At 67.8% G+C, this 56,761-nt stretch carries 54 protein-coding genes (1 of these 54 cut by a window edge); 36 read left to right on the top strand and 18 right to left on the bottom strand.

Going from position 1 to position 56,761, the window contains the following annotated elements; translation table 11 throughout:
• The 5 genes from ACFXKN_RS10630 to ACFXKN_RS10610 form a co-directional block, all read left to right on the top strand.
• A protein-coding gene (locus ACFXKN_RS10630; protein WP_379432904.1) for a cysteine desulfurase family protein crosses the window boundary here: on the top strand, positions 1 to 771 show its 3' portion. 450 nt of this gene lie to the left of the window's left edge; only the last 771 of its 1,221 coding nucleotides appear in the window; its start codon lies off the left edge, out of view; it ends in the stop codon at positions 769 to 771.
• A complete protein-coding gene (gene mnmA / locus ACFXKN_RS10625; protein ID WP_378953451.1) occupies positions 771 to 1,886 on the top strand; it encodes a tRNA 2-thiouridine(34) synthase MnmA in 1,116 nt (371 codons plus the stop codon). The genes ACFXKN_RS10630 and mnmA overlap by 1 nt, the downstream gene beginning before the upstream one ends.
• A gap of 126 nt (positions 1,887 to 2,012) precedes the next feature.
• Positions 2,013 to 3,083, top strand: coding sequence for a methionine synthase (locus ACFXKN_RS10620; RefSeq protein ID WP_379432903.1), 1,071 nt, complete (start codon positions 2,013 to 2,015; stop codon positions 3,081 to 3,083).
• A gap of 68 nt (positions 3,084 to 3,151) precedes the next feature.
• Positions 3,152 to 3,391, top strand: a complete 240-nt coding sequence (locus ACFXKN_RS10615) for an AbrB/MazE/SpoVT family DNA-binding domain-containing protein (protein WP_378912555.1) — start codon at positions 3,152 to 3,154, stop codon at positions 3,389 to 3,391.
• Positions 3,384 to 3,815, top strand: coding sequence for a type II toxin-antitoxin system VapC family toxin (locus ACFXKN_RS10610; protein WP_378953455.1), 432 nt, complete (start codon positions 3,384 to 3,386; stop codon positions 3,813 to 3,815). The genes ACFXKN_RS10615 and ACFXKN_RS10610 overlap by 8 nt, the downstream gene beginning before the upstream one ends.
• A gap of 59 nt (positions 3,816 to 3,874) precedes the next feature.
• On the opposite strand, the gene ACFXKN_RS10605 is transcribed toward ACFXKN_RS10610, so the two are convergent.
• A complete protein-coding gene (locus ACFXKN_RS10605) occupies positions 3,875 to 4,186 on the bottom strand; it encodes a hypothetical protein (RefSeq protein ID WP_378953457.1) in 312 nt (103 codons plus the stop codon).
• Positions 4,187 to 4,428: 242 nt separating this feature from the next.
• Between ACFXKN_RS10605 and ACFXKN_RS10600 the strand changes: the two genes are divergently transcribed.
• The 3 genes from ACFXKN_RS10600 to ACFXKN_RS10590 all read left to right on the top strand — a co-directional run bounded on the left by ACFXKN_RS10600 (position 4,429) and on the right by ACFXKN_RS10590 (position 6,602).
• A complete protein-coding gene (locus ACFXKN_RS10600) occupies positions 4,429 to 5,652 on the top strand; it encodes an ATP/GTP-binding protein (protein ID WP_379432902.1) in 1,224 nt (407 codons plus the stop codon).
• A 19-nt stretch (positions 5,653 to 5,671) separates the two neighbouring features.
• Entirely contained in the window at positions 5,672 to 6,016 is a 345-nt protein-coding gene (locus tag ACFXKN_RS10595) for a hypothetical protein (protein ID WP_378953461.1), read from the top strand.
• 70 nt (positions 6,017 to 6,086) lie between these two features.
• Positions 6,087 to 6,602 (top strand): GNAT family N-acetyltransferase, encoded by a 516-nt coding sequence (locus tag ACFXKN_RS10590; protein ID WP_379432901.1) that lies wholly within the window; start codon positions 6,087 to 6,089, stop codon positions 6,600 to 6,602.
• 5 nt (positions 6,603 to 6,607) lie between these two features.
• Here ACFXKN_RS10590 and ACFXKN_RS10585 read toward each other — a convergent pair whose 3' ends face one another.
• Entirely contained in the window at positions 6,608 to 7,258 is a 651-nt protein-coding gene (locus ACFXKN_RS10585) for an amino acid-binding protein (RefSeq protein WP_378953465.1), read from the bottom strand.
• A 233-nt stretch (positions 7,259 to 7,491) separates the two neighbouring features.
• On the opposite strand from ACFXKN_RS10585, the gene gatC reads away from it, so the two are divergent.
• Positions 7,492 to 7,788 carry an Asp-tRNA(Asn)/Glu-tRNA(Gln) amidotransferase subunit GatC gene (gene gatC, locus ACFXKN_RS10580; protein WP_101466314.1) on the top strand — a complete coding sequence of 99 codons (297 nt, stop codon included), beginning with the start codon at positions 7,492 to 7,494 and terminating at the stop codon, positions 7,786 to 7,788.
• Positions 7,785 to 9,272 (top strand): Asp-tRNA(Asn)/Glu-tRNA(Gln) amidotransferase subunit GatA, encoded by a 1,488-nt coding sequence (gatA, locus tag ACFXKN_RS10575; protein WP_378953467.1) that lies wholly within the window; start codon positions 7,785 to 7,787, stop codon positions 9,270 to 9,272. Before gatC ends, gatA begins: the two co-directional genes overlap by 4 nt.
• A gap of 104 nt (positions 9,273 to 9,376) precedes the next feature.
• On the opposite strand, the gene ACFXKN_RS10570 is transcribed toward gatA, so the two are convergent.
• Complete coding sequence (locus ACFXKN_RS10570; RefSeq protein ID WP_378953469.1) at positions 9,377 to 9,808, bottom strand: SRPBCC family protein; 432 nt, start codon at positions 9,806 to 9,808, stop codon at positions 9,377 to 9,379.
• Positions 9,809 to 9,848: 40 nt separating this feature from the next.
• A complete protein-coding gene (locus tag ACFXKN_RS10565) occupies positions 9,849 to 10,613 on the bottom strand; it encodes a hypothetical protein (RefSeq protein WP_379432900.1) in 765 nt (254 codons plus the stop codon).
• Between the two features lie 167 nt (positions 10,614 to 10,780).
• Between ACFXKN_RS10565 and ACFXKN_RS10560 the strand changes: the two genes are divergently transcribed.
• Both ACFXKN_RS10560 and ACFXKN_RS10555 read left to right on the top strand, forming a co-directional pair.
• Positions 10,781 to 11,944 (top strand): sensor histidine kinase, encoded by a 1,164-nt coding sequence (locus tag ACFXKN_RS10560; RefSeq protein ID WP_379432899.1) that lies wholly within the window; start codon positions 10,781 to 10,783, stop codon positions 11,942 to 11,944.
• 9 nt (positions 11,945 to 11,953) lie between these two features.
• Positions 11,954 to 12,619: a response regulator gene (locus tag ACFXKN_RS10555; RefSeq protein ID WP_379432898.1), complete on the top strand. Its 666-nt coding sequence runs from the start codon at positions 11,954 to 11,956 to the stop codon at positions 12,617 to 12,619.
• A 10-nt stretch (positions 12,620 to 12,629) separates the two neighbouring features.
• On the opposite strand, the gene ACFXKN_RS10550 is transcribed toward ACFXKN_RS10555, so the two are convergent.
• Complete coding sequence (locus tag ACFXKN_RS10550) at positions 12,630 to 13,526, bottom strand: hypothetical protein (protein ID WP_379432897.1); 897 nt, start codon at positions 13,524 to 13,526, stop codon at positions 12,630 to 12,632.
• Between the two features lie 156 nt (positions 13,527 to 13,682).
• On the opposite strand from ACFXKN_RS10550, the gene ACFXKN_RS10545 reads away from it, so the two are divergent.
• Complete coding sequence (locus ACFXKN_RS10545) at positions 13,683 to 16,151, top strand: protein kinase (RefSeq protein ID WP_379432896.1); 2,469 nt, start codon at positions 13,683 to 13,685, stop codon at positions 16,149 to 16,151.
• Positions 16,152 to 16,373: 222 nt separating this feature from the next.
• On the opposite strand, the gene ACFXKN_RS10540 is transcribed toward ACFXKN_RS10545, so the two are convergent.
• Genes ACFXKN_RS10540 through ACFXKN_RS10530 form a run of 3 tightly spaced genes read right to left on the bottom strand, consistent with a single transcriptional unit; the run spans position 16,374 to position 19,936 of the window.
• Positions 16,374 to 18,866 (bottom strand): ABC transporter permease, encoded by a 2,493-nt coding sequence (locus tag ACFXKN_RS10540; protein ID WP_379432895.1) that lies wholly within the window; start codon positions 18,864 to 18,866, stop codon positions 16,374 to 16,376.
• Complete coding sequence (locus ACFXKN_RS10535) at positions 18,863 to 19,585, bottom strand: ABC transporter ATP-binding protein (RefSeq protein WP_378953483.1); 723 nt, start codon at positions 19,583 to 19,585, stop codon at positions 18,863 to 18,865. Before ACFXKN_RS10535 ends, ACFXKN_RS10540 begins: the two co-directional genes overlap by 4 nt.
• 27 nt (positions 19,586 to 19,612) lie before the next feature.
• Entirely contained in the window at positions 19,613 to 19,936 is a 324-nt protein-coding gene (locus ACFXKN_RS10530) for a hypothetical protein (protein WP_378953485.1), read from the bottom strand.
• 156 nt (positions 19,937 to 20,092) lie between these two features.
• Here ACFXKN_RS10530 and ACFXKN_RS10525 point away from each other — a divergent pair, with 156 nt between their 5' ends.
• From ACFXKN_RS10525 to gatB, 9 genes are all read left to right on the top strand, one after another.
• Positions 20,093 to 21,406: a sensor histidine kinase gene (locus tag ACFXKN_RS10525; RefSeq protein ID WP_378953487.1), complete on the top strand. Its 1,314-nt coding sequence runs from the start codon at positions 20,093 to 20,095 to the stop codon at positions 21,404 to 21,406.
• Positions 21,403 to 22,092 (top strand): response regulator, encoded by a 690-nt coding sequence (locus ACFXKN_RS10520; protein WP_378953489.1) that lies wholly within the window; start codon positions 21,403 to 21,405, stop codon positions 22,090 to 22,092. Before ACFXKN_RS10525 ends, ACFXKN_RS10520 begins: the two co-directional genes overlap by 4 nt.
• Before the next feature lie 101 nt (positions 22,093 to 22,193).
• On the top strand, positions 22,194 to 25,094 hold the full coding sequence (locus ACFXKN_RS10515; protein ID WP_378953491.1) for a protein kinase: 2,901 nt from the start codon (positions 22,194 to 22,196) through the stop codon (positions 25,092 to 25,094).
• A 245-nt stretch (positions 25,095 to 25,339) separates the two neighbouring features.
• Entirely contained in the window at positions 25,340 to 25,510 is a 171-nt protein-coding gene (locus tag ACFXKN_RS10510) for a hypothetical protein (protein ID WP_378953493.1), read from the top strand.
• A gap of 83 nt (positions 25,511 to 25,593) precedes the next feature.
• Complete coding sequence (fdhD, locus tag ACFXKN_RS10505) at positions 25,594 to 26,403, top strand: formate dehydrogenase accessory sulfurtransferase FdhD (RefSeq protein WP_378953495.1); 810 nt, start codon at positions 25,594 to 25,596, stop codon at positions 26,401 to 26,403.
• A gap of 109 nt (positions 26,404 to 26,512) precedes the next feature.
• The gene (locus tag ACFXKN_RS10500; RefSeq protein WP_378953497.1) at positions 26,513 to 27,403 is read left to right on the top strand and encodes a hypothetical protein; all 891 of its coding nucleotides are present in this window, start codon (positions 26,513 to 26,515) and stop codon (positions 27,401 to 27,403) included.
• A 28-nt stretch (positions 27,404 to 27,431) separates the two neighbouring features.
• Positions 27,432 to 28,466: an ATP-dependent 6-phosphofructokinase gene (locus ACFXKN_RS10495; RefSeq protein ID WP_378953499.1), complete on the top strand. Its 1,035-nt coding sequence runs from the start codon at positions 27,432 to 27,434 to the stop codon at positions 28,464 to 28,466.
• 61 nt (positions 28,467 to 28,527) lie between these two features.
• Entirely contained in the window at positions 28,528 to 29,907 is a 1,380-nt protein-coding gene (locus tag ACFXKN_RS10490; RefSeq protein WP_378953501.1) for an alpha/beta hydrolase family protein, read from the top strand.
• 45 nt (positions 29,908 to 29,952) lie between these two features.
• A complete protein-coding gene (gatB, locus tag ACFXKN_RS10485) occupies positions 29,953 to 31,458 on the top strand; it encodes an Asp-tRNA(Asn)/Glu-tRNA(Gln) amidotransferase subunit GatB (RefSeq protein ID WP_378953503.1) in 1,506 nt (501 codons plus the stop codon).
• 188 nt (positions 31,459 to 31,646) lie between these two features.
• Here the strand turns inward: gatB and ACFXKN_RS10480 are convergent, their stop codons facing one another.
• Positions 31,647 to 32,768, bottom strand: coding sequence for a PQQ-dependent sugar dehydrogenase (locus ACFXKN_RS10480; protein ID WP_378953505.1), 1,122 nt, complete (start codon positions 32,766 to 32,768; stop codon positions 31,647 to 31,649).
• Between the two features lie 252 nt (positions 32,769 to 33,020).
• Here ACFXKN_RS10480 and ACFXKN_RS10475 point away from each other — a divergent pair, with 252 nt between their 5' ends.
• Entirely contained in the window at positions 33,021 to 33,878 is an 858-nt protein-coding gene (locus tag ACFXKN_RS10475; protein ID WP_378953507.1) for a DoxX family protein, read from the top strand.
• 185 nt (positions 33,879 to 34,063) lie between these two features.
• Here ACFXKN_RS10475 and ilvD read toward each other — a convergent pair whose 3' ends face one another.
• Together ilvD and ACFXKN_RS10465 are read right to left on the bottom strand one after the other, a co-directional pair.
• Entirely contained in the window at positions 34,064 to 35,905 is a 1,842-nt protein-coding gene (gene ilvD, locus ACFXKN_RS10470; protein ID WP_378953509.1) for a dihydroxy-acid dehydratase, read from the bottom strand.
• A gap of 317 nt (positions 35,906 to 36,222) precedes the next feature.
• Complete coding sequence (locus ACFXKN_RS10465) at positions 36,223 to 37,002, bottom strand: PH domain-containing protein (protein ID WP_378953511.1); 780 nt, start codon at positions 37,000 to 37,002, stop codon at positions 36,223 to 36,225.
• 317 nt (positions 37,003 to 37,319) lie between these two features.
• Between ACFXKN_RS10465 and ACFXKN_RS10460 the strand changes: the two genes are divergently transcribed.
• The 6 genes from ACFXKN_RS10460 to ACFXKN_RS10435 all read left to right on the top strand — a co-directional run bounded on the left by ACFXKN_RS10460 (position 37,320) and on the right by ACFXKN_RS10435 (position 44,088).
• On the top strand, positions 37,320 to 39,248 hold the full coding sequence (locus ACFXKN_RS10460; protein ID WP_378953513.1) for an acetolactate synthase large subunit: 1,929 nt from the start codon (positions 37,320 to 37,322) through the stop codon (positions 39,246 to 39,248).
• Positions 39,245 to 39,748 (top strand): acetolactate synthase small subunit, encoded by a 504-nt coding sequence (ilvN, locus tag ACFXKN_RS10455; RefSeq protein ID WP_019048314.1) that lies wholly within the window; start codon positions 39,245 to 39,247, stop codon positions 39,746 to 39,748. The genes ACFXKN_RS10460 and ilvN overlap by 4 nt, the downstream gene beginning before the upstream one ends.
• 74 nt (positions 39,749 to 39,822) lie before the next feature.
• On the top strand, positions 39,823 to 40,824 hold the full coding sequence (gene ilvC, locus ACFXKN_RS10450) for a ketol-acid reductoisomerase (protein ID WP_378953560.1): 1,002 nt from the start codon (positions 39,823 to 39,825) through the stop codon (positions 40,822 to 40,824).
• A 72-nt stretch (positions 40,825 to 40,896) separates the two neighbouring features.
• A complete protein-coding gene (locus ACFXKN_RS10445; RefSeq protein WP_378953516.1) occupies positions 40,897 to 41,094 on the top strand; it encodes a hypothetical protein in 198 nt (65 codons plus the stop codon).
• Between the two features lie 393 nt (positions 41,095 to 41,487).
• The gene (locus tag ACFXKN_RS10440) at positions 41,488 to 42,591 is read left to right on the top strand and encodes a DUF4185 domain-containing protein (RefSeq protein ID WP_378953518.1); all 1,104 of its coding nucleotides are present in this window, start codon (positions 41,488 to 41,490) and stop codon (positions 42,589 to 42,591) included.
• 138 nt (positions 42,592 to 42,729) lie between these two features.
• Entirely contained in the window at positions 42,730 to 44,088 is a 1,359-nt protein-coding gene (locus ACFXKN_RS10435) for a DUF2252 domain-containing protein (RefSeq protein WP_378953520.1), read from the top strand.
• Here the strand turns inward: ACFXKN_RS10435 and ACFXKN_RS10430 are convergent.
• Positions 44,058 to 44,720: a hypothetical protein gene (locus tag ACFXKN_RS10430; RefSeq protein WP_378953522.1), complete on the bottom strand. Its 663-nt coding sequence runs from the start codon at positions 44,718 to 44,720 to the stop codon at positions 44,058 to 44,060. The genes ACFXKN_RS10435 and ACFXKN_RS10430 overlap by 31 nt on opposite strands.
• Positions 44,721 to 44,830: 110 nt before the next feature.
• Here ACFXKN_RS10430 and ACFXKN_RS10425 point away from each other — a divergent pair, with 110 nt between their 5' ends.
• The 3 genes from ACFXKN_RS10425 (at position 44,831) to ACFXKN_RS10415 (ending at position 47,978) form a co-directional block, all read left to right on the top strand.
• Positions 44,831 to 45,547, top strand: a complete 717-nt coding sequence (locus tag ACFXKN_RS10425; protein ID WP_378953524.1) for a TetR/AcrR family transcriptional regulator — start codon at positions 44,831 to 44,833, stop codon at positions 45,545 to 45,547.
• Positions 45,548 to 45,595: 48 nt separating this feature from the next.
• Positions 45,596 to 46,483, top strand: coding sequence for an AAA family ATPase (locus ACFXKN_RS10420; protein ID WP_378953526.1), 888 nt, complete (start codon positions 45,596 to 45,598; stop codon positions 46,481 to 46,483).
• Positions 46,484 to 46,589: 106 nt separating this feature from the next.
• The gene (locus tag ACFXKN_RS10415) at positions 46,590 to 47,978 is read left to right on the top strand and encodes a VWA domain-containing protein (protein ID WP_378953528.1); all 1,389 of its coding nucleotides are present in this window, start codon (positions 46,590 to 46,592) and stop codon (positions 47,976 to 47,978) included.
• Between the two features lie 130 nt (positions 47,979 to 48,108).
• On the opposite strand, the gene ACFXKN_RS10410 is transcribed toward ACFXKN_RS10415, so the two are convergent.
• Positions 48,109 to 48,564 carry a nitroreductase family deazaflavin-dependent oxidoreductase gene (locus ACFXKN_RS10410; protein WP_378953530.1) on the bottom strand — a complete coding sequence of 152 codons (456 nt, stop codon included), beginning with the start codon at positions 48,562 to 48,564 and terminating at the stop codon, positions 48,109 to 48,111.
• 32 nt (positions 48,565 to 48,596) lie between these two features.
• Positions 48,597 to 49,052, bottom strand: a complete 456-nt coding sequence (locus tag ACFXKN_RS10405; protein ID WP_378953532.1) for a carboxymuconolactone decarboxylase family protein — start codon at positions 49,050 to 49,052, stop codon at positions 48,597 to 48,599.
• Between the two features lie 176 nt (positions 49,053 to 49,228).
• On the opposite strand from ACFXKN_RS10405, the gene ACFXKN_RS10400 reads away from it, so the two are divergent.
• Complete coding sequence (locus ACFXKN_RS10400; protein ID WP_378953534.1) at positions 49,229 to 51,712, top strand: tetratricopeptide repeat protein; 2,484 nt, start codon at positions 49,229 to 49,231, stop codon at positions 51,710 to 51,712.
• Here the strand turns inward: ACFXKN_RS10400 and ACFXKN_RS10395 are convergent.
• Positions 51,672 to 52,199 (bottom strand): DinB family protein, encoded by a 528-nt coding sequence (locus ACFXKN_RS10395; protein WP_378953536.1) that lies wholly within the window; start codon positions 52,197 to 52,199, stop codon positions 51,672 to 51,674. The two genes, ACFXKN_RS10400 and ACFXKN_RS10395, sit on opposite strands and share 41 nt — an antisense overlap.
• An 89-nt stretch (positions 52,200 to 52,288) precedes the next feature.
• Here ACFXKN_RS10395 and ACFXKN_RS10390 point away from each other — a divergent pair, with 89 nt between their 5' ends.
• From ACFXKN_RS10390 to ACFXKN_RS10380, 3 genes are all read left to right on the top strand, one after another.
• The gene (locus tag ACFXKN_RS10390; protein ID WP_378953538.1) at positions 52,289 to 53,257 is read left to right on the top strand and encodes a helix-turn-helix transcriptional regulator; all 969 of its coding nucleotides are present in this window, start codon (positions 52,289 to 52,291) and stop codon (positions 53,255 to 53,257) included.
• 99 nt (positions 53,258 to 53,356) lie between these two features.
• Positions 53,357 to 53,578 carry a type II toxin-antitoxin system VapB family antitoxin gene (locus ACFXKN_RS10385; RefSeq protein WP_378953540.1) on the top strand — a complete coding sequence of 74 codons (222 nt, stop codon included), beginning with the start codon at positions 53,357 to 53,359 and terminating at the stop codon, positions 53,576 to 53,578.
• A complete protein-coding gene (locus ACFXKN_RS10380; protein ID WP_378953542.1) occupies positions 53,575 to 53,988 on the top strand; it encodes a PIN domain-containing protein in 414 nt (137 codons plus the stop codon). Before ACFXKN_RS10385 ends, ACFXKN_RS10380 begins: the two co-directional genes overlap by 4 nt.
• Before the next feature lie 15 nt (positions 53,989 to 54,003).
• Here ACFXKN_RS10380 and ACFXKN_RS10375 read toward each other — a convergent pair whose 3' ends face one another.
• The 3 genes from ACFXKN_RS10375 to ACFXKN_RS10365 form a co-directional block, all read right to left on the bottom strand.
• Positions 54,004 to 54,645, bottom strand: coding sequence for a hypothetical protein (locus ACFXKN_RS10375; protein ID WP_378953544.1), 642 nt, complete (start codon positions 54,643 to 54,645; stop codon positions 54,004 to 54,006).
• 104 nt (positions 54,646 to 54,749) lie between these two features.
• Positions 54,750 to 56,024, bottom strand: a complete 1,275-nt coding sequence (locus ACFXKN_RS10370; RefSeq protein ID WP_378953546.1) for a hypothetical protein — start codon at positions 56,022 to 56,024, stop codon at positions 54,750 to 54,752.
• Positions 56,021 to 56,236: a hypothetical protein gene (locus ACFXKN_RS10365; protein ID WP_378953548.1), complete on the bottom strand. Its 216-nt coding sequence runs from the start codon at positions 56,234 to 56,236 to the stop codon at positions 56,021 to 56,023. Before ACFXKN_RS10365 ends, ACFXKN_RS10370 begins: the two co-directional genes overlap by 4 nt.
• Positions 56,237 to 56,761 lie beyond the last annotated feature (525 nt).

Genomic DNA, 56,761 nt, shown 5'->3' with positions numbered 1-56,761 from the left:
GTGCTCGCGGCGCATGCCGACGAGGTGGCGCTTGTCAGTGTGATGTGGGCCAACAACGAAGTCGGAACCATCGAGCCGATCGCCGAATTGGCCGCTGTTGCACAGGAATTCGACATTCCGATGCACAGCGACGCCATTCAGGCGGTGACCCAGATACCGGTCGACTTCGCCGCGAGCGGGCTGGCCGCGCTCAGCGTGGCCGGGCACAAGGTGGGTGGTCCGCACGGGATCGGGGTGTTGCTGCTCGGCCGCAACGTGCCGTGTGTGCCGCTGGTGCACGGCGGCGGACACGAGCGTGACCTGCGCTCCGGTACCTCCGATGTGGCCGCGGCGATCGGGATGGCCGCCGCGCTGCGCCATGCCGTCGCCGACCTGCCCGCGCGCGCTCAGCAGTTGCGGGCGCTGCGCGACGAGCTGATCGACGGTGTGCGGGCCGCGGTGCCGGAGGCAGTGCTCAATGGCCCAACAGATCGGCTGCCCGGCAACGCTCACTTCACGTTCCCCGGTTGCGAGGGTGACTCGCTGCTCATGCTGCTCGACGCCGCCGGTGTCGAATGCTCGACCGGATCGGCCTGCAACGCGGGGGTCGCCTCGCCCAGCCATGTGCTGATAGCGATGGGTGTGGACCCGTGGCAGGCGCGCAGTTCGCTGCGCTTCTCGCTCGGTCACACGTCGACCGGAGCCGATGTCGAAACACTGTTGACCGTGCTGCCGCAGGTCATCGATCGAGCCAGGGCCGCAGGCCTGGCCGGCGCTAGAGGAGGTGCCTGATGCGAGTTCTCGCTGCGATGAGCGGTGGTGTCGATTCCGCGGTGGCCGCGGCGCGGGCCGTGGACGCGGGGCACGAGGTGGTCGGGGTGCATCTGGCGCTGTCGGCGAACCCGGGCACGCTGCGGACCGGGTCGCGTGGTTGCTGCTCCAAGGAGGACGCCGGTGATGCGCGCCGCGCCGCCGACGTGCTCGGAATCCCTTTCTACGTCTGGGATTTCGCGGATCGCTTCAAGGAAGACGTGATCGACGACTTCGTCGCCGCCTACGCCGCGGGGGAGACCCCGAACCCGTGCCTGCGCTGCAACGAGAAGATCAAGTTCTCCGCGCTGGCCGATCGCGCGCAGGCGCTCGGCTTCGATGCCGTGGTCACCGGGCACTACGCCAGGCTCGACGAGGGTGTTCTTCGTCGCGCTGTCGACGCCGACAAGGATCAGTCCTACGTGCTCGCGGTGCTCACCGCCGAGCAGCTCGCGCGGGCGATGTTCCCGGTGGGTGACACCCCGAAGCCGCGGATCCGTGAGGAAGCGGCCGAGCGCGGGCTGGCCGTGGCCAACAAGCCCGACAGCCACGACATCTGCTTCATCCCCTCCGGCGATACCCGCGCCTTCCTCGGCGCCAAGATCGGCATCCGGCCCGGTGCGCTGGTCGATTCCGACGGCACGGTGCTCGGTAATCACGAGGGTGTGCACGGATTCACCGTCGGCCAGCGCAAGGGTCTCGGCCTGAGCCACACCGCCGCCGACGGCAAGCCCCGCTATGTGACCGGAATCGACCCCGATTCGGGCACCGTCAAGGTCGGTTCGGTCGAGGATCTGCAGGTCGACGTCATCACCGCCGACCGCGCGATCTGGACCTCCGGTGTTCGCCCGACCTCGTCGGTCGAGTGTGTCGTGCAGGTTCGCGCGCACGGTGGGACCGCGCCTGCCGTGGTCGAGCCCGAGGGTGACGGCTTCGTCGCCAGGCTGCGCGAGCCGCTCACCGGCGTCGCCAAGGGCCAGGCCATCGTGCTGTACCTGCCCGATACCGACGGTGGCGACACTGTGATCGGCAGCGGCACCATCAACGGCACCGACCGCACCGAGATCTCGGCGGACGCCGCCGACGCCTCTGCCTGAGCGTGCGGGCAAGATAGCGGAAGGCGGGTCCGTGCGTCGTACGGTCGGCGTGCGCGGTCCGTGGCGCGTGGTGTCCTCACCGACCGGGTGGTGACCGGCGTACGAGACTCGAAAGGTGTTGAGCGCGTGACACTCTGGCGAAGCGAGAATTCCCGGGAGGCGCCGGAGCCTGTCGACCTGCTCGTCGGTGGGATCGCGACCGGCGTCGGCTCGTGGCCCGGCACCGATCCGCGCGAGGCGGCCGCGACGATCATCGGCGAACTGCCCGCCCTCCCGCACCTGGTCGAACTGCCCGAGCGTGGCATCGGCGCCGACATGATCGGCCGTGTCTCGGCGCTGCTGGTCGACCTGCGTTTCGATTCCACGACTCGTGGTTACCGCCTGGCCGCCCGCCCGACCGGGGTTTCGCGGCGTGCGCGGGACCTGATGCACGCCGATCTCGACGCCATCGAAGAGGCATGGGAGACAGCGGGTTCGGCAGGCACCGGGCGGGTGGTGAAGATCCAGGCTGCCGGTCCGCTCACCCTTGCCGCCGAGGTGGAACTGCCCGGCGGGCATCGCATCCTCACCGATTCCGGTGCCCTACGCGATCTTTCGGAATCCCTCGCCGAAGGGCTGATCCGTCACGCTGCCGAGATCCGCAAACGGCTGGGCGCCGAGGTGGTCATCCAACTCGACGAACCCCAGCTCACCACAGTTCTCGAGGGCTCCCTGCAAGGTCCGAGCATCCTGAACACCATCCGTGCGCTGCCGGAGCCGGACACCCTGCACATCCTCGACACCGTCATCAACGCGCAGTCTTCGCCAGTCCTACTGCACACCTGCGCTTCTCGGCCCCCGCTCACCACCCTGGGCCGCACAGCGGCGGCGGCGATCTCCTTCGACGCCGCGACGATCATCACCGCCGACCTCGACGCCCTCGGCGAAATCATCGACTCCGGCAAGAAAATCGCCCTCGGCCTGACCCCCACCACCCCACCCGCGGCGTCGACCACGTGGCGCGACATCGCCGAACCCGCCGTCCGCCTCATCGACCGCCTCGGCTTCCCCCGCGCGATCCTGGCCACCCAGATCCTGGTAACGCCTTCCTGCGGCCTGGCAGGCGCGCCCCTGCCCTGGGCCCGCAAGGCGCTGGCCCTCACCGCAGACGTAGCCCGCGCCTTCGCCGAAGAACCGGAGTCGATCACCTTCGAATAGCGGTGTTCCATCAGGTGAACTGCGGAGTTATCATCTATTACGTCATTACCTATTAGATGGAGGCTGACATGCGGATGAATGCGAACGGTCAGGTGACCATCCCTGCCGAGCTGCGGTCGAGGTTCAATCTGAAAGAAGGTGATGAGCTCGATGTGATCGAAGACGGCGGCACGTTGCGCATCGTGGTGAGCGGCGGCGCGGATAGCCCCGGCGAGCGGCTCGTTCGGCAGATGCGACGGCACCGATTCGACAATCCCGAAGTCGCAGGCCTGACGACCGACGAGATCATGGCGCTGCTGCGTGACTGAATCGGTCACCGCGCTGCGGCACGCTACCTTGGTCGACAGTTGCGTGCTTATCGATGTGCTGGACGGCGACCCCACGTGGGAACAATGGTCGGCATCCGAATTGTCCGCCGCGCGCAACGTCGGCCGCGTGGTGATCAATCCGCTGATCTACGCGGAGGTTTCGATCGGCTACGCGACGAAGGAATCAGTGGAGGCCGCATTGCCGCCCCAGTCCTTCGACCGTGAGCCGCTGCCCTGGGACGCGGCCTTCCTCGCTGCCAGAGCCTTCCTCGCCTACCGTCGGCGGGGTGGCGACAAGCGGTCACCGCTGCCCGACTTCTACATCGGTGCCCACGCCGCGATCAGCGGGTACCGGCTGCTCACGCGCGACGCGGCGAGGTACCGAACCTACTTCCCCACGGTCGAGGTCATCGCGCCGGAATGAGCCCGCGACGTGCGCATCCGGATCTGCGAACTCCGGATTCGCCCACCTAGCTGGTCGCGTCAGTTCGGGGTGACGGTGACCGTGTTGCCGATCTGGGTCTTCATATCGAACGACGCGCACTGCCCATTGCTGAGTTCCTGAGTGCGCAGCGGCCGCTTCTTGATGTTGGTCTGGATCTCGACCGTCACATCGGTGCTGGCCATCGAGCACACCTTCGACACCGGCGCCTCGGTGTAAGAGACCGACCCCGCACCCTGACACGAGTTGGTCGAGTTACCCAGGAACACCCGCGCCGTTCCCGTCGGGCACGGATCAGCCATCGCGCTCGGCGCACTCACCAGTGCCGCGGGCACGAGCGCACCTGCCGTCACCGCCGCCACGATAACTCCACGAACCATCATCCGAACCGCCATGCCGTCCCGCCTCTCCGTGAATTCCGGTCAGACTACGGGACGGGGCGACCGTGTGGCGCGGCAAGCGGTGAAGTCGCGGCCGAACGCGACCGGCCATGATCAACACGTGAGCACATGGGTAACTCACCGGGCACGGGCCAACCGGATACACACCGAACCGCCTGCCGCGTCGGTATGTCCCGCGGTCCTCTAGTCTGGCCATGATTCACGGAGAGGCGGGACAGCCCTTGCTGCGCAGTTTTCAGGTGACCAATCATGGATCGCTGGCCCAGGCGCAGCAGTTGCGGCTGACCAAGGGCGCCGGTGGGCCGTTGGCGGTGCCGGTGACGGCGGTGCACGGGGTGGCGGCCGCCGGGAAGACGAGCTTCATCGACGCGCTCGGGCAGATGCGGGACGCGGTACTGAATTCCGTGAGCGGATGGGACCCGTACGCGGGTCCGGTGCGCCGACCACATCTCGGGTTTGCCGATCGCCCAACGGAATTCGTCGCGGGGTTCGTCGCTGAAGGCGTGCCTTATACCTATGGGTTCCGGCTCGACAACGTCGATGTGGTCGCGGAGTGGTTGTACACCCATCCCCGGTCGCGCAAGCGGATCGTGTTCGAACGCAGTGGTGACGAGGTCAAGATCGGGCCGATGTTCGAGGCGGCCCGGTACGGGGTGGCGGCGCTGGTGCCGTTGGTGCGGCCGAACGCTCTGCTGTTGAGTCTGGCGGGGCAGATGTACGCCGAGGCGTTGGTGCCCGCGTATCGGTGGTTCGCGGCGAATCTGGCTGTGCAGCAGGGCGATGTCGAGACCGACGCGCTCGCGCACGACCTCGGCAGCCATATTTCCCGTTCGCCCGACAACGCGGCACGGCTGTTGATGCTGCTGCGCACGGCGGACCTCGGGATCGAGGATCTGCTCGTGGCCGAACACGATCCGATGTACGCGGACTATCTGCGTGATCTGGACGCCGAAATCGGCGCGCTGGCAGGCCATCTCGACCACCCCGAGCAGATTCTGGTGGAACGGGAGCTGAGCACGCTGCGCGCGGCGCGTGACGCGCTGTACCGGCGCATGGTCGACCGTCGCGGCGCGGGGCTGAGCGTGGTGCACGAGGGCATCGATGTGCCGTTCGAACTGGCCGACGAATCCACCGCCACCCGCTCGCTGCTGCGCGTGCTGCCTGCCATGTTGGAAGCCCTCGACACCGGCCAGGTGCTCGCGGTCGACGATCTCGGCGGCGGCCTGCCGGTCGAGGAGACCGACCGCCTCGTCCAGCTGTTCCAGAACCCGGAGACCAATTCCCATGGCGCGCAACTGATCTACACCACCGCCGACCGCGCGCTGATCGATCGGGGCAACGGACGCTCCCAGCGCACCCGCACCGCCGTGTGGCAGGTGCGCCGCTCGCTGGGGGTCAGCGAGCTCACGCCGCTGTAGCCGGGCCTAGCATGGGCGCATGCTCGAAGTGGTGATGGCGGCAGCGCTGGTGACGATGCTGGTGGTGACGATCGGTGCCGTTGTCGCCGGACGGACGGGCCGGGGCAGGGCAGGCCTCGAGCACGGGTCGCTCTCTGTGACCGGTGTCAGCCCACTGCCCGCGATGATCGGTGAGCACTACGTGACGATCACCGGCACCGTCACCGGCCCCTCGGTCACCGGCAAGGTCGTCTATCGCCGTTTCGCCTGGGATGCCGCGCACTGGCCCGCCCCCGGCGACCACCTCGCCATCGCCTACCCACCCCACAACCCGGACGACTGGCACGCCGAGCACCCAGGCCTGCGCCCTTACCTGGGCTCCTGAGCGACCTCACCGACCTCGCCAGGCATGGGTGAGTCGGAGCTCACAAGCGTCCAGATGGGATCATTTCGGGATGCACGGTACCGACGGCCAGACCACCGGACTTCTGATCCGCCCCGCTCACCCCGACGAATACGACGCGATCGCCGCGCTGACCGTCGACGTGTACGTGGGCGACGGCTACGTCCCCGACGGCGACGATTACGTTCGGGAACTCGCTGACGTCGCCCACCGGGCGGCCGAGGCCGAGGTCCTTGTCGCCGTGCACGACGGCCTGGTCGTCGGCTCGCTCACTGTCGCGAGGCCCGGCACGCGCTACGCGGAGATCGCCCAGCCCGGTGAACTCGAGTTCCGCATGCTCGCGGTGTCGAAGCAGGCACGCGGACTCGGTGTCGGCACCGAACTGGTTCGTGCCGTCATCGACGAGGCGAAATCAGGCGACTTCGAGGCGGTCGCGCTCACCACCATGTTCTCGATGGTCGACGCGCACCGGATCTATGAGCGGCTCGGCTTTGTCGGTGTCCCCGAACGCGATTGGGCCACCCATGACGGACTGCAGCTGTTCGTCATGCGGCTCGCGTTGCGCTGACCCGGTCAGTTCAGCACGGTGGCCACGATGCCGGCGAGATAGCCGAGCCGGGCCACTTCCGAGGGGCGGAAGTCGGGCCCACCGGGGCGGCCGAGGAGCAGCGCCCTGCCGGTGTTGCCCAGCGGGGCGGCGGCGAGTTTGGTGTCCATGTCGCGCCAGATCTCCGGCACCCAGTCGGCCTCAGCGTCGAGCCACATCGGCTTCTCGATAGGCATCCACGGAGCCGAACCCGCTTGGGTCTGTGGGGCACTCGGGCTGCCGACGATGCGGTAGGCGCCCGCGGGGCCGATGCCGATGATCGTGGACCAACCGACGCGCAGCACGCGGGGGCAGCCGTCGACGAGTACCTGGAGGCGGTCGTCGCGGGCGCTGGCGACCTGGTCGATCAGTTCGAGCTCGCGGTGGGTGTCGAGCACGCCGGAGTACGGGCGAATGGAGTCGACGTGCACATCGCGCACCGATTCCGCGGCGGTGATGAGGGTGTCGGGCAGTGCGCCGGTGGGGACTTCGACGACGAGATCGTCGATCGCGAAGCCGGCGCCACGTTCCACGACATCGAGCGAGAGAATGTCCGCGCCGACCCCGCCGAGGGCGAGTGCGAGGGAGCCGAGGCTTCCCGGTCGATCCGGAAGTTGCACGCGGAGCAGGTATGACACGTGCGTTCCTTTCCATGCCGGCCGGGGTTGTTCGAGACGAATACCCGGTGAAGCAATACTTACACCCCTGAACGCGGGTTCTCGACCCGAAGTATGACCCCATCGGCGCGACATGCGCGAACTTTCGTGCCAGGCGGGTGCGTCCGACGTGCGGGGCGGGCGCGTAAAAACCCGTCGGGGTCGCCAATTAGGCTGTACCGATACTGCCCACCGAAGCCGAAAGGGGTCCCGCGGTGCCCGCAATCTCCCGCGACGAGGTCGCTCACCTCGCCCGGCTGTCCCGGCTGGCGTTGACCGACGCCGAACTCGACCAGTTCGCCGGTCAGCTGGATTCGATCCTCAGCCACGTGCAGACCATCACCGAGGTCGCCGCCGACGTCCCCGCCACCGCGTCGCCGAACCCGACGACCAATGTGACCAGGCCCGATGTGGTCACGCCCGGCCTCACTCCCGAGCAGGCGCTGGACCAGGCGCCCGCCGTGGAAGAACAGCGTTTCCTGGTTCCGCAGATCCTGGGAGAGGGCGAATGACCGAGTTGACGCAGCTGTCGGCTGCCGAGCTGGCGAGCAAGATCCACGGTGGGGAGGTGTCCTCCACCGAGGTCACCCAGGCGCATCTGGATCGCATCGGCAAGGTCGACGGAGAGCTCAACGCCTTCCTGCACATCGCGGGTGACGAAGCCCTCGCCGCGGCCGCCGTGGTCGACGCCGCACTCGCCGCGGGCGAGACCCCCGCGTCGTCGCTGGCGGGAGTTCCGTTGGCGCTCAAGGACGTTTTCACCACCACCGACATGCCGACCACCTGCGCCTCGAAGATTCTCGAGGGCTGGATGTCGCCGTACGACGCGACGGTCACCTCGCGGCTGCGCGCCGCGGGCATCCCGATTCTCGGCAAGACCAACATGGACGAGTTCGCGATGGGCTCCTCCACCGAGAACTCCGCCTACGGCCCGACCCGCAACCCGTGGGACACCACCCGCATCCCCGGTGGTTCCGGTGGCGGTTCGGCGGCGGCGCTTGCCTCGTTCCAGGCACCTCTTGCCATCGGCACCGATACCGGTGGCTCTATTCGTCAACCCGCCGCGGTCACCGCGACGGTCGGCGTGAAGCCCACCTACGGCACCGTTTCCCGCTACGGCCTGATCGCGTGCGCGTCATCGCTGGATCAGGGTGGTCCGTGTGGTCGCACCGTGCTCGACACCGCCCTGCTGCACGAGGTGATCGCCGGGCACGACCCGCGCGACTCCACCTCGCGCGATGTGCCGGTGGCGCCCGTCGTCGCGGCCGCAAAGCAAGGTGCCAACGGTGACCTGACCGGCGTGCGCGTCGGCGTGGTGCGCGAATTGCATTCCGACAGTTACCAATCCGGCGTGCTGGCCTCCTTCGACGCCGCGGTCGCGGTGCTGAAGGAACTGGGCGCCGAGGTGATCGAGGTGTCGTGCCCGAGCTTCGAGTACGCGCTGTCCTCGTACTACCTGGTGATGCCGTCGGAGGTATCGTCGAACCTGGCGCGCTTCGACGCCATGCGCTACGGCCTGCGCGTCGGTGACGACGGCAGCCACAGCGCCGACCAGGTGATGTCGCTGACCCGTGAGGCCGGTTTCGGGCCGGAGGTCAAGCGCCGCATCATGATCGGCACCTACGCGCTGTCGGCGGGCTACTACGACGCCTACTACGGCCAGGCCCTCAAGGTCCGCACGATGATCGCGCGCGACTTCGACGCCGCCTACGAAAAGGTCGACGTGCTGGTCTCGCCGACCAGCCCGTTCACTCCGTGGAAGCTGGGCGAGAAGGTCGACGACCCCCTAGCTATGTACCTGTCGGACCTGTGCACCCTGCCGACCAACCTGGCGGGCCACCCCGGCATGTCGGTGCCGTCGGGTCTGTCGGCCGACGACAACCTGCCGGTGGGTCTGCAGATCATGGCGCCCGCGTTGGCCGACGACCGCCTGTACCGGGTTGGCGCGGCCTACGAAGCGGCGCGTGGTGCGCTGCCGAGCCCGAGCGGCGTCTGAGAAAATCCCATCAGCGGGGTGCGCCGGTTCGAAAGAATCTGGCGCGCCCCGCTTTTGGTTATCTCCTCGGCTCGATCCCGGCCGCACAGCGGGCGGTCAGGTGCCTACGCGGTCGCGCGGCTGCCGACGCCCGCCGTCATCGCGGTGAAGCCCGCGCGCAAATGCTTGCCGAGTGCCAGCGTCACCACCGGGCTCAACCAGCCGGCGAGAGTGAACCGTGACTCGTAGCGGCACCGGTCGGGACCGAGGGGGACGACGGTGTGCGAGCGCAGGCTGTGCAAGGTGCCCAGGGGTACCGACTTCATCGAGTAGCTGAACTCGACGCCGGGGGTATGGGTGCGGATCCATTCCCGCTGCGGCCTGCGGTTGCTGCCGAGTTTGACCCGCATATCGATGGCCGAACCGGGTTCCAGTGTGCTCGACGCCTCGTAGCAGAAGGTGTTCCACTCGCCGTAGCGTTCGAAATCGGTGAGCACCTCCCACACCTTCGCGGCGGATGCGTCGATCTCGATCGTTTCGTCGATGACTAGGGCCATGGGTGAAAACTAGGACATGTTCTAGTTTTGGGCAACCCGATCATGCCAACCGGCGACGTACCTTGCGCAGCGCGTCGATGATCACGGCCGAGGCCGCCGTCACCGCGAACAACCCGAGAATCGTGCGTGCGAGGGGCCAGAGGTTGGGGCGGTCGGCCGGGTCAGTCTGGGCGAAGACGTTCTCGACCACCGGTGCGCCGTATTCCTGGCGTCGCGAGTTCACGTCCACGGCGGTGAACGCGATATCGGCCATCACGGCGCAGCGGGCGCGGGAGAACTCGTCGTCGCGCAGCTCGCAGGCCGCGTGGATGCGCCGGTTCAGCGCCGCGTCCACCGAGCGGCGCGCCCACCCGCCCAGCGGTTCGTCGATCCGCTCGGCGTAGCGCAGCACGTCGTAGCCCAGGTCGTGGGCCTTGCAGGCGGGCTCGAACTCGGCGGGCAGCGTCACCGGCGAGGAGCAGTCGCCGTTGGGGTTCACCAGCAGGCCGTCTTGCGGCGCGGGGTCGTAGCCGAACTTGTAGCCGAAGTCGCGCGGGATCAGCGAAGTCGCGTCGGGGCTGTCGTCGCTGAGGGCCCGCACCGCGGCGGCGGCCACCACGTTCTCGGTGCTGTCCGGGGTGGTGCCGCCCATGGCGCCCGGTGCCGACATGACCACGGCCGCGGCCATGGCCAGTCCGGCCGTGCACAGGGCGACGCCGCTACGGCGGCGGTGCTGTCCAGCGGCGGCGGGGGTCGGCTCGGAGGCTGCGGTGTCTGCGGTACGGGCCACAACAGCGGCGGGTACCGGGCGAAGCGGGGTGTTCATGGCCTCCGACGGTAAGGAGCGGGTCGCGCGGCAGGCATCCCGCTGCGGACTTGTTTTTCGGGGCGCGCGGGTGGCAGACCCGGCGCCGGGGTCACACCAGGGTAGGGGGTCGTATTCGGTTCGTGGGTATGAGGTCCGCTGACCGGACGGTTCGTAGGCTCACTGTCATGACCGCACCACTGCGCCCCGCCGCGCGAGGAGTACCCGCGCGCACCTGGTTCGACTTCGCAACGGTGCTGGTCGCGCTGATTTTGTACAGCATCGCGTGGCCGACGTTGTTCGTGACCCATGAGGTGTCACCGGTCACCGCGCCGCTGCTGTCGGCACTGGCGGCCTTCCCGATTCTGTTCGTGCGGGTCAACCCGGCGATGGGCTGGGCGATCTCCGCGGGAGCCGCGCTGTTGTTCTCGATCGGTATGCGGCCGGGCGCGGACAATGACCTGCCCTTCCAGGTCGTGCACGTCATCGTGCTGTTCGTGCTGCTGTTCGCGGTGGCGTTGCGGGCCTCGGTGCCGATCGTGGTCGTCGCGTGGGCGGCCACCTCGATGCTGTTCGCCACCACCATGCCCGGCTCGGAGACCGGTCCGCTGTGGGGCTGGGCGATGGGGTTCGGCGCGCTGGCCCTGTTCGGCTATCTCGTGCGGATCCTGCTGGCCTCGCGGCGCAAGCTGGAGCACCAGGAAGAGGTGACCGAACTCGAGCGCGCGCGCCGGGCGATCCTGGAGGAGAAGGCGCGCATCGCCCGTGACCTGCATGATGTGGTCGCCCACCACATGTCGATGGTGGTGGTGCAGGCGCAGACCGCGCCGTATCGGATCACCGACCTCGACCAGGCCTCGCGTGCCGAATTCGAATCCATCGGCGCCACCGCCCGCACCGCGCTCAACGAGATCCGGGGCCTGCTCGGGGTGTTGCGCAGTGACGGCCAGCTGCCCGAACACGCGCCGCAGCCGCGCGCCTCGGACGTGCCCGCGCTGTGCGCGTCGGCCCTGCGCGCGGGTCTGCCGGTCGACTGGACGGTGACCGGGGATCTGGATTCGGTGCCGGAGACGACCGGCCTGGTCGTCTATCGGGTGGTGCAGGAATCGATGGCCAACTGCGCTCGGCACGCACCGGGTGCCGCGGTGCAGGTCGCGGTGGCGGTGATCCCCGGCGAGGTGGGCGTGACCGTGCACAACGCCGCGACCGCCACGGTGCCGCAACCCGGTGCGGGCGGTGGTCACGGCATCGACGGCATGCGCACCCGCGTTGTCGCGGTCGGCGGTGAACTCCACGCGGGGGCCACACTCACCGGCGGATTCGAGGTCTCGGTGAAACTGCCCACCCACTAGGGTGGTTGGGTGGCTATTACCGTTTTGATCGCCGACGACCAGGCGATGGTGCGCCAGGGTTTCGGTGCCCTGTTGGGCGCGCAGACCGATATCAGCGTCGTCGGCGACGCACCCGACGGCAAGGTGGCGGTGGCCGAGGCCAAGCGGCTGCGTCCCGATGTGGTGCTGATGGATGTGCGGATGCCGGAGATGAACGGCCTCGACGCCGCCCGTGCGATCCTCACCGCGAATTTCGATCCGCCGGTGCGGGTGCTCATGCTCACCACCTTCGACATCGACGACTACGTCTACGAGGCGCTGAGCATCGGTGCGAGCGGGTTCCTGCTCAAGGACGCGCCCGCCGAGGAATTGGTGCGCGCGGTGCGGGTGGTCGCCGACGGTCAGGCGCTGCTCGCGCCCACCATCACCCGCAGGCTCATCGCCGACGTCACCCGCAGGCGCAATACGGTGCGCACCGCACCGGCGTCGGCGCTCGGCACGCTGACCCCACGCGAACGCGAGGTGCTCGAACTGGTAGCCAAGGGGTTGTCGAACACCGAGATCGCCGCGGCGCTGTTCGTGGCCGAGCAGACCGTGAAAACCCATGTCTCCAAGGTGTTCTCGAAGCTCGGGCTGCGCGACCGCGCCCAGGCGGTGGTCCTGGCGTATGAATCCGGCCTGGTCGTTCCCGGCTGAGCCGGTGCGCTCAGCGCGGGCAGACACCGCCGCGCAGGTTCGGCAAGTGCCGGGCCAGCAGCAGCGCCATCCGATCGAGCAGCACGGTGGTGTCGTCGAACGAACCCGAATCAGCCTGCGCCGCGAGAGCTACCGCGAGCTGACCGCTGCCGATGGGCACCAGTCCGAACTGGCGCACGGTGTAGATCCCGGTGACGTCGTCGGGACCCCAGCCGCCTTTGAACTCGGTGTCGTCGAGCAGGCCCAGACCCCAGCCCTGTTCCTCGGTGATCTCGCCCATCAGCGCGGTGACGACCTCGGCCTGCGGCAGGCACGGCAGCCGCGACGCGAACCGCACCTGGTTGGCCAGCGACCATTCAGTGCCACCGAAGGCGGTGACGTCGAGTTCGGTATGGGTGCCGGCCTTTCCGGTGCCCGCGTCGCCCGCCTCGTCGAGGATCTGCTGCACGGCGTCGGCGGCTTCCGGTGCGTCACCGAGGGATTCCCACAGGCCTTCGGCGGCGTCGTTGTCCGACACCGTGATCGCGGCCTGCACCATCTCGAAGATCGACTGGTCCTGATCGTGGCGCAACGCGGCGACCGCGAGCGGGATCTTGATCGTGGACCAGGCGATCCCGGTGGACCAGTCGCCGTAGATCGTCATCCGGCCGCCGCCGACCGGCATCAAGGCCATGCCGACCTGTCCGGGCAGCGTCGATTGCAGCAGGGTGAACTCCGCCGCCAGCGAATCGGGCGCCACGATGGACAATCCCGGATGCCAGGCGTCTTCACTGTTGACGGTGACGGTGGGCGCGCTCACCGCCGTCGGGGTGCCGGGCGTGGTACACGAGGTGGACAGCACGGCGGTTGCCAGCACCCCACCGAGCAGCAGCCTGCGACAGGCAGCCGCCTTTCCGGTCGACTTCACCACCGAATCCTCCCCACCACCCAGTGCGCGTGTGCTTCGGCGGTGCAAACTTCTCGTCAAACGCGTCCGGACGCTACCGGACGACCGTTAGCAAGTTTCACCGATTTTCGGCGAGAATTCGAATGAGCGTGGTCACACGGTTGGAAGGGGGTCACAGTGCACGACATCGGTGAGGTGTTCGCCGGGTTCACCATCGAGGCGATGTTGGGCCAGGGCGGCATGGGCACGGTGTACCTGGCCAGGCATCCGCGCCTGGATCGGCTGACCGCGCTCAAGCTGCTCAACCGGGACCTGTTCGCCGACGAGCGAGTTCGCGCACGGTTCGAACGGGAGGCCGATCTGGCCGCCGGGCTCGACCATCCCGGCATCGTCACCGTCTACGACCGGGGGACCGAGGGCGAACAACTCTGGATCAGCATGCAGTACGTCGACGGGGTCGACGCCGCGACCGTCGACCCGATGGCGTTGCCGCCCGAGCGGGCCGTGCAGATCATCGAGGGCGTCGCCGACGCACTGGACTACGCGCACGGCAGGGGAGTGCTGCACCGAGATGTGAAGCCCGCCAACATCTTGCTGGCCCGCTCCACCGGTGGCCAGGGCGAACGGGTCTTCCTCACCGACTTCGGCATCGCCCGCCTGCGCGCCGACTCCACCCACCTCACCCAGCAGGGAATGTTCACCGCGACACTGGCTTACGCGTCGCCGGAACAGATGACCGGCGCCGACCTCGACCACCGCTCCGACCAGTACTCGCTGGCGTGTTCGCTGTACTGGTTGTTCACCGGGTTGGCGCCCTTCGACTCCGCCGACCCGAACGAGATCATCCGCGGAACCCTCTACGCCCCGCCGCCACCCTTGGCGCTGCGGCGCGCGGGTCTACCGCCGATCATGGACGCTGTGCTCGCCGCCGCGATGGCGAAACATCCTGCGGCGCGGTTCGATTCGTGTGTCGCGTTCGCCAAGGCGGCACGTCAGGCACTGACCTCGAAGACGCCACCTGTCCTGCCGCGTCCACCCGCGAACTCGGCGCCGGGCTACTACCCGCCTGCCCCGCAGCCCGGACCGGCCACACCCTTCCCTCAGCCGGGGATGGCGCCTCCCGTTTACCAAGGCCCACCCATGCAGCCTGGGCCACAACCCAATTGGCAGCCGCCGTCCCGCCCGCCCGCAGCGGTCCCGCCGGCGGCGGTCCAGCGACCGGTTGCGCAGTCCGCGGCTCCGCACGCGGCCGCTGGTCCCGTTGCCGCACCGCCGAATGCGGTACCGCCCGCGATGCCTGCACCGGGAAGGCAGTTCGTGGCGCCCCCGTCTGGCGGGCAGTGGTCGGACGCGGAACCTCCCGGTGCGCGGCCGTCTGGCGTGCAACCGCCTGTTCCAGGTGGGGTTTCGTCGGCTGACTCGAGCGCTGGACCGCTCAGTAGGTCTGGGTCGCCTGCGGATCAGGAGCCGACTGCCGAGCCCGCACCCGCGCCACCCCGCGGTGGGGCAGGAACACCGTCCAGCTCGATATCTCTCGACAAGCCTGTGGCGTCCCCGCTGGAGCGATCCCGCGGGGGTGAGGCGATCGGCGGCGACCGCGGCCCGGGATCCGCGCGCTCCGTCAGCGGGAGTTCGGCTGCTGACGGCGAGGATCTGGACGAGGTATCCGCCACTGCGGCAACAGATGTCATGTCGACGCCCGATGCGGGCGAACTGGATGCGGCGAATTCGGCGGCCCTGACCAAGGTGACGTCGATCCCTGGACCACCGAACGCAGACCGAGCGGGACAGCTACCACCACAGGGCGTCTCGCAGCAGGATGGGGCGGGCCAGGCGATGCCTCCGGGCGGTGTGGGGCAGGGTGGCGTAGGTCAGCCGGGTAGTGCGGGTCGGCAGCCCGGTGCGGCGCAGCCAGGGCAGGGGGGACCTTGGGAGGGTCCTTCGCGGGGGTATTGGGCGGTGCCTCGGCGGGTTTCGGGGATACAGCGGTTCGGGTGGGTGCTGTTGGTGGCGCTGGTTCTGGTGTTGGTGGCGTTGGTTGTCGCGTTGGTTGTTTTGGTCTTGCCGGGGGATGACGACGGCGATCTCGACGCGGAGGGCGGCGCGAAGAAGCCGTCGAGTTCGGTTGCGGAGGCGGAGGATTCGTTCTCGAGTGGTCGGCGGGTGTTTCCGACGTTGGTTCCGCAGGGGGAGATGAGTGATGGGGTGGGGTATCGGGGGACGCGGTGTGTGGGGGTGCGCGATGTCAGCGAGTTGGCGTGGAAAGAGCCTGCGCTGCAGTGGACTCCGATCTCTGCCGGATGGCAGTGCGAGCGGGCCGACAATCAGGCGGGTGCGGTGAGCTACCTGGTGCTGGAGTACGCGAACGCGGGCCAGGCGCGGTCGGTGTCGGAGGCGCTGCCCGCGACGGTTCGCTATGCGGGGGACAAGGACGGAGTGCCGTTCTCGTTGCAGCGGTGGGTGGTTCAGGATCCGGCGAGCACTCGCACGCAGACCGCGCATCAGGTGCTGAGCTTCCCCGATGACTCGGATCGCGCGAATTATCTTGTCGTGGTGAGCCGCCGGGGCAGCAGCGGCGCCGGCGGGGCCCCACGCCCCTCCGCGCAGGACGAGGTCATCGCGTGGTGGGAAGAAGTCCCCCTCTGATCGATAACCGCTGACCGTGCGGGATCAGCCTCCTACCGCACAGAGCGCCACCACGCCGACCCGCCTGCGACTGTTTCAGGGTCGCCGGCTCAGTCGCTCGCCGCGTCGGACGAGATGCCCGCCGGTGTGGCGCGGGCTCGGGGTTCACGGCCGCCGCCGCGACGGTCGACCTGTCGTCGCTGCGGCGCCAGGCAGGGACACCTGATGCCGCAGCGACCAACGTCAGTCCACGGCCAGCGCCGCCACGATCGGCATCCTCGCCGCGCGCAGGGCAGGCGGGATCGATCCCAGCAGTGCCAGGCCCAGTGCGACCGCACTGTAGACCGCGATCACCGGGCTCGGACGGTAGACGATGTCGATGGTCATCGCATGGCCGATCCCCACGGTGGCCAGGTATTGCACCGCGATGCCGACGACGAGACCGATTGCCGCGCCGATGAATCCGATACCCGCGGCCTCGGCCAGCACCGAGCGCAGGAGGAACTTGCGGTTGGTGCCCATGGCGCGCAGCACCCCCAGCTCCCTGCGTCGCTCCAGGACCGACAGCATCAGGGTGTTCAGCAATGCCACCGTCGCCACCAGCACGACGATCCACAGGATCATGTTGCTCATCGCCGCACCCTGCTGGACGCTCGAGGAGATCGCGTCGACCATGTCGTCGCCGCTGTCGACATGGATCTCCTGGGGGACCACAGCGCGCACCGCGGCCCGCACCGCGTCGGGATCGGCGCCCGGCACGTACTGGATCGACAGGATCGTCTCACCGGGCCGCTGATACCACTCCCGCATCTGGTCGAGGTTCATCATCACCACCCCGGATACCGCGGTGAAGTACGGAATCACCTGCAGTACTGCCGTTTTCCGCTTACCGGAAGGGGTGGGCATGGTGATCTCGTCGCCGACGGCGAGCGAGAGCGAACGGGCGACGTCGCGGGTGATGACAACGCCTTCGCGCCGCTCCATCCGATCGATCACCGCCGGGTCAACCGCGCCGAGGCGGGTGTCGGAGGTGCTCGGCGGATACCCCTGCAACATCACCCGACCGCTGCCGATGGTCGCGAAGGCCATTTGGGCTGGGTTCACCTGTTCGACACCGGGCACGGCCGCGACCCGGTCGGCCAAACCGGGGGGCAGCACGGGGCCGGTCGGGAACTGTTCGACGGGGCTCGGACTCACGTAGAGGTCGGTGTCGCCGAGACTTTGGAACGAATCGGTCGCCGACTTCACCATGTTGCCCGCCGCTCCACCGAGGGCGACCACCGCCGCGACCCCGATCATCACCGTCATCGCGGTAGCCCACACACGGCGTGGCGCGCGTTCCAGCGTCGTCGCCCCGAGTGCGCCCGGCGCACCGAACCAGCGGGCGATCGCCGCGGACCCGCGCACGATCGGTCCGGTGGCGGCGAAACACAGGAACACCGTCGCGGTGAAAGACAGCGTGATCGCGGCGAGCGACAGACGGCCGAGGTCGAGGAAGGCGATGACCACCGCCGCCGCACCGAGGAACAGGCCCGCGGCCAGTGCGACCCACCGCAGAACCGAACTGGCCGACGCGGCATCGCCGGCCTCCACGGGCGCCAACGCCTCGACCGGGGCGACCTTGTACACCTGTCGCGCGGCGATCGACGCCGCCAGCACCGTCGCCACCACGCACGCGGAAATCGCTACGGGCACCGCGTAGTTCGGCACCTGGAACTCGGTCCGCGCCTCGACCGACTGCACGATCGCGGCGGGCAGCCTGCCGATCGCGAACCGCCCCATCAGCGCACCGATCCCCGCGCCGATCGCCCCACCGATCAGCCCGAGCATCGCCGCCTCGACGAGCAGATCGCGCACCATCGGCGCGCGCTTGCCGCCGATGGCCCGCAACAGCGACAGCGTCGGCCTGCGTTGCGCCACCGCCATACTCATCGCGTTGTAGATCAGGAAGGCCGACACGATCAGCGCCGCCGCCGACGACATCAGCGTGGAATACCGCATGATCTGAATCGCGCCACCGGCCTGCGCGGTGCGCAGACTCGGCTCGGCCACCACGGCCCGCCCGTCCACCGCTTCGGTGAGCGCGGTGCGCAGCGCGGCCACATCGGTGCCGGGTTCCACCACGATCTGCACCGAATCGAGCTTGCCGACCCGGTCGGTGAGCAATTGGATCAGCGGCAGCGGACCGGCCACCACGTGGCCGCTGTTGAGCCGATTGGTCGCCTCGGAGTCGAGGACGGCGGCGACCTTGGCCGTGCCTGCCCCGATCCGCACCGGGTCACCCTCGCGCAGGCCCATGGCCGCGCCGACCAGCACGCCGCGCTCGGTACCGAGCAGCTTGGTGGTGTACTGCGACATCGGCCCCGCCAGATCGCTGCCGAGCGCGCCGATCGTCTGATCGGCCCCGATCAGCAGCGCCCGATCAGGGCCCGCGCCCAGCGTCCCGCGCAGCATCGGCACCGCCGTCGCCACCCCGGGCGTCGCGGTGATCCGGGGTAGCAGTGACTGTTCGAATCCCGCATCGGTGATCCCGGTGATCTCGAGTTCGGCCGTGCCTGCCAGACCCTTGGTGAGCTTGTCGACCGACCCGGTGACCGAGCCGGAAATACTCAGCACCGCCACGATCAACGCCGCCGATACCCCCATCACCGCCCCCGACAAGAGGGTACGGCCGGGATGGCGGAGCAGTTCACCGAAGTTGAACAGCCGCAATCGATCCCATGCCGCGGCGATCATGCGTCGACCCGCGCGGTGGCTAGCTCATCGGCGCCGATCCGGCCGTCGCGCAACGTGATCACCCGGTCGCAATAGTCGATCGAACTCATGTCATGCGTCACCATCACGACCGAATTACCTTGCGCGGTAATGTCACCGAGCAGGGTCAGGATCGCGGCGCCGGTCTTGGAATCGAGGTTGCCGGTCGGCTCGTCGGCCAGAATCAGCGGCGGATCCATGATCAGAGCCCGCGCCACCGCCACGCGCTGCATCTGCCCACCGGACAGTTCCGCGGGCCGATGCTGCGCCCGATCGCCGAGGCCGACGAGGTCGAGCAACTCCAGTGCGCGCGGCTTCGCCTTGCGTAATCCGGTGCCGTCCAACAATTTCGGGACGGCCACGTTCTCCCACGCCGACAGGGTCGGCAGCAGGTTGAAGAACTGGAAGACGAAGCCGACCTGTTCGAGGCGGAACGCAGCCTGCTTGTCTTCATCGAGATCGCCGATCTCGGCGCCGCGGAAGCGGATCGAACCCTCGTCGGGGCGGTCGAGCGCGCCGAGCAGGTGCAGCAGGGTGCTCTTGCCGGAACCCGACGGGCCGATGATCGAGGTGAACTGGCCTGCCTCGATGCGCATGCTCACCTCGTCGAGCGCGCGCACTTCCTGATCGCCGACGCGATACTGCTTGACCACCCGGGTCAACTCCAGCATCGGCTGCTCCTGCGATTCGATGTCGGGCATATCTTGTCCCCCAATGAGTTTCGAGTTTCAGCGTGCGAGTGCGCGGTCGCGGGTAGTCTGCCCGATCGCCGGGCGTGCGTCGAGAAGTGCACGCAGGGCCGGTTGTTCGGCGGCCAGCTCGAGATAGGCCTCCATCGGGGTGCAGCCGTCGATCTCGGCGAGTTCGAGTTTGACGTGGAGATGATTGTCCCAGCGATTGGCCAGTGCCTGCAGCAGGCCGTCGACGCCGCCGAAGAGCCGGTCGAGTTCAGCGATGCCGGCGAACAGTGCGGGGTCGTTCGGGTCGATCGCGGCCCTTGCGAGCACGGTGTGCACAATCTCGGTGCGGTGGTGCAGATCGGTCCAGGTCATGGGCTTCACCTTCCGTGAGCGGGTGAACCACACGCTACGGGCGGTGAAATGCCGAATCGTCGTGCCGGGGACCCGACTTCTTCTCCTACCGCGGTAGGAGATCGGTACCGTTCGCGGGACGATGCTCGCCCGGTAGGTGGCGACTAGCCTTACATCATGGATGTGAGCCACGCCATCCCCGCGAAGGCGCCGGGCCGGCCGAGCCTGCGGCAGCGGTTCGCGGCCAAGGCCGGGGTGTCACGTCTGCTCACCACGGTCCGCGAACGCATCGAATCGTTGCCCTACGACTATCCACCCGCGGTGATCCTCGCCGCCGACCTGGCACTGCTGGTGGTCACCGGTGCGGCGGTGATCCAGCGACATTCCTACTTCCCGAGCCCGCTGCCGCTGCTGGCCATGGCCACCGCGTTCCTGCCGATACCCCTGTTCGCGTTCTTTCACGTGAACCCGCACCCGATGCTGTTGAAGGCGTCAGCCCTGCTGTCGTGCGGCTTGTTCCTCTTACAGCCGGTCACCGCCGACTTCGCGCCGTTCGTGTTGGTGATCGTCGCCGGCGAGGTCGCCGCGGTCGCGTCCCGCGGGTGGTCGATCGGATTCACCCTGGTCGCCATCCTCGAACTGATCGCGTTCGACATCGCCGGGCACCTGAAGTGGGGTGAGCAGCCGCTGGAAGGGCTACCGATGTACGTCATCGGTGTCCTGCTCGGCATGTTCGTCGGGGTGTTGCTGCAGTACCAGCGGCGGTTCCTGTATCAAGAACGCGAGAATCAGACGATCCGCTCCGGTCAGGCCGCCGACGAGGAGCGGCGCCGGATCGCCCGCGAAGTCCACGATGTGATCGCCCATTCACTCTCGATCACCCTGCTGCACCTGACCGCCGCCCGGCGCGCACTGCAGACCGACGACGACCCCACCGAGGCGGTGGAAGCGCTCGTCGAGGCCGAACGCCTCGGCCGGCAGGCGATGGCCGACATCCGGCGCACCGTCGGCATGCTCGACGCGGGCCCGGCCCAGCTGGCCCCCGAGCCGGGCGCCGCCGATATCGACGAGCTCGTCGGCGACTTCCGCCGCGCGGGGCTCACCGTCGACTACGCACGCACCGGCGAGCTGGCCACCGTCACCGGCGCCATCGGCCACGCGCTCTATCGGATCGGCCAGGAATCACTGGCCAACGTCACCAAACACGCGCCGGGCACCGCCGCCACGGTCCGCCTCGACGTCACCGCCGAGGCCGCGACGATGATCGTGTCCAATCCGCTGCCGCTCGGGCCCGTGCCACGCCGCGACACCGGGATGGGACTGCGCGGCATGCGCAAACGCACCGAACTGCTGGGTGGGAAGATCACCGCGGGCAATGGCGACGACGGCTGGACCGTGCGGGTCGGCTTCCCGATGAGAACGGGCTCGTGCGCCACCATCTCGGCCATGCTGCCCGGCAAGTTGTGGAACAAACTCCAGGAGGACACGTGACGACCGCTTCGCCGATCGAGCAGTTGGTGACAGTGCTCGTGGTCGACGATCAGGAACTCGTGCGCGGGGGACTGCGCCGCATCCTGCGCCGCCGCGACGGCTTCACCATCAACGAGTGCGCCGACGGCGACGAGGTCGCCGCCGCGATCGCCACCCAACGACCCGATGTGGTGCTGATGGATCTGCGCATGAAGCGGGTCGGCGGCATAGATGCGACCAGGTTGCTGCGGGCCCGCCCCGACGCTCCGCCGGTCCTCGTGCTCACCACCTTCGACGACGATCAGTTGCTCTCCGGTGCGTTGCGCGCGGGCGCCGCGGGGTTCTTGCTCAAGGACTCGCCCGCCGAGGATCTGATCCGCGCGGTCCGCACCGTGGCGAGCGGTGGCGCCTGGCTCGACCCCTCGGTGACGGGACGAGTGCTCACGGCCTACCGAACAGTGAAACCGGTCGGTACTCGCACCGATCGCCGACTCGGCGAACTCACCGCCCGCGAGTACGAAGTGCTCGAATTGATCGGCTCGGGCCGGGTCAACAGCGAGATCGCCGCTGAACTCGGTATCTCGGAAGTGACGGTGAAAAGCCACGTAGGACACATATTCGGCAAGTTGGACCTGCGCGACCGAGCCGCCGCGATCGTGTTCGCGTTTGACCACGGCGTAGTGACACCGGGAGAATCTTCCTACTGAGAAGCAGGTCCGGCGGACCTGCCAGAAGTGGGAGGCGGACGCCGGTGCACGCACCTGGGTCACGGGCGGGGACCAGATTCGGTCCGTACGAGTTGCGGTCGATGCTGGGCAAAGGCGGGATGGGCGAGGTCTACGAGGCCTACGACACCGGCAAAGATCGAGTGGTCGCCCTGAAGTTGCTGGCGCAGGAGCTGGCACAGGACCCGGCATACCAGGTCCGGTTCCGCCGGGAATCCCAAGCCGCGGCCAAGCTGGCCGAACCGCACGTCATCCCGATCCACGACTGGGGCGTGATCGACGGGGTCCTCTTCATCGATATGCGCTTGGTGCCCGGCACCGATCTGCGGACGGTGCTGCGCGGGGGCGGGCCGATGAGCCCGGAACGCGCGGTCGCTGTCGTCGAACAGATCGCCGCGGCGCTGGATGCCGCCCACGCGGGTGGCCTGGTGCATCGCGATGTGAAGCCCGCCAACATCCTGGTCACGCCCGCCGATTTCGCCTACCTCGCCGACTTCGGCATCGCGCACACCGAGGGTGACAGTGCGGTCACCCAGGCCGGGATGGCGGTCGGCTCCTATATCTACATGGCGCCGGAACGCTTCGATGTCGGCCCGATCTCGAGCCGCGCCGACGTCTACTCGCTGGCCTGCGTGCTGCACGAATGCCTCACCGGCGCTTCGCCTTTCCCGGCCGCGAGCATGAGTGTGCTAGTCCGCTCGCATCTGTCCGAGGCGCCGCCCCGTCCGAGTGAGTTACTGCACGGGATACCCGGCGCACTCGACGATGTCATCGGGACCGGCATGGCCAAGGACCCGTCCGATCGGTATGCGTCGGCCGGTGCGTTGGCTGTCGCCGCTCGTCGAGCGCTGGCTTCGGCCATGCGCGATGGCGGCGCGCCCGTGCCCCCACCTCCGGGTGCGCTCGCGTCGTACACCGGAGCCCGCCGCGAACCCGGTGGTCATGATGTGACCGCAGGTTCTTCGTCCGGTGCCACGCTGCGGGGGCCCGCTGGTTCGCCGACCGGCGGTCCGGGCTCCGCGCCTGGGCCAGGGCGCGGGTTCGCCGCCGCAGCCGGGTTCGCCGCCGGTGCGGGACGTGGTGCCGCCGGGTCGCCGACCGGTGGTGCCGCTGGAGCCGATGCCCGCACGGGAGCACCCGACTCGGACGAGCCCGACATCGTCGAGCAGGTGCCGACGCCGACGGGGGAGTTCCGCGTGATCGGCGCGGTGACCGCCACCGGTGGCGTCGAGACCTCGCGCAGCCAGTCGACCGCGACCGGTGCCCAGCCGACATTGATCATCCGCCCACCCGAGGCACGCGCCGGGGCCAACGACACCACCGGCTTCCGCCGCATTCCCGTGGAGGGCACCGGCGAGATCTCGATCCCCGCGGTGATCCAGCCGACCGGCCCCGCCGAAATCCGGGCCGCCGACACCCACTTCACCCCTCTCCCCTCGGCCGAGGAGCCGGAAGCCCCAGAGCCGCCACCGGCCTACACCCCTGACCAGGGCCTCCCGCGGATGCGCCCCTTCCCTGACGCGCACCTCTACGACGGTGCGCAGCCGGGCGAAACATCGGCTCCGCTCCTGCAGCCACCGCGCCCCGCCTCGGCTACCCACTACCCGGCGCCGACCGGCCCGCACCGCCTCCCACCTCAGCAATACGGCCAGGAGCCGCACCGGGCAGCCCCTACCCAGCGCTACTCCGGCGAACACCCGATCCCGGCCGCGTACACCCCGCCGACGGAGCAATACCACGCCCCGGCGTCGAACCCCAACCCCCGCTTCCCCGCTCCCGCACCGGAATTCGGCGCACCCGGCTCGAACCTGCCCGCGCCTCCGACGCAGCGGTTCGGTGGTGACCAGAACGACCCGGAGGACCTGTTCGCCAGTCCCGGAGGGTCTTTCGGCGGTGCGCCGGATACCGGATTCGATGGCCGTCCCGGCCGGTTCGCCGATGACCAGGCCGATCCGGCATCGTTCGGCCCGCCGACCGAGCAATACCATCCATCCGCGTCGAATCCGCCTGCGGGTTTCGCGCCGCCGACGCAGAAGTTCGGTGGCGATCTCGACGATCCACGAGACCGATTCGGTGGTCCCGCTGACCGATTCGACGAGGCGTCCGAGGACCGGTTCGGTGGCCCGCACGGGCAGTTCAGTCCGGCGACTGAGCAATACGACCCCGCCGAGGTGCGACGGTCGGCGCCGACCCAGCATTACGGTGGGAGCCTCGCCGACGAACCGGATCCGCAGCGCTCGCAGCCGACGCACCAATACCGTGGTGGCGCCGCACCTTTCGGCGCACATCAAGCCGCCCCGGAGTTCGAGGATCCGGCGCGGGCCGCGGCGACCCGGCAGTACGCGGGTCAGGAGAACGCGTACTCCGACTACGACGAACCGCCCAGTGCCTACGGTGACCACGCCTACCGTGATCCGGCCTACGATCCCGGTTACGATCCCGATCCCGCCTATGGCCCCGATCCGGCGTACGGCCCCGATCCGGCCTGGGCGCACCAGGATTCGGGCCGCCGACGATCGGTCCTGCTCCCGGTCCTGGTCGGTGTCCTCGCCGTGGTGGTCCTCGCGGTCGGTGGCGCGATCGGCTGGCGGATGATGTCGGTCGCCGAACCCGCCGAAACCTCCGCGGCCGCACCGACTTCGCAAGCACCGGGCAGCTCCAGCCAACCCGCGGGCACCACCCCGCGCGCGACCACCGCCGCTCCCACCACCTCGGCGGGACCGGTCACCCTGCCGGTAGGCGCGCAACCCTGTGAATCCGGTTCCGCCACCGGCACTTACAGCAAGGTCGCCGTCGGCAGCGAGGTCACCAGCTGTGGTTTCGCCGAGGCGGTCCGGGAGGCCTACGCAGGCGGCGGCTCGGGCGCGCGCCCAGTGGTGGCGACCAGCCCGGTGACCGGCCGCACCTACACGATGACGTGCGCCCCGGAGGGCAAACTCGTTACCTGCACCGGCGGTGAGAACGCCGTGGTGTACGTCTACTGACACAAATCCGCCGCGGCCCCGACAGGGGGCCGCGGCCACAACTACCCTCAGCTCGCCGAAGCGACCACTGTGTCCCCGAGCCGATTCACCGTCGGCCTCCACCGTGGAGCGGCGCAGCTGGTTGGCGCCGCGACATGCGCCTACGCCGCCCGAGCTCGACTTGCTCGGCGGCGTGAAACTTGTCCGCGACTCCCGAGGTACCGCCTTCGAGACACCGGTATGCGAAACGTTGCATACTGGCTGGCATGGCTGATGACAACGCGTGGTACTACTGCCTCGAGCACCACAAGGCCGAACAGGGCAAAACCTGCTGGTACGGCGACCGAATGGGCCCCTACCCGGATCAGGCCACCGCCGAGAAGGCGCTCGAGATCGCGAAGGCGCGCAACAAAGCCGCTGACGACCAGGACGACTGACCCGGCGCCTGGATGCGGTCGGGCCGATCAGCTGATCGGTAAGCCGTGTTGATCAGATCCCGCGCATTGAGCAGAGTCATGGGATGAGCAGAGTCACCGCACGGCGCAAGACGACCCGCCTTTCCCCAACCGGGCGGATTGAGCGACCCGACACGCTCGCCGTCGAGGAGCCACTCGAAATCCGGGTCGACGGCCGATCGCTCACCGTCACGATGCGCACGCCCGGCAACGACATCGACCTCGTCCACGGCTTCCTCTTCGGCGAGGACATCATCGGTTCGGCCGACGACATCGTCAGCGCCCGCTACTGCGCGGGCACCGACAGCGCGGGCCACAACACCTACAACGTCCTCGACCTGCGTCTACGCCACCAGGTTCCGATCCACACCCGCAATTTCCTCACCACGGGTGGTTGCGGTCTCTGCGGCAAGACCGCCCTCGACGACGTGCGCACCCACAGTCGCTTCCCGATCCCGCACGAATCCGTGTCGATCAGTACCGACACCCTTGCCGAACTGCCGAAACAGCTGCGCGCCGGGCAGAAGTTGTTCGAGTCCACCGGTGGCCTGCACGCGGCGGGCCTGTTCACCACCGACGGCACCCTGCTCGCCCTGCGTGAGGACATCGGCAGGCACAACGCCGTCGACAAGGTGATCGGCTGGGCGGTGCGCGAGAACCGGGTACCCGCGCACGATTCGGTGCTGGTCGTGAGCAGTCGCGCGTCGTTCGAACTGGCTCAGAAGGCGGTGATGGCCGGGATCCCGATCCTGGCCGCGGTGTCGGCGCCCAGCGCCCTCGCCGTCGACCTGGCCGCTGAGTCCGATCTCACACTGGTGGGGTTCCTCCGTGCCGAGACGATGAATATCTACACCGGCGAACACCGCCTGACCTGAGGGTTGACCGCTCGAAGTGGGCGATCGGCATATGTCGCAGTACGGTAACGGTACGGGTCGCCAGCACCGAACGCCCCGGGGGAGTTTACAAAAGAAAATGCTTCAGATCATGAATAATGAACGACGCCACCGCTTCTGGGTGGTGCTGTCCGCGATAGTGGGCGTGGCCGTGCTCGCCACCGCGGGTTGCGGTAGCGAGCCGAAGGCCGCCCCACCGCGCGTGACAACGACGGTTCCCGTCGCCGATCCCGATCCCGGCGCCGGCAACGGCACCTTCTCCATCGCGATGCCGGGCAGCCTGGCTGCCGATTTCGCCGAGCTCCAGCAAGGATTCCGTGGCAGCGCGGGGCTGGCGGTCATGCCGGTGGGCGGCAAGACGATGGTCACCTTCGGCACCTGGTCATCCGGGCCGGCCTGGTCGACGATCAAGGTGCCGCTGGCCATCGCGGCCCTGCGCAACAGTGCTGCCTACTCGTCGTACGCGTCTGCCGCCATCACCGCCTCGGACAATGGTGCCGCCGACACCCTGTGGGCCTCGCTCGGCGGTGGCGCCGACGCGGCCAAGGCGGTGGAGGGCGTCCTGCGCGAAGGCGGCGACGCGCGCACCACAGTGCCGACGACGCGCACCCGTGCCGACGTGTCGGTCTACGGCCAGGCCGAATGGACGCTGGCGGACCAGGTGCGCTTCGCCTCGCAGTTGCCGTGCATACCGCAGAGCGAGCGCGTGGTGGGGCTGATGCAGCAGATCATCGCGAGCCACCACTGGGGTCTCGGCGCGTTCGGCAGCGCCGAGTTCAAGGGCGGCTGGGGTCCCGACCTGGGGGGTAAGTACCTCGTCCGTCAGTTCGGACTGATCGATTCACCCACGGGCCGGATCGCGATCGCCTTCGCCGCACAACCGGATTCGGGCAGTTTCAACGACGGTATGGCCATGCTCGACAAGATGGCGACGCTCATCTCGGGACACCTGAGTGAGCTCGCCGGAGGTCACTGCCCCTGATCTGCGCCGGTGCGGCAAGATGAACGGCATGCGCATCGGAGTCTTGACCGGAGGCGGGGATTGTCCAGGTCTGAACGCGGTGATCCGGGCTGTGGTCCGCACCGCGAACGGACGCTACGGCGATGCCATCGTCGGTTTCGAAGACGGCTGGCGCGGCCTACTCGAGGATCGAAAGATCCGCATCCACAACGACGATCGCACCGACCGGCTGCTCACCAAGGGCGGCACCATGCTCGGCACCGCGCGCACCAATCCTGAGGTGCTACGCGCGGGCCTCGGCCGGATCCAGCAGACCCTGGACGACAACGGCATCGAGGCGCTGATCCCGATCGGTGGCGAAGGCACCCTCACCGCCGCGAGCTGGCTCGCCGACGAGGGCGTGCCGGTGGTCGGCGTGCCGAAGACCATCGACAACGACATCGACTGCACCGACGTCACATTCGGCCACGACACCGCGCTGTCGACCGCCACCGAGGCCATCGACCGCCTGCACACCACCGCCGAATCCCACCAGCGGGTGATGCTGGTGGAGGTGATGGGCAGGCACGCGGGCTGGATCGCGCTGAATTCCGGTATCGCCGCGGGTGCCCACCTGACCCTGGTACCCGAGGAACCGTTCGACGTGGCGCAGGTGTGCGCGATGATCAAGGCCCGCTTCCAGCGGGGCGACAAGAGCTTCATCTGCGTGGTCGCCGAGGGCGCGCATCCCGCGCCCGATTCCGGATTCGCGCTGCGCGAGGGCGGGATCGACGAGTTCGGCCACGAGCGGTTCACCGGGGTGGCCCAGCAGTTGGGCTCGGAGATCGAACGCCGCATCGGCAAGGAGGTCCGCACCACGGTCCTCGGCCATATCCAGCGCGGTGGCAGTCCGACGCCCTACGACCGGATTCTGGCGACGCGGTTCGGGGTGCACGCCGCCGAGGCGGTGCACGCGGGACATTTCGGTCAGATGGTGGCGCTGCACGGCACCAAGATCGGGCTGGTTCCGCTGTCGGAGGCGACCAAGCAGCTCAAACGCGTTCCGCCGGAACGGCTCAGTGAGGCGTCGGCCTTCTTCGGCTGATATCGGCCCGGTTGCCCCGGGTTGTCGAACTTTGTCGGTGCGCGTCGGTACCGTGGGGTTCATGCGCACCGGTCGAGTGATCGTTTCGGTTCTGTTCGTCGTCGCCGCGCTGGTGGCGGGGTGTTCGGAGGCTTCGGACGACGTTGCGGCCCCCTCCGTGGATGGCAGCTGGCACGGTGACATCGAGGTGCCGGGGCAGCCGATCGCGATCGGGGTGAGTTTCGCCGAGGACGGGTCGGCCACCATCGACATCCCGGTTCAGGGTGTGCGCGAGGCGCCGCTGAAAGACGTTCGTACCGAACCGGACCGGGTGGAGTTCAACATTCCCGACGTACCGGGCGACCCGGGTTTCCGCGGCAAACTCGATGGTGACCGGCTCGTCGGCGACTGGGTCCAGTTCGGGGAGAAGGCACCGGTCACGCTGCAGCGCGGCAAGATCGAGAGCCCGCCCCGCCCGCAGGATCCGAAACCCCCGTACCCGTACCGCAGCGAGGACGTCACCTATCGCAACGGCGACATCACCATCGCGGGCACCCTCACCGAACCCGAAGGCAGCGGCCCGTTTCCGGCGATCCTGCTGATCACGGGCAGTGGACCGCAGGACCGCAACGAAGAGTTGATGGACCATCGCCCGTTCCAGCTGCTGGCCGACACCTTCACCCGCGCGGGCTATGCCGTGCTGCGCACCGACGACCGTGGTGTCGGCGGCACCAGCGGAAAACTCGACGACGCCACCTACCCCGACCTGGCCGCCGACGCGGCCGCGGGCGTCGCGTTCCTGCGCGCCCGCCCCGAGATCGATCCCGCCCGGGTCGGTCTGTTCGGGCACAGCGAAGGCGGCTACCTCGCGCCGGTCGTCGCCGCGCTGCCGGACAGCAATGTCGCCTTCGCGGTCCTGATGGCAGGCCCATCGGTCCCCGGCGCCGACGTGCTGATCGAGCAGAACAAAGTGATCATGGCCTCGACGGGCGCACCGCAGGACCAGATCGACCAACAGGTCGCCTACGTCACGGCCTGGTCGGCGCTGCTGCGCGCGGGCGATATCGAGGGCGCCAAGGCCTTCACCCAGCGGCACAACGATTCCCTGCCCGTAGCCGAACGCGCGCCCCAGCAGGTGGTCGACGGGTTCAACACCCCGTACATGACCTCGTTCATCACCTACGATCCGAAACCGGCGCTGCAGGCGCTACGCGTGCCGGTGCTGGCGTTCTTCGGCGACAAGGACCAGCAGGTCGTCCTCACCCAGAACGAGGGCCCGATGCGCGAGAACCTCGCCGCCGGTCCCGACGCGACGGTGCACGTCTTCCCTGGTCTCAACCACATGATGCAGCCCACCGCGACCGGCAAACCCAGCGAATACGCCACCATCGAGACGACCATCGACCCGGCAGTACTCACCTACGTCACCGACTGGCTCACCCAGCGCGTCCCGCCCCGCTAGGACCACCGGCCGAGTGTGTCAGCGGGCTTACCTAGACTGCTCGTTATGAGCGCACCCACGGTCGAGTTGATGGATTACGCCGATGTCATCTCCCGGTACGAGCCGGTGCTCGGCATGGAGGTCCACGTCGAGTTGTCCACGGCGACCAAGATGTTCTGCGGTTGCCCCACCGAGTTCGGCGCCGAACCCAATACCCAGGTGTGCCCGGTGTGCCTCGGCCTGCCCGGCTCGCTGCCCGTGGTGAACGAGAAGGCCATCGAATCGGCCATCCGCATCGGTCTGGCGCTGAACTGTTCGATCACCCCGTGGGGCCGGTTCGCGCGTAAGAACTACTTCTACCCCGATCAGCCGAAGAACTACCAGATCAGCCAGTACGACGAGCCGATCGCCACCGAGGGCTACCTCGACGTGACCCTCGACGACGGGTCCATCTTCCGCGTCGAGATCGAGCGCGCGCACATGGAGGAAGACACCGGCAAGTCCCTGCACGTCGGTGGTGCGACCGGTCGCATCCACGGTGCCAGCCACTCGCTGCTCGACTTCAACCGCGCCGGCGTGCCGCTGATCGAGATCGTCACCAAGACGATCACCGGTGCCGGTGAGCGCGCCCCCGAGGTCGCTCGCGCCTACGTCACCGCGCTGCGCGAGGTGCTGCGTTCACTCAATGTCTCCGACGTGAAGATGGAGCAGGGTTCGCTGCGCTGCGACGCCAACGTGTCGCTGATGCCGGTCGGCGCCAAGGAATTCGGCACCCGCACCGAAACCAAGAACGTGAACTCGCTCAAGAGCGTCGAGGTCGCGGTGCGCTACGAGATGCGCCGCCAGGCCGCCGTACTCACCGACGGTGGCGAGATCGTCCAGGAGACCCGCCACTTCCAGGAAGCCGACGGGTCCACCTCCGCCGGTCGCCGCAAGGAAACCGCCGAGGACTACCGCTACTTCCCCGAGCCCGACCTCGAGCCCGTCGCCCCCGCGGCCGAGTGGGTCGAGGAACTGCGCGCCACCATTCCCGAGTACCCGTGGCTGGTGCGCGCCCGCATCCAGGCCGACTGGGGCCTGTCCGACGAGGTCATGCGCGATCTCGTCAACGCCGGTGCCCTCGATCTCATCATCGCCACCGTCGAGGCAGGCGCGCCCGCGAACGAGGCGCGCTCCTGGTGGGTCGCCTACCTCACCGAGAAGGCCAAGGAACGCGATATCGCCCTGGCCGAGCTGCCCATCACCCCCGCCCAGGTCGCCGCGGTGATCGCGCTGGTGGAGGCCAAGACCGTCAACAACAAGGTCGCCAAGCAGGTCGTCGACTTCGTCCTCGCCGGTGAGGGCGAACCCGCCGCCATCGTCGAAGCCAAGGGCTTGGGCATGGTCAGCGACGACTCCGCCCTCCAGGCCGAGGTCGAGAAGGCGCTCGCCGCGAACCCCGATATCGCCGAGAAGATCCGCTCCGGCAAGGTTCAGGCCGCGGGCAAGATCGTCGGCGACGTCATGAAGGCGACGCGCGGCCAGGCCGATGCAGCTCGCGTTCGCGACTTGGTCATCGCAGCCTGCAGCTAGCGCGGCGATTTCGGCGCTGGGCCGGCCCAGCCGCGACGTCGAGAAGGCGGCGCGGATAGGTCCAGCTCGTCGATCGCAGCCCGTCGTCAAGAACCAAAACCCGGCCGCCCGTTCTGCTTTCGCAGGGCGGGCGGCCGTTTCGCTCTCTGGTCGGTCCGCGTGCCCCGTGGGGCGCGGACGGCTGCCTTTTAGTCCGGGCCGCCTGCTCCACCCTGCGGGGGCGGGATGCGGACGACGCGGTCGTCGAATTCGCCCGGCTCGCCGTCGGTTTTGTTGGTGGTCGTGACCCAGATGCTGCCGTCGGCGCTGGCGGTGGCGCCGAGGAGCTTGCCGTACTTGTCCTGGGCGATCAGGGTGGGGGCGGTGGTGACGGCGAAGGTGGTGGGGTCGGCGGTGACGGCGGCCAGCGCCTTGCCCTCGCTCAGTGCGATGCCGACGCCGTCGCCGGTGGCCGTGCAGCCGCCGACGCCGGGATGGTCGGGCCAGGTCCAGGCGACGCTGAGCGTGCCGTCAGGGCTCAGGTGTTGGAGGCGGTCCTCGGCGGCAGTGCGGTCGGTGACCCACATGCCTTCCTTGCCGTCGCGGCAGATGTCACCGGCCGAGCCGATTCCCGACGCCACCACCTGCGGGGTGTTCGCGCCCGCCGACGGCGATTCCAAGCGGAGCAGTTTGCCGCCGAGCGAGCCGGGATCGGCTGCCGCGCCGGGGTTTCCGGCGTCACCGGTGAGGACCATCAGTTGCGTCGGCGTCGACCATTCCAGGGCGCCGCGATTTCCGCTGGCGCCCTTGGGAATTCCGGTGAGGATGGGCTTGGCCGCCCCGCCCTTGGACAGCCGGACGACCCGATTGTCACTGCCGGTGGTGATGTAGGCGTACATCAGCCCGTCTTCACCGAACGTGGGGGAGAGCACGATATCGGAGATGCCGCCGTCGGCCGACCCGTCGACGGGCACGCTGGCGATCTCCACCGGCGTCTCCTGCGGTGTGCTCGGGTCGACCGCCTTCACCTGCAGGATACGCCCGGTCTTTCGCTCCGCGACGAAGGCACCCTCGCCCACCGCGATCAGCCCGGCGCCCGACTCCATGCAGGTGGCGATGACATTGGGATCAGGGTCGATACACGGCCCGGTCGGCCGCGGCGCCTGCGACGGCTCGTCCTGCGGCTTCTTCGGCTCCGCGCCGGACCCACCCAGCTGCGGTTCGGTGGTGAACGGACTCGAGGCCGACTCGTCGAAACGGGCGCACCCGGCTAGCAAAACGGTGCTGAGTGCCACCCCGACTGCCACGCGGCCCGCGATTCCCGAACTCATATGTCAGACGTTACCGGCACCGCCGTGGGCCTGACGCGCCCGTTGCGTCCGAATACATCTGTCAGTCGTTACCGGCACCGCTGCCGGAAGCGTCCGAACTCATCTGTGAGTCGTTGCCGACACGCCTGCGGGCCTGACGCGCCCCATTGCGTCGGGAATGCGTTGTCAGACGCGCCTGGCAGTCGAGCGGGCCTGACACGCCCGTTGCGGAGAAGAGCGGCGCGCCGCGACAGCGCGTCATAAGGTGAGTCGGTGACCGACAAGTCGAATGACAATCCGCAGGCCGATGGTTCGGCGCAGGCCGGGCAGGGCGCGTCGGCGGCTGGTCGTCCGGTGACCAGCCCGTTCGATTCGCCGACGACGCAGATGCGTAAGCCGGATCCGAAGGACATCCCACGCACCGACGAGGACCTCGGTCTCGACCCCGGTGACGAGGTTCCCGGCGCGAGTGCGAACCGAACCGATCGTGGCGGCGACGACGATTACGGATACGCGACGATTCCGCCCGCGTCCGCCGCCTCGGCCGGCACCGTCCGCCTGCAGCGCCGCAACCGTGAGGCCCGCCGCGGCACCCTCGACCTGGGCCTGTTCGTGCTGCGCCTGGTGGTCGGCTACACCTTCATCTACCACGGCCTGCAAAAGCTGACCGGCTGGTTCCACGGCCCCGGCCTCGACGGCACCAAGACCATGATGGAAAGCGGCGGCTGGGACTACCCGTCGCTGTCGACCGCCCTGGTGATCGCGGGCGAACTCGGCGGCGGCATCCTCCTGGTGATCGGCCTGGCTACCCCGCTCGCCGCGGGCGCCATCCTGGCCACGATCCTGAACGCGTGGATGTGGAAGCAGGGCATGGTCCCCGGCTTCCAGTACAACGCGAGCACCCCCACCGGCGTCGAACTCGACTCCGTCCTGGTCGGTTCCGCCCTGGCGATCATCCTCACCGGCCCCGGCCGCTGGTCCCTCGACCGCACCAGAGGCTGGGCCACCCGCCCCTCCTACGGCTCCTTCGTAGTGGTCCTACTGGCCATCGCCGCCGCCATCCTCACCTTCTGGTTCCTGCACGGCGGCAACCCGTTCCAGGGCGTTGGTCCATTCGACAGCAAGAACTGATCACGCACGAACATGGGTAACTCATCGGGAACCGACTGACGCTACCGGCGATCAGGCCGTCGGTCGCCTTGCTAGCCGACCACGCTCTCGCGTCTGGCCAGAATTCGCGGGGAGGCGGGCCTAGCGGTACCGATACGAACGGCGTCGCTCGAATTCGAGGGACGCCGTTCATCTTTCGGTAGTTCTTACGGCACGCGCCGGACGGCGCCCTTGTCGGCCGAGGTGGCGAGCGCCGCGTAGGCACGCAGGGCGGTGGTGACCGTGCGCTCGCGGTTCAGCGGCTGCCAGGGGCGCTCGGATGCTTCCATCTTCGCGCGGCGGTCGGCCATGACCTCGTCGGAGACGAGCACTTCCAGCGCGCGGGTGTGCACATCGATGCGGATGCGGTCGCCGTTCTCGATCAGGCCGATGGCACCGCCCGAGGCGGCCTCGGGGGAGATGTGGCCGATCGAAAGCCCCGAGGTACCACCGGAGAAGCGGCCGTCGGTGATCAGCGCACACACCTTGCCGAGACCGAGGCCCTTGAGGAACGAGGTCGGGTGCAGCATCTCCTGCATGCCGGGACCGCCTGCCGGGCCTTCGTAGCGGATGACGACCACGTCACCGGGCTGGATCTTCTTGCCGAGGATCATCGTCACCGCGTCCTCCTGCGACTCGACCACCACGGCCGGGCCTTCGAAGGTGAACAGGTCTTCGTCGATGCCCGCGGTCTTGAGGATCGCGCCGTCGGGAGCGATATTGCCGCGCAGCACACACAGCCCGCCCTCGACGGTGTAGGCGTGCTCGACGTCGCGGATGCAGCCACCGGCGGCATCGGTGTCGAGCGAGGACCAGCGGTTGCTGGTGGAGAACGGTTCGACCGTGCGCACGCCGCCAGGGGCGGCGTGGAACAGTTCCAGCGCCTCGTCGGATGCCTTGCCCGAGCGGATATCCCAGGTGTCGAGGAATTCCTCGTAGTCGGCGGTGTGCACGGTGGTCACGTCGGTATCGAGCAGGCCACCGCGACGCAGTTCACCGAGGATGGCGGGGATGCCACCGGCGCGGTGCACGTCTTCCATGTGGTAATCCGAGTTCGGCGCCACCTTCGACAGGCACGGCACTTTGCGGCTGATGTCGTCGATGGTCTGCAGGTCGAAGTCGATCTCGCCCTCCTGCGCGGCGGCGACGATGTGCAGCACGGTGTTGGTCGAGCCGCCCATGGCGACGTCGAGGGCCATCGCGTTACGGAAAGCCTTGGCGTTGGCCACGTTTCGCGGCAGCACCGAGGCGTCGTCGTCGGAGTACCAGCGCTTGGCGATATCGACGATGACGGTGCCTGCCCGCTCGAACAGCGCACGCCGAGCGGAGTGGGTGGCCAGGGTGGAACCGTTGCCGGGCAGCGCGAGGCCGAGCGCCTCGGTCAGGCAGTTCATCGAGTTCGCGGTGAACATGCCCGAACACGAACCACAGGTCGGGCACGCGGAGCGCTCGACCTCGTCGAGGCCCTCGTCGGACACGGCCGGGCTCGCGCTCGCGGAGATCGCGCTCACCAGGTCGAGCGGCGCCTGCGCGACGCCGTCGACGATCACGGCCTTACCGGCCTCCATCGGCCCGCCGGAGACGAACACGGCGGGGATGTTGAGGCGCATCGCGGCGTTGAGCATGCCGGGAGTGATCTTGTCGCAGTTGGAGATACACACCAGCGCGTCGGCGGTGTGGGCGTTGGCCATGTACTCCACGGAGTCGGCGATGATCTCGCGCGAGGGCAGCGAGTAGAGCATGCCGCCGTGCCCCATGGCGATGCCGTCGTCGACGGCGATGGTGTGGAACTCGCGCGCGATGCCGCCGGCGGCGGCCACGGCCTCGGCGACGATCTCGCCCATGTTCTTGAGGTGCACGTGACCCGGAACGAACTGCGTGTACGAGTTCGCGATCGCGATGATCGGCTTGCCGAAGTCGGAATCAGTCATGCCGGTCGCGCGCCAGAGCGAGCGTGCGCCCGCGGCATTGCGGCCGATGGTGGTGGTGCGTGAACGAAGCGGTGGCATTGAAGTCCTCGAAGAGTCGCTGGGTGCGTGGCAAGCGTGCGAGCAGGGGGCTGACCTGCGCGCCACGTGCGAGTACGCGGTGCGTCCGGCAAGCCGCAACGTTACTCCGGCGGGCGATGGTCGCGTCGCGCCGGTGGTACGTGCGCCAGTGATGGACCGGGGCTCGAGGCGGGAGTGTCGCTCCGTGAGGTGTCGCCGCGGTGGTGCCGTCGGCGCGGGGTGCCCGGTCGCCGTCAGCTTACCGCTACAACGGCGCACGCCGACGTGCTGATTCCCACCGTGACGGAGCCGACGATCACCGCGGGCTCCCCGCGTGGTTACTGCTCGGTGCCGGACTCCGGCTTCGCGTCGGCTGCGTGGGACTCAGCGTTCGTGTCGGACTCGGCGTTCGCGTCGGCCTCAGCCTTCGCCGCGGCGCGCTCAGCAGCAAGGCGCTCGGCCTCGGCGGCCTCCGCGGAAGCGAACACATCGGGCAGGCGCCCGCCGGACGCTTCGATCAGCTCACGCAACCGGTCGTAACCGACGGCAGGCAGCTTCACCTCGGAATCATCGGTGAGCCGAGCCCGCACAGAGCCGCGCTTGGGAATACTGATCCCTTCGATCTGGGCCCAGTCGAGGTGCTTCTTCCCGGTCATCGAGCTCAGATCCAGCCCGGACTCGGACACGGTCGTGTGCGTGCGCACCACCCACCACACCGCGATCACCGGGGCCAGCAGCAGCGGCCACAGCAGGGCGGGCCATCCGACGAACGGGAAGAACATGCACAGCGCCAGCACCAGCACGCCGATATAGGCCAACCGGGGAACGCCGATCACGTGCACACCGGGAGTCGGGGTGTTCGTCTTGCGCGGCACCAGCAGCCAGACGATCGCCGCCGTGGGCACGATCAACCCGATCCTCACCCCCAGCGACCAGTCCTGCACGGTCCCGACGACGACGAAGATCAGGTAGGCCAGTACCACCGCCCCGATCGCCGCGAGCCTTCCCGGACTGGCCGACCGCAGGCCGCCGGGTCGCGACGGGCGACCCGTATCGGTTCCCTCGTCGGTGGTGTGGGACGATTTAGCCGGTGGCACGGACTGATGCGGTGATGACACCCTCCTATCCTCGCATCTTGGTACACGGACCCACGCAACCACTCGAGTCCCACAGAATGGGACCGGAGCGGGAAGCCTGTTTGACTCGACGCACTACGCGCGCCTAACGTCGTATGCGTGATTCGAAACGAGCTCGTACTTCGCCCGGCGCGTCCAGCGTCGAGCCTGACTATCTGAGTCAATACGTCAGCTCGCGTTTGCGACGCGCCACCCTCGAACAGCCACGTGCTGGGCGGGGGCTTTTTTGTGTTCGGGCGAATGCCAGTGGCCCTGCCGGGTCAGTCCGAGTCAGAACGAGACAGTGAGGAACGAAGACGGTGAGTGCACCAACCGCACGACCCGGGCCATCGGCCCGCAGGTCAGCGCCTTCAGCTACCCCTGGTAGCCCGGCGACCAACCCCACCCGCCGCCAGGTCGCGCCCGAGCGCGTGACCGGCGCCCAATCGGTGGTTCGGTCCCTCGAAGAGCTCGACGTCGACACGGTATTCGGCATTCCCGGCGGCGCGGTCCTTCCTGTCTACGACCCGCTGTTCGATTCCGAGAAGGTCCGCCACGTCCTGGTGCGCCACGAGCAGGGCGCCGGTCACGCGGCGACCGGTTACGCGCAGGCCTCGGGCAAGGTCGGTGTGTGTATGGCCACATCCGGCCCCGGCGCCACCAACCTGGTGACCCCGCTGGCGGACGCGCAGATGGACTCGGTTCCGATCGTGGCGATCACCGGTCAGGTGCCGTCGAGCCTGGTCGGCACCGACGCGTTCCAGGAAGCCGACATCTCCGGCATCACCATGCCGATCACCAAGCACAACTTCCTGGTCAAGGACGCCGCCGAGATCCCGCGCACCCTGGCCGAGGCGTTCTACCTCGCCGCCTCGGGTCGCCCCGGTGCCGTCCTGGTCGACATCACCAAGGACGCCCTGCAGGCCCAGACCACGTTCTCGTGGCCGCCGGAGATGCGTCTGCCCGGCTACCGTCCGGTCACCAAGCCGCACGGCAAGCAGGTGCGCGAGGCCGCCAGGATGATCATGGAGTCCAAGCAGCCGGTGCTCTACGTCGGTGGCGGTGTGATCAAGTCCGACGCCTCGGCCGAACTGCTCGAGCTGGCCGAACTCACCGGCATCCCGGTGGTCACCACCCTGATGGCGCGTGGCGCGTTCCCGGACAGCCACACCCTGAACATGGGCATGCCCGGCATGCACGGCACCGTCGGCGCTGTCGCCGCGCTGCAGCGCTCGGACCTGCTGATCACCCTCGGCGCCCGGTTCGACGACCGCGTCACCGGTCAGCTGGACTCCTTCGCGCCCGACGCGAAGGTGATCCACGCCGACATCGACCCCGCCGAGATCGGCAAGAACCGCCACGCCGACGTCCCGATCGTGGGCGACGCGCGTGAGGTGATCGTCGAGCTGATCGAGACCCTCAAGGCCGACCCGCAGTCCGGTGCCACGCCGCTGCTGAATCTCACCGAATGGTGGGCCTACCTCAGTGGCATCCGCGACAATTACCCGCTGGGCTGGAAGACCCCCAGCGACGGCTCGGTCTCGCCGGAGTACGTCATCGAGACCCTCGGCCGCCTCGCGGGCCCCGAGGCCGTCTACTGCGCGGGCGTCGGCCAGCACCAGATGTGGGCCGCGCAGTTCATCAAGTACGAGAACCCGCGCACCTGGCTCAACTCGGGCGGCCTCGGCACCATGGGTTACGCGGTTCCCGCTGCCATGGGCGCCAAGATGGGCGCGCCGGAGAAGGAAGTCTGGGCGGTCGACGGTGACGGCTGCTTCCAGATGACGAATCAGGAGCTCGCGACCTGCGCCATTGAAGGTGTGCCGATCAAGGTCGCCCTGATCAACAACGGCAACCTGGGCATGGTCCGCCAGTGGCAGACCCTGTTCTACGAACAGCGTTACTCCAACACCGATCTCGGCACGCATTCCCTGCGCATCCCCGACTTCGTGAAGCTGGCCGAGGCGCTGGGTTGCGTCGGTATCCGGGTGGAGAAGGAGTCCGAGGTCGAGGACGCGATCCGGCAGGCCCAGGCGATCACCGATCGCCCGGTCGTGATCGACTTCATCGTCGGCAAGGACGCCCAGGTGTGGCCGATGGTCGCCTCCGGTACCAGCAACGACGAGATCATGTTCGCCCGCGGCATCCGTCCGCTCTTCGACGAGGACGAGTCGGTTTCCGAACCGGCGATCATCCACGAGGCGATGGAACGCGAGCAGGCCGCATTCGAGAAGGGCACCGACGAATGAGCACGACCCATACGCTGAGCGTTCTCGTCGAGGACAAGCCCGGCGTGCTGGCGCGAGTCGCGAGCCTGTTCTCGCGCCGTGGCTTCAATATCGAATCCCTCGCCGTCGGTGGCACCGAGATCCCCGAGATCTCGCGCATGACGATCGTCGTGACCGTCGACGATCTGCCGCTCGAGCAGGTCACCAAGCAGCTCAACAAGCTGATCAACGTCATCAAGATCGTGGAGCAGGACGCCGACGCCTCGGTGGCCCGCGAGCTGATCCTGGTGAAGGTGCGGGCCGACGCGTCGGTGCGCACGCAGGTGATCGAGGCCGTGCAGTTGTTCCGCGCCAAGGTGATCGACGTCTCGCCCGACGCGCTGACCATCGAAGCGACCGGCACCCGTTCCAAGCTCGACGCGCTGCTGCGCATGGTCGAGCCCTATGGCATCCGCGAGATCGTGCAGTCCGGTGTCGTGGCCGTCGGCCGCGGCCCCAAGTCGATCACCGCGACCCGCTGAACCTCCCTCAGCAACCTCCGCGATAACTTTTCCTAACCGCATTCGAGAAGGGACCAACCAAAGTGGCAGTCGAGATGTTCTACGACGACGACGCTGACCTGTCGATCATCCAGGGCCGCAAGGTCGCCGTGATCGGTTACGGCAGCCAGGGCCACGCGCACTCGCTGAGCCTGCGCGACTCCGGTGTCGACGTCCGCGTCGGCCTGGCCGAGGGCTCGAAGTCTCGCCCGAAGGCCGAAGAGGCCGGTCTGACCGTCGGCACCCCCGCCGAGGTCTCCGCGTGGGCCGACGTGATCATGGTGCTCGCCCCCGACACCGCACAGGCGTCGATCTTCACCAACGACATCGAGCCCAACCTGAAGGACGGCGACGCGCTGTTCTTCGGCCACGGCCTCAACATCCACTTCGGTCTGGTGAAGGCTCCGGCCGGCGTGACCGTCGCCATGGTCGCCCCGAAGGGCCCCGGCCACCTGGTGCGTCGTCAGTTCGTCGACGGCAAGGGCGTTCCGGCCCTGATCGCCGTGGACCAGGACCCGACCGGCAACGGCCAGGCGCTGGCGCTGTCCTACGCCAAGGGCATCGGCGGCACCCGCGCCGGCGTCATCAAGACCACCTTCAAGGAAGAGACCGAGACCGACCTCTTCGGTGAGCAGGCCGTGCTCTGCGGTGGCACCGAGGAACTGGTCAAGATCGGCTTCGAGGTCATGGTCGAGGCGGGCTACGCCCCCGAGATGGCCTACTTCGAGGTCCTGCACGAGCTCAAGCTGATCGTCGACCTGATGTACGAAGGCGGCATCGCCCGCATGAACTACTCGGTCTCCGACACCGCCGAGTTCGGTGGTTACCTGTCGGGCCCCCGCGTCATCGACGCCGGCACCAAGGAGCGCATGAAGGCGATCCTGACCGACATCCAGGACGGCACCTTCGTCAAGCGCCTCGTCGCCAACGTCGAAGGCGGCAACAAGGAGCTCGAGGGTCTGCGCAAGGAGAACGCCGAGCACCCCATCGAGGTCACCGGCGCCAAGCTGCGCGGCCTGATGAGCTGGGTCGACCGCCCGATCACCGAAACCGCGTAAGTTTCTGATCCCTGAATGGCCCGTTCGCCACGTGCGAGCGGGCCTTTCGGCGTTCTGACGTAATCTGAGAGAGTGACGGAAGGAACCCCAGCGCAGCGGCTTCGGCTCGCACTAGAGATGTCGGAATTCGGTGTGGAGATGTACCGCACCCGGATGCGTCGGATGTACCCGAACGCGTCCTCGGCCGAGATCGCCGACAAGGTCGCGTCGTGGTTACTGTCACGATCCGGAGCCGGTGAAGTAGTCAGCCCGCCCGCGCGATTCGCGTGAACGCACTCGAATCGGCGCTGCGGCGCTCACGAGCCGATATCGACAACAGGGCACCTCATCGCCCTCAAACTTCTTTCGCGTGATGACGACACACGTCCCCAGGATCTACACGAGCTTCTGGCGGCGGCGACCGAGCACGACCTCACAGTGGCACGCACCGCAGTGCGACTCATCACCGATCGAGGTTTTCATCGCGAACGTCACCTGGAAGACAGCCTCGACATGCTTGTCTCGGGCAATAGAATTCGGTGATACGTCGCGGCCTATGGCTCGAACGGGCATCGTGCCGTTCTCCGGGTAGCCTGGATCGGTGACGGAAGCGACACCAGCCCAACGATTTTGGCTCGAGCTGACCGCGGGGGGTGCGTCATCCGCGTCACGGATCTGAACCCGGTGCCCTCGGCTGACCTCGGTGGCGGTGATCTCGCGATTCCGTTCGAGCTGCCCAACGGCGACGTCGGCTTCATCTGGGGCGACTCGTTCTCCGGCGACGGCCCGTACGGGCCACCGATGGGCGGCATCGGGAACTGGCGTTCCCCCATCATCACTCGCACGTCTGCGCGCGACCCCGCCGAGCCGATCGTCATGGCCACCTCGCCGAGCACCGACGGTCGCCAGCTGTGGGACTACCAGCACGACAACGCCGAATACTCCACCGTCCTGCCGTGCGACGCGATGACCATCGACGGCCGGATCTACCTGTGGGTCATGTACACCCAGGGCCTGGGCAACGAGAAGTGGTGCGAGGTATGGACATCCGACGACAGCGGCATCACCTGGGCGCGCAGCGGATCGAAGTTCTGGTGCGACGCCTTCGCCGGTAAGCGGGTCATGATCTCCTGGGCCAAGGACCCGCACAGCGACTGGGTGCACATCATCTCCACCGGCGGCCTGGCCAGGAACAAGGACATGCTGCTGTGGCGCGCGACGGTCGACGGCCTGTCCGATCCACACGCCTGGCAGGGCTGGGGCTGGGACGGCCACAACTGGGCCTGGAACCGTGAGCCCACGCCGATCCTGCCCGGTTGGCGATTCGGCGAGATCTGCCTGCGCTATGTCGAGAACAGGGCCGTGATCTCCGGATTCGACGCGGGGGACTACTCGATCTTCGTCAAGGTCGGCGACCGCATCGACAACACCAACTGGATCACCACCCACACCCACCGGCCGATGACCGGGATGCCGCGCGGTGTCGACACGGTCCCGCGCCTGTACGGCGGCTACATCCACCCCTACAGCAGGCTAGAGGACGGCAAGTTCACCCTCATCGTCTCCGAGTGGGCGGAGAACGGGAATCCCTATCGGGCAACCCAATTCACCTGCACCGGGATTCGCCGGAAGGTGCTGGTCCCGGCACCCGACCCCGAACCGACTCCGGCGCCGGCCCCAGAGCCCCAGCCGGCACCCGAGCCTGCGCCGACACCGGACCCGCGTCGGACCTGGTGGCAGGAGCTCGTCCGCCGAGTCGACGAGTGGCGCAGGCGGCTTGGTCCGTAGCGCCCTTACTGTCCGCGGTTGATAGCGGGAGACTTGCTCGATGAGTCATCCGTTTTTGCCGATCGGTGACGCGCGCTGTCACCTCATGGTTACCTGCTGGTTCTTGCCCGGGTGGCCTGGTAGCGCCAGACTTGCTCGATGACGACGGTTGAGGATTTCGAGCGGCAGGCGGCTGAGGTCGGTAAAGCGGCGCGGCAGCGGGTTTCGCGGTCCGCGCTGGGGGAGTGGAAGGCGGAGCCGGGCCGGGAGGACCCGGTGGCGATTCTGCTGAAACAGAACGCGAAGCGGGTGCAGAGTCTGGTGCCGATCCGGATGGCGCGGATGGCGGAGTCGCCGTTCGCCTTCCTGCGTGGTGCCGCGGCGGTGATGGCCTATGACCTGGGCAGTAGCCCCGGCACCGGGCTGATCGCGCAACTCTGCGGCGACGCGCACCTGGCGAATTTCGGGCTTTTCGGCACGCCGGAACGCAACCTCGTTTTCGACGTCAACGATTTCGACGAGACACTGCCCGGCCCGTTCGAGTGGGACGTCAAGCGCCTGGTCGCCAGTGTCGCGGTCGCCGCGCTCGCCAATGGCTGTTCCGATGAGGACGCGGCATCGGCGGCAGAGGCGACCGCCCGTGGCTACCGCGAGGGCATCGAGGAGATGACGCAGCAGGACAGCCTCGACATCTGGTACGACCGCGTGGACGCCGACAAGGTCATCGCGCAGATCCCGAAGAAGAAGTTCCGCAAGAAGGCGGAGAAGACGGTCGCCTCGGCCAGGAAGCGCACCAGCCTGCAGGCACTGGAAAAGCTCACCGAACCCGATGCCGACGGCATTCCACGGATCAAGAATCAGCCACCGCTGCTGGTGCCCATCACCATGCCCGACGAGACGACCGTCAAATCCGTGCTCGCCGAGTACCGGCGCAGCCTGCCCGATCAGATGCGCGTACTGCTCAACCGCTACACCCTGGTCGACACCGCCGTGAAGGTCGTCGGGGTCGGCAGCGTGGGCACCCGGTGCTTCATCGCGCTGATGATGGACAAGGAGTCGGGTGCTCCGCTGTTCCTGCAGATGAAGGAGGCCGATACCTCGGTGCTGGCGCCGTATCAGAAGCCGAGCCGATACCAGCAGCAGGGACATCGCGTCGTCGCAGGTCAGCGGCTGATGCAGGCGGCCAGTGACATTTTCCTCGGCTGGGCAACCGGTCCGAAGGGCGTGGACTACTACTGGCGCCAGTTCCGCGACATGAAGGGCTCGGCCGACATCGAGGACATGACCCACCGCCAGCTCTCCAACTACGGCGGGCTGTGCGGTGGTGTGCTGGCCCGCGCCCACTGCCGCTCGGGCGACCCCATCGCCATCAACACCTATATCGGCGGCAGTGACAAGTTCGACAAGGGAATGCGCGATTTCGCGATGTCGTATTCGGACCAGACCATGGCCGACTATCGACTGCTGCTGGCCGCGATCGAGGACGGTCAGGTGGAAGTGGCCGACAACCCGTACTGATCGGCCTCGATCGGAGCCGACCGGTACAGCGTGATCCCGATCGCGAACAACCACAGCATGGTGAGCCCGCCGACGGTCGCCGTGCTGCCCCACCCGTTGGCCGCGTAAAAGTTGGCCGGCGTGTTCCCGAAGAACAGCGACGGCACGAACGCGAAGTTCACCGCCGCGAGTGCCCAGCTGCTCACGATGCACCAGCGGGGCAGTAGCCGTGTGGCCGCGATGGCGAATGCCACGAGGAACAGTCCCTCCAGCAGTCGCGAGATGGTCCCGTACAGGATGTAGGTGCCGGTGACGGTGATGGTGGGATCGATCGGCTCCGGTGCGGCGATCACGGCACCGACCTCGAGTCCGGTCGAGACCACAACGACCGTGAGCCAAGCTGTTCCGGCCCTGGCGGCCAGCGAACCGAACCATTCGCGTTCCGGGTCACGCTGCCTCACCACAGAAGCGAGCCCGCTCATGAACACGATGAACAAGGTGACCCCGACCAGTCCGAGCAGGCATCGAGTGAGCACGTTCGCATCCGGCGGCGCCCCCGCGTAGACGAAATACAGCGGCAGTTCGATCAGCGTGCACCCGGCACCGGCGAATGCGGCAGCTCCCGTGATGCGCTGAATTGTGTTGATACCCATAGCTATTCGACCCTTGACTCCGAGCGCTTCCGCTCGATCAGAATTAGTATAGATCTTAAACTATAAGCCATATGTTAAGTTGAGGGAACCCCCGAACGAAGGAGGAGACAGTGACCAGCAAGCAGCCTGGTTCGCCACGACCGCGCGTCGGCCGCCCGGCCGAACTGGACGCGGATCGCATCGTCGCGACAGCGATCACGCTTGCCGATCGTGAAGGTCTGCGCGCCGCGTCGCTGACGAAAGTCGCTGCCGCACTGGATGTCACGCCGATGTCGCTCTACCGCCACATCGGCTCGAAAGACGGCCTCACCGACCTGATGGCCGACACCGCCTTCGGCCCGCCGCCGGTCATCGGTCCCGCCTGGCGCCCCGCCCTGCGCGAGTGGGCGACCGGTCAGCGCGCCGTGTTCGCTCGCCATCCCTGGCTGACCCAGATCCCCATCTCCGGCCCTCCGCGCGGCCTGAACGCCCTCGCCTGGATGAACGCCGGCCTCGCCGCCCTGCGCGATACGGGCCTGGACTGGGGCGCCAAGATCGGTGCGATCACCGTGGTCGGCGGCTATGTGCGGCAGTCCTTCGTCACCGACCGGCACATGGCCGAGCAGCGCGGCACCGAACAGCGCAGCGAGGCCCAATCTCTCGACGCGTACCAGCGCGAGGTATCGACCCTCGACCTGTCCGAATTCCCCGAGGTCGCCGCGCTGTTCGCCGCCGAGGCCTTCGCCGATGTCCCCCCGGACGAAGAATCGGCGGACGGCGATTTCACCTTCGGTCTCGACCTCATCCTGGGGGGAGTCGCCGCCGCCATCGAACAGGCGGCGTCGTAGCGACGGCCCTCACCGGGGCCCCGGCGACGCTGGATATACTGGTTACCGATGAGTAAGTTCTTTTCCTCGGTGAACCAGGTGACCGACCGGCTGACGGCTGCCGGTTACCTGCCGTCCCTCGACATCGCGACCGCGGTCTTCCTCGCCGATCGTCTGGGCAAACCACTGCTGATCGAAGGCCCGGCGGGCGTCGGCAAGACCGAGCTCGCCAAGGCCGTCGCCGCCGCGGTGAGTGCCGAGCTCATCCGCCTACAGTGCTACGAGGGCGTCGACGAGGCCCGTGCCCTCTACGAGTGGAACCACGCCAAACAGCTGCTGCGCATCACCGCCACCTCCGGCGAGGACTGGGACAGCACCCGCGACCACGTCTTCACCGAGGAATTCCTGCTCGCGCGCCCGCTGCTGGCGGCGATCCGCAACCCCGACCCCACAGTCCTGCTCATCGACGAACTCGACAAGGCGGACGTGGAACTCGAGGGCCTGCTGCTCGAAGTCCTCGGTGACTTCCAGGTGAGCATCCCCGAACTCGGCACGGTCACCGCGATCCGCAAGCCCTTCGTTATCCTCACCTCCAACGCCCACCGCGACCTGTCCGAAGCGCTGAAGCGGCGCTGCCTCTATCTCCATATCGACTATCCGACAGCGGAGTTGGAGAAGGCGATCGTCGCGCTCAAAGTACCTGAGCTCGACGCGGCACTGGCCGAGCGGGTTGTGGCGACGGTGAGCGCGTTGCGTCAGTTGTCGTTGCGCAAGGCGCCCTCGATTGCCGAAACAGTCGACTGGGCACGGACTTTGGTTGCGCTGGGCACCCGGACGCTGACCGGCGGTGTGGTCCGCTCGACACTCGGTGTCCTGCTGAAATACCAGTCCGACCATCGCGTGGCCATCGACCGGCTCGGTCTCGACGACCAGCCGGACGGCAGTGTGATGCGATGAGCCCGCAGCTCAGCCGCCTCGACGGAAGCCGCTGTGCTGCGATCGCGGCCCACGTCGATCACCTCGGCGGCCGGGCACCGGCGGTGTCATCGATCGGTCGACGGCGATGACACCGACCGCGCCAACGGATTCCCGCTTCGTCCCGACGAGCGCTCGGCTCGTCGATTTCGTCACCCTGCTGCGCGAGCACAACATTCACGCGGGTCCCAGCGAAACCATCGATGCGGCAGCCGCAGTCGTAGCCCTGGGAACCACCGACCCCCGCATCCTCCGCTCCGGCCTGGCCGCCTGCCTGCTCCGCCGCAACGGCCAGCGCAGGGTCTTCGACCAACTCTTCGACCTGTACTTCCTCGGCGTCTCGCTGCCGTCAGCGCGCCCGAGCGAGAACGCCGATGACCTGCGCGAGCGTCTGATCGCCACCCTCGTCCAGGGTGAAGACACCGCCGAACTGGCTCGCGAAGCACTCAACACCTTCGGCGCCTACGGCGGTGCGGGCGAGAGCGCGGGCCGGGTCACCCAAGCTTCCGGCGCCGGCTGGTCGTCCTACCTGACCATGAAATCGCTACGCCCGGACGAGATCTCCGAGCAGCTCGCCCAAACCATGGGCGGCACAGGACAGTTCGACACGGCGGTGCGCACCATCGAGGCCCGCCGCCGCGTCGACCAGTTCCGCACCGAGGTGCAAACCGAGGCGCGCCTGCGCTCGGCCGAACTGCGCGGCACCGACTACATCGCCCGCCGCGGCGTCGAAAATGCCGCGGACCGAACGGATTTCCTCGGCGCCCGCGAGCAGGATCTCGCCGAGATGCGCCGCCTCGTGCACCCGCTGGCCCGCAAGCTTGCCACCCGACTGGCGGTGCGCCGCAAGAAGGCGGTGCGCGGCCAGATCGATCTGCGCCGCACCCTGCGTCGTTCCATGGCCACCGGTGGCGTCCCCGTCGATCCGGTGCTGCGTGCCCGCAAGCGCGGCCGCCCCGACCTTGTTGTCCTGGCGGATGTTTCGGGCTCGGTGAGTGGTTTCGCCGAGTTCACCCTGCAATTGGTGCAGGCCCTGCAGGACCAGTTCAGCAAGGTCCGCAGCTTCGGTTTCGTCGACACCTGCGCCGAGATCACGCAGTATTTCACCCCCGGCGAGCCCCCACCGCCGGGCTTCGCGCGCGACATCGTGCGCGAAGGTGGCGTCGCCCGGTTCGGATCGAGCAATTACGGCGAGGTGCTCCAGGGTTTCGTCGACCACTACCTCGACGCCGTCGGCCCCCGCACCTGCGTCCTGATCCTCGGCGACGCCCGCACCAACCGCACCGACCCGAATCTCGCTGCCCTGCAGTCGATCACCGAGCGTGCGAAGGCGGTCTACTGGCTCAACCCGGAGCCGTCGCGCTCCTGGTCGACCGGTGATTCGGCCGCCGAGGCCTACACCGACATCGTCACCATGCACGAATGCCGCAATGTCGCCCAGCTCGCCGAGGTGATCGGGCGCCTCCTGCCCGCCTGACCCTGCGGTTCGCCTCCGCTCTCGCAGCGGCCGAACTGTTCTCATCCGACGCTCGGTCGCCCGTGCCTGCTGAGCATTTACGACTGCTCAGCAGGCCGCTCGGCTTCCGTTGCGTAACCGGCATGCGATCTCAGGCGGTGAGCCGCACGACGGCGTACTCACGACCGGCCTTGGTCTGGTACTTGTCGTAGCGCGGCTGGGCGGCGGCGATCTGTTCCCAGGCGGCGGCCCGCTCGGCGCCATCGAGCACCTGCGGTGTCACCGCGACGGCGTCGCCGCCGGGTAGCTGGACGGTCGCCTGATCGGTGTTGGCCATCAGGTTGAGGAACCAGTCGGGGTGTCCGTCCTTGCCGCCGGAGGCGACGAGCAGCCATGATTCGTCCTCGCCGGGGAACCAGGTGATCGGGGTGTCGCGCGGCTGCCCGCTGCGGCGGCCGACTGTGTGCAGGATCAGCACGTCCATCCCCATGAAGGTGCCGTTACCGCCGCGGATCTTGCGGTTCATCCGGTTGTTCATCCGGTGCTGCATCCAGCGGGAGAACCCACCGTGCGAATTGCTCTTGCTCGCTTGATGATTCGTAGACATGGTCACAGTTCCTTTCACAGGGGGAGGGGGCCTCAGCCCCAGGCGCCCGCGATCTGACGGGTGGTGGCATTGAGCCGGTTGAACATGTTGGTGACGCCGATCATCAGCACGATCGAGGCGAGCTGCTTCTCGTCGAAGTAGCTGGCGGCGCTGTCCCAGATCTCGTCGGTGACCGCGTCGGGACGGTCGGCCATTCGGGTGGCGGCTTCGGCGAGTTCGAGGGCGGCGCGCTCCTCCTCGGAGAAGAACGGGGTCTCGCGCCAGGCGACCACAGTGGCGAGGCGATCTTCGCTGACGCCTGCTTTGCGTGCGGTGGTGGTGCCACCGTAAACGCAGGCGGCGCAGCCGTTGATCTGGCTGACCCGCAGGTGCACCAGCTCCAGGATCTCGCTGTCCACGCCGCCGGTCTCCACTGCCTTGAGCACCTGCTGGATCGGGCCCATCGCGTCGGTGAGGACCATGGCCGGGTTCTTCATCCGAGACTGCATGTCGTTCTCCTTGTTCGGTGCTTCTCCGCTGCTTGCGGTGTGTCTCAATAACAGCCCGTGCGGCGCTGGAACAGAATTGCTGTGGGACACTGTGGGACAGCTGAAAACGGCCCTGACCACCGGCTTGTCGGTCGGAATATTTCTGGTCCAGGCCGGGACAACGGGAGTGGAAAACGGTGGTTGTGCAACAGCAGACGACACGGGCGTATCCGCAGGACGAGCTCGCTTCGCGCCTGCGCCTGATCCAGGAGCTGTCCGGCCGCGGCGTGCGCGCCCTGGCCCGCGACACCGGCCTGAGCTCGTCGTCGCTCTCGCGCTACCTCAGCGGCCAGACGGTCCCGCCGTGGCCGGCGGTCCTCGAGCTGTGCCGCCTGGTCAAACGCGACCCGCGCCCGCTGCGCCCCCTCTGGGAGCGCGCCAACAACCCCCTGCCCGCCCCGCCGAAAACCAGCCGTCAGCCTGCCCCGCCGAGCCCGCCGGCCGACGCCCCACCGCCGCCACGCAACGATCTGCCCCGCGACGTGCCCGACTTCACCGGCCGCGAACAGGCACTGGCCGACGTGATCGCGGCCGTCCGTGCCGATCGCGTGGTCGCTATCGACGGCATGGCGGGTGTCGGGAAAACCTCCCTGGCGGTGCACGCCGCGCATCAGCTCACCGCCGAATACCCTGACGCCCAGCTGTATCTCGACCTCCACGGCTTCACCGACGGACGTCAGCCGCTCGACCCCGATGCCGCGATTCGCGCGCTGCTGGCCGCGTTGCAGGTCCCCTCGGACAAGGTGCCGCAGGACGGGGGAGTCGAACTGCGGGCGGCCTGCTGGCGTTCGGAGCTGGCCCGGTTGCGCGCTGTCGTCGTGCTCGACAATGTCGCCGATGCCGCGCAGGTCAGCCACCTGTTGCCGGGCGCGGGCGAGTCGGTCGCCATCATTACCAGCCGCAACCGGTTGCTCGAACTCGATGAGGTCCCGCCGGTGACCCTCGACGTCCTCACACCCGAGGAGAGCGCCGAACTGCTGGTGCGGGCCAGTGGCGACGCGCGCGTCGGCCGGCTCGCCAAGGAACCGGAGCAGACCGCCGAAGTGCTCCGTCTGTGCGGCAACCTGCCCTTGGCGTTGCGCCTCGCGGCGGCTCGGCTGCGGCATCGCCCGGGCTGGTCGGTCGGCATCCTCGTGGAGCGAATGGCCGAGGGCACCAGCGAATTCGACACCGCCTTCGGCATGTCGGTGCGTCAGCTCAACCGCGATCAGCGCCGCCTGTTCCGCCTACTCGGCCTGATCCCCGGCTCCACCTTCACCGATTACGTCGCCGCCGCCGTGGCCGACGTCTCGCTGCGCAGCGCCCGGACCATGCTCGAAGACCTCCTCGACGCGCACCTCGTCCAGCAACCCGCCGACGGCCGCTACCGCCTCCACGACCTGGTCCGCCAGCACGCCCGCCACGCCACCTTCGAACACGACACCCCCGCCGACCGCGAACGCGCCCTGCACCGCATCCTCGACTACTACGTCCACACCGCGGCCGCCGCCGATACCGCCATGCCGTTCCTGTCGCCGACCCGCCCCGTCTCCGCCGGCCCGCCGCCTGCGGAACTACCGCACTTCCCCGGCCGCGACCCCGCGTTCTTCTGGTTCGTCTCCGAGTACACCAACCTGATGGCCGTGTTCTACGCCGCCGTCGAAGCAGGCGCCGACACCCACGTCTGCGAACTGCCGCGTTTCATGCGCGCCTTCTTCGCCCGCCGCTGTGGCACCACACATCTCAACGCGCTCTTCGAGCAATCCCTCACCGCCGCACAGAATCTCGGCGATCCACGCCAACTCGCCGAAGCTCACAGCGACCTCGGCTTCGCCCGCTACAACGCAGGGCGGATGACCGAAGCGGCCGCCGCCTATGCGGCAGCAGCACCACTGGTCGCCGCAGCGGGTGACCCGCTGCCCCGAGCCGAACTGACGATGCGCTGCGCCCAATTACGTTGGGACGAAGGCAGTATCGAAGAACCACTCGAACTGTTCCGTCAAGCCCGCGACCTCTACACCGCCGGCGGTTGCCCGACGAGTGCCGCCGACGCCATCGCCGGCGAAGCCTGGGCCATGCTCCAGTTGGGCCGCCGCGAGGAAGCCGCCCAACTGGCCCGCGACGCCCTCGCTATCCACACCCCGTCGCTACAGGCCCAGATCACCCTCGGCGTGGCGATCGCGGCCGACGAACCCGAAGCAGCCCTCGACCATCTGAGCCGCGCCCTCATCCTCGCCCGCGAGGACGGCCACAAGCACAACGAAGCCTGGTGCCTGAACTGCCGGGGTGTCGCCTTGCGCGATATGGGTCGCTACGAAGAAGCTCTCGCCAGCCACCGAGAAGCCTTCGCCCTCTTGGACGCCGTCTTCGAAGACCACTGGAAGATCCATTTCCTCAACAGCTATGCCGAAACCTGCCGCCTCGCAGGACTTCCCGACGAGGCCATCGACCTCTACCGCCAGACCCTCACCCTCGCACCGAGACTGGGCCACCGGTTCGAAGAGACAACAGCCCACCAGGGCATCGCCGGCGTCCTCGACGCAACGGACCCGGCTGCCGCCATCGAACACCGCGCAGCAGCCGAGTCTCTCTTCGCCGAGATCACCCCATCGACTTCGCCCCGTCCAGCGATTCCCGAATGATGTCGGCGTGCCCGGCGTGCTGGGCGGTCTCGGTCATGATCTGCAGCAGAGTGCGGCGCGCGGTCCAGCGTCCGCCGGGCTCGAACCACGGCGCCGCAGGCAGGGGCTGACTCGCGTTCAGATCGGGCAGGGTGCGCACGAGCTCGTCGGTCCGTGCGGCCACCTGCTCGTATTCGGCCAGGACACCCGCGAGCGTTTCGCCGGGCAGCATCCGGAACGCGTCGCTCCACTGCGCCATCTGTTCCTCGGTCATGGAGGAGAAGTCGGGGGCTTTCGCGGGCCCGTCGACGATGAAGCCCGCCCAATTCGCTTCCACCGCGGTCACATGCTTGATCAGTCCGCCCAAGCACAGCTCGCTGGCGGTCGTGCGCAGACCCGACTGTTCGTCGGTGAGGTCGCGGACGGTGAAGCGCAGGAAGTGCCGGTGCTGGGCGAGCATCTCGAGGAGGTCGCTGCGCTCGGCGTCGATCTGGGTGCTGGTGGTCATGTGTTGATTCCTTCGCTTGTCGGTGTGTAAAACCTAAGGTAGGACACATTGCGGTCAGTTTCTGGCCGCAATTGCGAGATAATCGAACTATGGCCGATACGAGCGCACGAACCCTCCGACTCCTGTCGCTGTTGCAGACCCACCGCTATTGGCCCGGCACGGAACTCGCCGAGCGACTGCGTGTTTCGGCCCGCACCCTGCGCCGCGACATAGACCGGCTTCGCGAGCTCGGCTACCCCGTCGACGCCCGGCCCGGCGTCGACGGCGGCTACCAGCTGGCCGCGGGTGCCGCCCTGCCACCCCTGGTCCTCGACGACGACGAAGCCGTAGCCATCACAGTCTGCCTGCAAGCAGGATCCCAGGGCGCGGGCGACGGCTTGGCCGAACCGTCCATCCGCGCACTCGGCAAATTGGTCACCGTCCTGCCCGCCCGCCTACGCCGCCGCGTCGATGCCCTCCGCGCCATGACCGAATCCACCGCCTGGACCGCCGTCCCTCTCTCCGACGTGGACCCCGCCGTCCTCACCGACCTGGCCCTCACCTGCCGCCGCGAAGAACGCCTCACCTTCACCTACACCGCCGCGGACGACAGAACCAGCATCCGAGAGGTAGAACCCCACCGCCTGGTCTCCCAGGGCCGCCGCTGGTACCTCGTGGCCTACGACCTCACCCGCCACGACTGGCGCACCTTCCGCGTAGACCGCCTCACCGCCTCCACAACCACCGGCACCCGCTTCCGCCCACGCACCCTCCCCGCCCCCGACGCCGCCACCTTCGTCCGAAACGCCATCGGCGCCCGCCGGTCCGGCTACACCGTGACCGCCGAAATAGCGGCCCCCGCCACCGACATCCACGCCCGAATAGGCCGCTGGTGCACCATCACCGCCCTGCCTGACAACCGCACCCACATAGAAATGACTGTCGACAGCCTCGACTGGTCAATCCTGTTGCTGGGCAGGGTAGAAGCAGACTTCCGAGTCGTCGGTCCACCGGAGCTGATTGTGCAACTGCGAGAGTGGGGGAGCCGCTTCATGCACACAACCGCTCTGGGTGGGTAGTCGATCCCTCGACCGGCTGCAACGAGCGAACGCGAGTTCGATGGTGCCCAATGTTGGTAGTGTATGATTGCATCAACATTACCAACATGGAGGTGCGGGATGACCGTAACCCAGATCGACCTGGATGACGACGCTCTCGAGCGAGTGCTGGCGACCTCGCACGCCAAGACCAAGAAAGAAGCGGTCAACCTCGCACTCCGTTTCTATGCGGAGAAACAAGAGCGTGCCGCACGAATCGCGAAGCATTTCGCGCGGGCAGCGAAGTGGGGTGCAGTGGAGGATGCGGAGCGCCGGCACCAAGCCGAGAAGAATGCTCTGTGATCTATCTGTTGGACACGTCGGCACTCGTTCGGCTGATCGCCGATCCGGTGCTGCGAGATGCTTGGTACGACACAATCGAGGCTAGCGCCATCGCCTCATGCTATCCGCAACGTGCCGAGTTTCTTTACAGCGCACGTAATTCCGCGGAGTACGACGAGATCGCGGAAATGTTCAACGACTTGTACCCGGATCGTGCGGTGCCCAGAACCGCGGGCCGCTGGATCGACTCGGTACAACGACAAATGGCAGAACAAGGCGAGCATCGCAGCGCCTCGGCGGTCGACCTGATGATCGCGGCGACTGCCGCGCACCATGGACTTGTCGTCCTCCACCATGACGCCGACTTCCGAACTGTCGCGAAGCACGCTTCTGATCTCTCTGAGCACGACGTCACTGATCTTCCCGACTGAGCGGCTGGTCCTGGGCTATCGGGGGCGGTACCCGCCCTGCGGTCCCTGGCTCGGCTGCTGCCAATGGCCCTGCGGTGCACCGTAACCGCTGGCAGGAGGCATGCCGGGTTGATGCATCGGGAAGGGCTGCATCCCTGGCGCACCGGGGGCCCAACCGGTCGGGCGCCGATCATCAGACCCTCTGCACCAGCGTCGGGTCGAGGGCAGCACCGCCAGCAGGAAAGTAGCTACCGGAAACACCATCACGAGCAGTGAAATCGCCCAGGGGATGTCGACGTCGGCACCGAGGATCAAATTGATGCTGGAATTCCCCATCAGCGCATCCAGATGCCGACTCAGCGGCACTCCGTAGTCCATCATCTGAATGACCGTGGATAAAGCTCCCAGCACAAAGGCGCCGATCACCCCGAGGCAGCCCAGAATCACGAGCGTGGGCCCCGCCTTGTGCTTGCGGAAGATGAGGGTGGCCCCGACGAGCAGCATGATCGAGGCGACCAGGTCGATCACCAACAACACCACCGTCACGATCGACGCCCATCCCGGTACGAGCCCCCACGCGAGCCAGTGCGCGTCGAAGCGCAGAGTGTTCACCACGTACATGACGAGCCCGCCGAGAGCCGCGAGCCCACCGAGCAACGCCAGTATCGCCGCGGTCACCGCCGTTCCTCCGGTGGCAGGACGTTGAGCGGGATACATGCGAGTCCTCCTGGAAATCGACCGTCGATGTGCTCAGTCTGTCGCATTCGCACGCGGATGTCGCGTCACCCGTTGCGGTAGCGCCCCTTCTGCCTCCGCTGATAGAACAGCAGATCGACCTCCACCGGCTCGACCAACGCCGTGATCTCAGCCAACCGAGTGTCGTACCTGAGCTCGGTGATGCACCGATGCAGATAGGCCCGCCGCTCCGGCCCCAATTGTGCCCAGATCGCCCCGAACCGGGTCTGCCCCCGCTCCCCGGAAACCGCGACAAGATCGAGTAGCGCAGGCCAGCAACCAGTTTCGGTCGCCAGCGCGGGTAGCTCCGCCACAGTCGACTCCGAGAGCAACGCCAGGGCGTACCCCACAGCGCTCCTGACATTGTCGTCCATCCGCGACATCAACGTGAACAGCCCACGCCAACTCGCCGCATCCTCGCGTCCATCCATCGGTGCGACCAGATCGACCCCGATATCCGGATCACTGAACACCGGATTGCCGACCAACGTCCACAGTCCCAACGGCGTGAGATATCCAGCCAGCGTGAGGAATTCGGGCACCGCGCCGAGCGCGAGCGCATTGCGCACCAGCCGCGCGACATCACCGGGCCGCGCACTCCCGAACAGAATGTCGCCAACCCGCCTAATGACATCGGGCGCGCATCGCGAAAACACCGACAGCGCAGCATGTTGCAGGTCAGCAGAACCCGTCAATACCGTCTGTGTCATCCGCGGAACCCGCCGATGCGGCCCATCGAGCAGTTGGCGAACAACCGCGCTGAGCACCTCGACGTCATAGGAGAATGCCGCCGAGAAGATCAACCCGGCATCATCGCGCACCCCCGCCTCGACAGCGGCGATCACTTCCGTTGTGGCACAAGCCAAGAACGGACCAGCTGTCACGTAGTCCCGCCGCCGCAGCAACTCGTTGATGATCTCGACGATCGGCCCCGGCGCCATCTGATCGGCCAACTGCTCGATGGCCCGCGGATCCAGATAGGGCGCACAATCCGCCGCATACCCCGCATCGAGCATCGTCAACGTCTCGGCAGCCTTACCCGGATGATCCAACCCCACCGACCCCGCCGCCCGCCCCGTCATCATCGGCGGAACCAGCTTCTGCACCAACGGAATCGAGATCCCCAACGGAATGAACGGCACCAACGCACTGATCCGCCGAAACGTCTCCGCGTGCTGATCGAACAACACCCCCGAAATCTGCTGATTCAGCGCATGCAACCGATCGGCCCCCAGATACCGCAGGTGATCCAACCGCTGCGGATGAACATGCAACGTGCGAGCCAGCAGAATCAACTGCGCCCGAGTAGTCAGGTCGGTCATCTGCCGCCGAACATGATCTTCTTCGTCACCCGGCGCAACGGCCGAGGCAACGCAGAGACCATCGAATCGATGGACTTGTCCAACGCGGCCGCCTCGAACGTACTCGCGGCCCTCATCAACTCGAACAGATCCCGAGCCTCATCAGCCGGCAACTGCTCCAGCGCAGGCAAAGTATCCGGCAAGCCACCTTCACGGTCACTTCTGACAGTCATGCGGCTCCTGGGTAACGCGATCCTCTACTCCGAGGGTCCCCCTTTCGGCTGCTACGCGCCAGAACTTTGCCGAATCACTGTGCATGACAACGAAAACCGCAGCCAAGGTACATGTGAACAGACGTACCATTATCGGTGACGCACGAGTGCAATCCCGCTGGGAGTGGGAGAGCGGGGAGTGCAGGGGCACCCCGGTACCGCAAGGTACGGATGCACCCTTGACGCGAGGTCCGCCGGTCGGTCGTCGCTACGGTCGTTTGGTGATGCACGCCCGCCGGGCATTACTCGGCAAGGGCCGGGACTGGGATTCTGCACAGAGTCAGGAACACCCAGGGAAGTCCTGGTATCCACGCCACCAACCACGGTGGAGCCGTCCGAGTCCGCCTTTACCGGCCGACTCTGTGTCATCGGAATGGTTGCAGCGGCCCCTCTACTTAATCGGTAACGGTTAGTTTGAGCAGCGGTCAGACGCTTCTGGGCCCCCTGGCCGGCAAAGGCCTCCAAAGAGGCTACGCGCTGATGGCG

Source organism: Nocardia sp. NPDC059195 (assembly GCF_042754695.1).
GTDB lineage: Bacteria > Actinomycetota > Actinomycetes > Mycobacteriales > Mycobacteriaceae > Nocardia.
This window is presented reverse-complemented; position numbering and strand designations above follow the sequence as displayed.

Excerpts from the sequence above, each read along its gene's own strand:
- ACFXKN_RS10590 (WP_379432901.1), top strand. The coding sequence starts at position 6,087 with ATGCACGGTACCGACGGCCAGACCACCGGACTTCTGATCCGCCCCGCT.
- ilvC (WP_378953560.1), top strand. The coding sequence starts at position 39,823 with ATGTTCTACGACGACGACGCTGACCTGTCGATCATCCAGGGCCGCAAG.
- ACFXKN_RS10435 (WP_378953520.1), top strand. The coding sequence starts at position 42,730 with ATGACGACGGTTGAGGATTTCGAGCGGCAGGCGGCTGAGGTCGGTAAA.
- ACFXKN_RS10510 (WP_378953493.1), top strand. The coding sequence starts at position 25,340 with ATGGCTGATGACAACGCGTGGTACTACTGCCTCGAGCACCACAAGGCC.
- ACFXKN_RS10615 (WP_378912555.1), top strand. The coding sequence starts at position 3,152 with ATGCGGATGAATGCGAACGGTCAGGTGACCATCCCTGCCGAGCTGCGG.
- ACFXKN_RS10535 (WP_378953483.1), bottom strand. The coding sequence starts at position 19,585 with ATGCCCGACATCGAATCGCAGGAGCAGCCGATGCTGGAGTTGACCCGG.
- gatA (WP_378953467.1), top strand. The coding sequence starts at position 7,785 with ATGACCGAGTTGACGCAGCTGTCGGCTGCCGAGCTGGCGAGCAAGATC.
- ACFXKN_RS10500 (WP_378953497.1), top strand. The coding sequence starts at position 26,513 with ATGAATAATGAACGACGCCACCGCTTCTGGGTGGTGCTGTCCGCGATA.
- ACFXKN_RS10365 (WP_378953548.1), bottom strand. The coding sequence starts at position 56,236 with ATGACTGTCAGAAGTGACCGTGAAGGTGGCTTGCCGGATACTTTGCCT.
- fdhD (WP_378953495.1), top strand. The coding sequence starts at position 25,594 with ATGAGCAGAGTCACCGCACGGCGCAAGACGACCCGCCTTTCCCCAACC.
- ACFXKN_RS10490 (WP_378953501.1), top strand. The coding sequence starts at position 28,528 with ATGCGCACCGGTCGAGTGATCGTTTCGGTTCTGTTCGTCGTCGCCGCG.
- ACFXKN_RS10390 (WP_378953538.1), top strand. The coding sequence starts at position 52,289 with ATGGCCGATACGAGCGCACGAACCCTCCGACTCCTGTCGCTGTTGCAG.
- ACFXKN_RS10600 (WP_379432902.1), top strand. The coding sequence starts at position 4,429 with ATGATTCACGGAGAGGCGGGACAGCCCTTGCTGCGCAGTTTTCAGGTG.
- ilvD (WP_378953509.1), bottom strand. The coding sequence starts at position 35,905 with ATGCCACCGCTTCGTTCACGCACCACCACCATCGGCCGCAATGCCGCG.
- ACFXKN_RS10565 (WP_379432900.1), bottom strand. The coding sequence starts at position 10,613 with ATGAACACCCCGCTTCGCCCGGTACCCGCCGCTGTTGTGGCCCGTACC.
- ACFXKN_RS10430 (WP_378953522.1), bottom strand. The coding sequence starts at position 44,720 with ATGGGTATCAACACAATTCAGCGCATCACGGGAGCTGCCGCATTCGCC.
- ACFXKN_RS10515 (WP_378953491.1), top strand. The coding sequence starts at position 22,194 with ATGCTGGGCAAAGGCGGGATGGGCGAGGTCTACGAGGCCTACGACACC.
- ACFXKN_RS10410 (WP_378953530.1), bottom strand. The coding sequence starts at position 48,564 with ATGTCTACGAATCATCAAGCGAGCAAGAGCAATTCGCACGGTGGGTTC.
- ACFXKN_RS10560 (WP_379432899.1), top strand. The coding sequence starts at position 10,781 with ATGACCGCACCACTGCGCCCCGCCGCGCGAGGAGTACCCGCGCGCACC.
- ACFXKN_RS10525 (WP_378953487.1), top strand. The coding sequence starts at position 20,093 with ATGGATGTGAGCCACGCCATCCCCGCGAAGGCGCCGGGCCGGCCGAGC.
- ACFXKN_RS10595 (WP_378953461.1), top strand. The coding sequence starts at position 5,672 with ATGCTCGAAGTGGTGATGGCGGCAGCGCTGGTGACGATGCTGGTGGTG.
- ilvN (WP_019048314.1), top strand. The coding sequence starts at position 39,245 with ATGAGCACGACCCATACGCTGAGCGTTCTCGTCGAGGACAAGCCCGGC.
- ACFXKN_RS10405 (WP_378953532.1), bottom strand. The coding sequence starts at position 49,052 with ATGCAGTCTCGGATGAAGAACCCGGCCATGGTCCTCACCGACGCGATG.
- mnmA (WP_378953451.1), top strand. The coding sequence starts at position 771 with ATGCGAGTTCTCGCTGCGATGAGCGGTGGTGTCGATTCCGCGGTGGCC.
- ACFXKN_RS10480 (WP_378953505.1), bottom strand. The coding sequence starts at position 32,768 with ATGAGTTCGGGAATCGCGGGCCGCGTGGCAGTCGGGGTGGCACTCAGC.
- ACFXKN_RS10495 (WP_378953499.1), top strand. The coding sequence starts at position 27,432 with ATGCGCATCGGAGTCTTGACCGGAGGCGGGGATTGTCCAGGTCTGAAC.
- ACFXKN_RS10415 (WP_378953528.1), top strand. The coding sequence starts at position 46,590 with ATGACACCGACCGCGCCAACGGATTCCCGCTTCGTCCCGACGAGCGCT.
- ACFXKN_RS10530 (WP_378953485.1), bottom strand. The coding sequence starts at position 19,936 with ATGACCTGGACCGATCTGCACCACCGCACCGAGATTGTGCACACCGTG.
- ACFXKN_RS10420 (WP_378953526.1), top strand. The coding sequence starts at position 45,596 with ATGAGTAAGTTCTTTTCCTCGGTGAACCAGGTGACCGACCGGCTGACG.
- ACFXKN_RS10540 (WP_379432895.1), bottom strand. The coding sequence starts at position 18,866 with ATGATCGCCGCGGCATGGGATCGATTGCGGCTGTTCAACTTCGGTGAA.
- ACFXKN_RS10570 (WP_378953469.1), bottom strand. The coding sequence starts at position 9,808 with ATGGCCCTAGTCATCGACGAAACGATCGAGATCGACGCATCCGCCGCG.
- gatB (WP_378953503.1), top strand. The coding sequence starts at position 29,953 with ATGAGCGCACCCACGGTCGAGTTGATGGATTACGCCGATGTCATCTCC.
- ACFXKN_RS10395 (WP_378953536.1), bottom strand. The coding sequence starts at position 52,199 with ATGACCACCAGCACCCAGATCGACGCCGAGCGCAGCGACCTCCTCGAG.
- ACFXKN_RS10370 (WP_378953546.1), bottom strand. The coding sequence starts at position 56,024 with ATGACCGACCTGACTACTCGGGCGCAGTTGATTCTGCTGGCTCGCACG.
- ACFXKN_RS10385 (WP_378953540.1), top strand. The coding sequence starts at position 53,357 with ATGACCGTAACCCAGATCGACCTGGATGACGACGCTCTCGAGCGAGTG.